Consider the following 56,340-nt stretch of genomic DNA (forward strand, 5'->3'; position numbering starts at 1 on the left):
CCCCATGCTGTTCGCCTTCGGCTTCCTGTTCCTGTTCACCGTTGGCGGTGTGACCGGTGTGGTTCTGAGCCAAGCCGGTGTGGACCGTGCCTATCACGACACGTACTACGTGGTGGCACACTTCCACTATGTGATGAGCCTGGGTGCCGTCTTTGCGATTTTCGCTGGCGTGTACTTCTATTTCTCGAAGATGACGGGCCGTCAGTATTCCGAGTTCTGGGGCAAAATCCACTTCTGGATGTTCTTCATCGGCGCCAACCTGACCTTCTTCCCGCAGCACTTCCTGGGCCGTCAGGGCATGCCGCGCCGGTATATCGACTATCCCGAAGCGTTCGCACAGTGGAACTTCGTTTCGTCGATCGGTGCGTTCGTATCCTTCGCTTCGTTCCTGCTGTTCTTCGGCATCGTGATCTACGCGCTGATGCGTGGCGCGCGTGAGACCCGTCCGAACCCGTGGAACGAATATGCTGACACGCTGGAATGGACCCTGCCCTCGCCGCCGCCCGAACACACGTTCGAGCAGTTGCCCAAGCAGGAAGACTGGGACAAGGGCCACGCGCACTGATCCCTGATCAAACCCAAATGAAACCCCGCCAAACCGGCGGGGTTTTCTCTTTGCACAGCCTTAAGGCGTCGCACGGTCGCCAGAACCGAAAAAATCCGCTATTCTGTTACGGGCACGACATCCGGCAAACCGGAGGGGTCACATGCCTGAAATTGACTTCTGGTACTCCATAGGCAGCACTTACAGCTTCCTGACGGTTACACGCCTAAGCGCTTGGTGCGCCGAACATGACGCCACCGTCAACTGGCGTCCGTTCAATGTGCGCACCGTGATGTCACAGCAGCAGAATATTCCCTTCGCGGGCAAACCTGCGAAATCGGCCTACATGTGGCGCGATATAGAACGCCGTGCGGCCAAGTATCGTATCCATGCCAACCTGCCCGCGCCCTACCCGATCTCGGACCTTGCCCTTGCCAATCAGGTGGCTCTGCTTGGAATGGTGGATGACTGGGGCCAGTCTTTCACGCAATCGCTTTATCGAATCTGGTTCGAAGACGGGGTCGAAGCCGGATCCGAGGCCGCCATATCCGAGGCACTGCTGCGATGCCAACAAGATCCCCGTCTCATGCTGGCCCGAGCACGCAGCCCTGACGCGGCTGCAGCCCTTGAAAAGGAAACGGAAACCGCCATCAAACTGGGAATTTTCGGCGCGCCAAGTTTTGTTGTGCGCGGTGAGGTTTTCTGGGGAGATGACAGGTTGGACGACGCTTTGTCATGGTCCCGCGTGGGACATGTCGTCTGACATTTTGGCTTTTGCCCACGGCACGCTTTACGCTAATTCTCAATCATGCCCTATCATTGGAAACAGACCTCGGACACGGAACAGGAACTGCGTCTTTGGCCGCATAACTCACTGCCGCCGCGCGGGGCCATGGGGGTCGTTCTGGCCGTCTTCCTGTTCGGTCTCATTCCGTTGATGGCCGTGCTGGGATCGGTACTCTTGTGGGGCTTGCTGCCGTTCCTGCTGATCACTGTTCTGGGTTTATGGTTGGCCTTCGAGGCCAATTACCGCGCGCGCCGGGTGTTCGAGGTACTGACCCTGACCGGAACACAAGCGCATCTAATTCACGTCACCCCTCGGAAACCGCCTCTGGAATGGCATTGCAACCGGTATTGGGCACGCCCCGAGATGCACACTCATGGTGGCCCTGTCCCACATTACGTGACCCTGATCGGAGATGGCCGAGAGGTCGAAATCGGCGCATTCCTGTCCGAAGACGAGCGGATCGCGCTGTATTATGATCTGAGCCAGAAACTGCGCGACCCTGCCGCGCAGGAATAATCAGCCGCCGCTGGACGCTGCGCACAGATGGTCTTTGACCATCGGACCAACCTTGCCGAAATCCATCTGGCCGGTATAGCGCGTCTTCAGCTCGCCCATGACCTTGCCCATATCCCGGATCGACCCCGCGCCGGTGGCGGTGATGGCGGTCTGTATCGCCTTGCTGACCTCATCCTCGTCCAGCTGCTTGGGCAGAAATTCCTCGATCACTTCAACCTCGCGCAGTTCGCGCTCGGCCAGATCCAATCGTCCGCCCTCTTCATAGGCGCGCGCGCTTTCCTTGCGCTGCTTGGTCATTTTGCCAAGAATCTCAAGAACCTCGGAATCGCCGCAGCCCTTGGCTTCTTCGTTGTCCGATGCCCGAGACGCAATATCCCGATCCTTGATCGCAGCATTGATCAGGCGCAACGTCGACAGACGCTCGGCCTCTTTGTCTTTCATTGCTTGCTTCAGGGCAGAGTTCACCCGCGAACGCATATCCATATGGTCTGTCCATCCCCATGACAAAGGAACCCCGACCATATCGAAACAAAAAGCGAGGCACAACCGGAGATGAATACGGCTAAGGCATTGATTTATATAGATAGCCCAAAAATTGAACAGGCTTGACCCAAGCGCCCAACCCCCTTAGGTATGCGCCGGTTTACCTTGCAGGAGAGTCGCGCCATGGCCCAGAACGCCCCGTCCAAGCCCACCGCATGTCTGGCACTGGCTGATGGAACATTGTTCTACGGCGTTGGCTTCGGCGCCACCGGCCAGACCGTGGCCGAGCTGTGTTTCAACACCGCCATGACCGGTTATCAGGAGATCATGACCGATCCCTCGTACGCGGGCCAGATTGTGACTTTCACCTTCCCCCATATCGGCAATGTCGGCGTGAACCCCGAAGATGACGAAACCGGCGATCCGGTGGCTGCTGGCATGGTGGTCAAATGGGACCCGACAGAGCCATCCAACTGGCGCTCGGCAGAAGAGTTGAAAAGCTGGTTGGCGCGTCGTGGCCGCATCGCCATCGGCGGCGTCGACACCCGCCGCCTGACCCGCGCCATTCGTCAGCAGGGCGCGCCGCATGTGGCACTGGCCCATGACCCCGACGGCAATTTCGACATCGAAGCTCTGGTCGCCGCCGCGCGCGGTTTTGCCGGGCTGGAAGGTATGGATCTGGCCAAGGATGTCACCTGCGCCCAAAGCTATCGCTGGGATGAGATGCGTTGGGCGTGGCCCGATGGCTACCAGCGGCAGGAAGCGCCTGTGCACAAGGTCGTGGCGCTGGATTTCGGGGCCAAGCGCAACATCCTGCGCTGTCTCGCCTCGGCTGGTTGTGATGTGACCGTCCTGCCCGCCACCGCCACGGCTGCGGAGGTTCTGGCGCATAATCCCGATGGCGTGTTCCTGTCCAACGGCCCCGGCGACCCGGCCGCCACCGGCGAATATGCCGTGCCGATGATCAAGGAGGTTCTGGACACCACCGACCTGCCGGTCTTTGGCATTTGCCTTGGGCACCAGATGCTGGCGCTGGCCCTGGGTGGTCAGACCGTCAAGATGAACCACGGCCACCACGGCGCGAACCATCCGGTCAAGGATCTGGAAACCGGCAAGGTCGAGATCACCTCGATGAACCACGGATTTGCCGTGGATACGCAATCCCTGCCCGAGGGTGTCATGGAAACGCACCGCTCGCTGTTCGATGGCTCGAACTGCGGTATCCGCATGACCGATCGCCCGGTTTATTCGGTGCAGTACCACCCCGAGGCATCACCCGGCCCTCAGGACAGTTTTTATCTGTTCGAACGCTTCGCAGAAGCCATGGCCGGGCGAAAAGCACAGGCTTAACCTCACCTTTATCAATGTTAACCGCGCGTTAACCCTAATGCCGCAAACCTGCCATGCGTTAACCATGGCAGGATGTACCAGTGGGCGAACTGAATTTACCAACTGCGGCGCGTAGCGAACCAATTGACAGCAGGCAGGCGCCCGAGCGTCTGGGCACCTGCCTGCTGAACCGCGGCACGATCACACCGGAACAACTGACACAAGCGCTGGATCTGCAGGACAGCCAAGATGCCCCGGTTGGTGAGATACTGGTGGGTCAGGGCTGGGTTTCGCGGCAGGAAGTTGTGGCAGCGCTGTCCGACCAAAGCGGTTTGCAGATTGCCGATCTTGCGCAGACACCCCCGACGCCAGAGCTGTGCAATATCATGCCCGTTGCGTTCTGGCTGTCGCACAACGTGGTGCCTTGGATGCGGGTGGGGCCGATATTGCTGATCGCAACCGCGCGGCCTGACCGGTTCTCCACGATTGTCGCAGCTATGGCAGGCAATGGGCTGACCGTTGTCCCTGTTTTGGCGGAAAGCGATCAGATTGATCAGGCAATCGCCCGTTGCCATGCTGTGCCACTGGCCCAAGCCGCCGAGACGCGGGTCACCCCCGAGCAGAGCTGCCGAAACTGGACAATCCGCCCACACTCAACCGTCTTTGCCTGCCTGATGCTGCTGGGCGCCTTGTTTGCCGTCTTTCCTGTCACGGGTCTTGGTTTGGTGCTGGCTGTCACGGTTGCAACTTTGGTTCTCTTTCTGTTGCTTCGACTTGCGGGCCTTGTGGCTTACCTGACGCCGCGCAGGGTGACGTCGGAACACACACAGATTGCGCCGTCAAAACTGCCCTGTGTCTCTGTTCTGGTTCCGCTTTATAAAGAGCGTGAAATCGCGGATGTGCTGATTGCCCGGTTGCAGCGGCTGACCTATCCCAAAACGCTGCTCGACGTCATCCTCGTGCTAGAAGAAGACGATGAAGTCACCCGCTCTGCGCTGGAGTGTCTGACGCTGCCAAGCTGGATCCGTGCGCTCGAAGTGCCAAAACTGGGTGATCTGACCACGAAGCCTCGGGCGATGAACTACGCGCTGGATTTCTGCCGGGGCGATATTCTGGGCGTTTGGGATGCCGAGGACGCCCCCGTCCCCGATCAGATCGAAACGGTGGTGCACCATTTCTCAAATGCTGCGGAAGATGTCGTCTGTCTTCAGGGGATGCTGGATTACTACAACCCCCGCACAAACTGGCGCGCGCGCTGTTTCACCATCGAATATAATGGTTGGTTTCGCATCATCCTCAGGGGCATTGCACGGCTGGGCCTGGTTGTTCCTCTTGGTGGAACAACCTTTTTCTTTCGGCGCGACAAGCTGTTGGAGCTGGGAGGCTGGGACGCGCATAACGTCACCGAGGATGCCGATTTGGGCGTGCGGTTGAGCCGGGCTGGCTATCGGACCGAAATCATCGATACCACAACTTATGAAGAGGCCAATTTCCGTGCCTGGCCATGGGTCAAGCAGCGGTCTCGCTGGCTGAAGGGGTTCATGGTCACCTACCTCGTGCATATGCGCACGCCCCGCCTTTTGCTGAAAGAGCTTGGGCTTGTGCGCTTTCTGGGCGTTCAGGCTTTCTTTCTCGGCACGTTGGGTCAGTTTCTGCTGGCCCCGGTCCTTTGGGCGTTCTGGCTTGTGCTACTGGGCCTGCCCCACCCGTTTCACGCCGTCCTGACGCCCGAGATGCTGAATGGTCTGATCTATCTGTTTCTGGCGGCCGAGGCGGCAAACTTCATCGTTGGCGCTTTGGGCGTGATTGCCGGGCAAAAGCGGTTTCTTTTGCCATGGGTGCCCACAATGATGCTGTATTACCCGATGGGCGTTCTGGCTGCCTATAAAGCCTTGTGGGAACTGGTGGTGAACCCGTTTTTCTGGGACAAAACCCAGCATGGTCACGCGGGTGAAGAACCGGCGACCCCTTAAGTGATCCTATTTCTCACGCCGCACGGCATCCTGTTTGAGCCGGGTCATGAATGCCACCGAAATATGATCCTGCAGGGCTTTCGCGGCTCCGTCCTCATCACGCGCGGCGATGGCATCGACTATGGCCTTGTGTTCGTTCTGGGCGATTTCGCCCCGGCCCTGTACCGCCAACGAAGTCGTCGCCATCAGCGCCATAGTCCGGTGTACAAGGTCCAGCTGTTGCACAAGATACCGGTTATGCGAGGCCAGATGGATCTGTTCATGAAACCGGCGATTTGCACGTGACAGAGCCGTGGGATCGTTCACCAACTGATCATCTGCCTCGACCATATCCTGCAGAACCCTGATCTCTTCCTCGGTCGCATGCTTGGCCGCCAGTCTGGCCGCCAGCCCTTCCAATTCGCGACGGACCACGTACAGCTCGGCCATTTGGTTGTGATCCAGCGAAGCCACGATCAGCGATCGCCCGTCCCGCTCCAGCAGCGATTGCGTTTCAAGCCTCTGCAGGGCTTCGCGGATCGGTGTGCGCGAGACTCCGAAACGCTCGGCCAACTCGCTTTCCACCAATCGGTCACCGGGCTTGTAAACGCCCACGTCGATCGCTTCGAGAATCAGGCTATAGGCATCTTTGGTGGGATGTTTCGATTGGGGCATCGGGTGTTTTATCTCCTCGTTCGGACCTGTCTATCCGGCCCGCGCCCCCGCAATCAAGTGTGGCATTGAAAACCGCGCCCGGGAGGCCTAAACCGAAATCATGGTCAAACCCGCTTTTTCCCACGTCACCCAATGGGTGTTCGACCTCGACAACACGCTATATCCGCCACATATGCGCCTGTTCGATCAGATCGAGGTTCTGATGACGGATTACGTCGTGCGCGCCATCGGTGTGGACCGGGCCGAAGCGGATCGGCTGCGATCACATTACTGGCGCGAATACGGTACCACTCTGGCCGGTCTGATGGCGGAACATGATCTGGACCCCGACCCGTATCTGCACGCAGTGCATCAGGTCGATATGAGCCATATGGACCCCGACGCGGAACTGGCCGATCACATCCGGTCCCTACCCGGTCGCCGCATCGTCTATACCAATGGCAGCGCCCCATATGCCGAGCGGGTTCTAGATGCTCGTGGCCTGAGCGGCTTGTTCGATGCAATCTACGGGATCGAGCACGCGCAATACCGGCCAAAACCGCAAAAGGCCGCGTTCGAGGCGATCTTCGCACAGGATGGAATTGACGCCGGACTGGCGGCAATGTTCGAAGATGATCCCCGCAATCTTGCGGCCCCACATGAGATGGGAATGCGCACCGTTCACGTCGCGCCCGACCCCCATGAGGCCGATCACATTCATCATCACACCGACGATCTGACCGCATTTCTGGGCCGCCTGCGATAGGCTGTCACACTGCGACGATCTGCACATCCTGCAGGCGTGGGCTTGCCCCTATATGCGCAGGAGCGACGAACAGAACCGGAGAAACCCCATGAGCGCGACCGATACATTTCGGCGCCTGCCCGTCTGGCAGCGCCTGTTATTTGCGATTCCCCTGTTTGGCTGGATGGCCCGCGACGCCGCTCATGGCGAGGGCGAAGACTGGGGCTATACCGCGCTTGCGATCTTCAGCATGTGGGGATGTTCGGTCATGCTGTTCGGGTTACCGGGGCTTTATATCCCTGCCCTTATGATGGTGCCGGTGATGTACCTGATTCTGATCCTGATCTCGCGCGGCTGATGCACGGGACAGGATGTCACTTGGCACCCGGTTCAGAACCGCTCTAGGGTCTGCGCCAGAGTACGGAGGCCAAGGTCATGACAGATAGCTGCGACATCCTGATTTCCGGTGGCGGCATCGCCGGACTGACCGCTGCCGCCGCGTTTGGTGCCGCCGGGTTCGACGTGATCTGCGTTGACCCCACACCGCCAATCACCGAGCGGGATGTTGACGGGTCAGACCTGCGCACCACCGCGTTTCTGCAGCCTGCCCATGGCTTGCTGGAGCAATGCGGTCTCTGGGCTCGGTTGGATGCCCATGCAGCCCCCTTGCAAATCATGCGGATCGTGGACGCGGGCGGCGACGTGCCGGAACCTCGCGTGGTGCGCGATTTCAATGCTGCCGACATCTCGGACCAGCCCTTTGGCTGGAACCTTCCCAACTGGCTACTGCGGCGCGAAATGGTGGCCCGGCTGGCCGAACTGCCCAATGTTGATTTCCGACCCGGCACCGGCACCGTCAGCCTGTTCACCCGCACCAATGAGGCCCGCGTCGGCCTGAGCGATGGCAGTCGCATCCGGTGCAAGCTTGTGGTGGCCGCCGATGGGCGCAATTCACCCATGCGCGAAGCAGCGGGAATTGATGTGCGCACCACGCGCTATGGACAGAAGGCACTGGCCTTTGCGGTCACTCACCCCACCCCGCATGAGAATATTTCGACGGAAATCCACCGTTCGGGCGGCCCTTTCACGCTGGTGCCCCTGCCGGATTGGCAGAATCAGCCGTCCTCGGCAATCGTCTGGATGGAACGCGGTCCGCGCGCTGTGGAACTGCTGAACCTTGAGGACACGGCATTCGAAGCGGCGATGACCGAACGCTCCTGCGGGTTGTTCGGGCCGCTGAAGCTGGCTTCGCGCCGGACCATCTGGCCGATAATCACCCAGTCGGCGGAGCGGCTGTCGGGCGAACGCGTCGCCCTGATGGCCGAGGCCGCGCATGTGGTGCCCCCCATCGGCGCGCAGGGGCTGAATATGTCACTGGGTGATCTGCGCAGCCTGCTGGACCTGGCGCAGGTCCGCCCCGAGGGATTGGGCGACGCGCAAATGCTGCAGGCTTATCACAAGGCGCGCCACACCGAGATCGAACTGCGTGTCAAAGGTATTGATCTTCTGAACCGCGCCTCGATGATCGAGACACGACCGCTGCGCGATGCGCGGGCGATGGGGCTGAACGCGCTGTATTCCCTGCCACCCGTGCGCAAAACTCTGATGCAGATGGGTCTCGGCGTGCGCTGAGGCGGTGCCTAAACCACCTGATCCAGAACCCGCCGCAGACGCGCAATCGTGCCCTCCACGTCATACAGTTTATCAAGGCCGAACAGACCCAGACGGAAGGTGCTGAACCCCTCGGGCTCGTCGCATTGCAAAGGCACCCCCGCCGCGATTTGCATCCCCTGAGCGGCAAATTTCTTGCCATTCTGTACCTCCGGGTCCGACGTATAGCTCACCACGACACCCGGCGCTCCGAATCCGTCGGCAGCGACAGAAACGATGCCTTTGTCCTTCAACATCGCCCGCACGCCGTCACCCAAGGCCCACTGCGCGTCGCGCAGCTTTTCAAAGCCATAATCGCGGGTTTCAACCATCGTATCCCGGAATGCCCGGAGCGCATCCGTCGGCATGGTAGCGTGGTAGGCATGCCCGCCCGCTTCATAGGCCTGCATGATCTGTCGCCACTTCTTCAGATCGATGGCGAAACTATCCGAGTCCGTCTCCTGCAACCGCGCTTCGGCACGCTCCGACAGCATAACCAACCCGGCACAGGGCGACGCGCTCCACCCTTTTTGCGGGGCCGAGATCAGAACATCCACACCGGTCGCCTTCATGTCGATCCAGGCACACCCCGATGCGATACAGTCCAGAACCATCAGCGCGCCGACCTCATGGGCAGCCTCCGCCATCGCGGTGACGTAGTCATCGGGCAGGATCACACCAGCCGAAGTTTCCACATGCGGTGCAAAAACGATCTGGGGCCGCTGTTCCCGAATGGTCGCAACCACCTCATCAATCGGTGCCGGGGCAAAAGGAGACGGGCTGGAATTGCCCGTTTGTCGCGCTTTGAGAACGGTGGTGGTTTCGGTCAATGCCCCGGATTCAAATATCTGGCTCCACCGGTAGGAGAACCAACCGTTGCGCACCACAACAGCCGTCGCCCCACGCGCAAACTGACGCGCCACGGCTTCCATGCCGTAGGTCCCGCCCCCCGGGATCACCGCAACCCCATCCGCGTTGTAAACCGCACACAACATGTCCGAGATATCCCGCATGACCTGCTGAAAGCTTGCAGACATATGATTGAGAGACCGATCGGTAAACACGACCGAGAATTCTTCCAGGCCATCCGGGTCCACAGTTTCCAGCAGTGCAGGCATTTTAGCGTCCTTTCCAGTTTCACAAATGTTTTGCACGCTCGGGTCTTGCCGGTAAAGCGCTAATCCTTGGGGAAGGTTGACCCTAGGGAACCTTCAACCTGAGGTTTTAATTGAGGAAATCCTATGCAACAAATAGCCGAGATGACGCTAACCAGTGTCACCACCTCTTTACACTATGACGTGTTTCTGAACAGATACACTCACTTTGAACTTGAATGGATTAAGTAACTCGTGACTTTGCAAAAGCGCATTAGTTTTCAGGTTGTTCGGGATGAAGTTAAACGACGGATCGAAGCCCGCATCTGGCCACAGGGCTCGCTTCTTCCGACAGAAACCCAGTTGGCCGAAGAATTCAACTGTGCCCGCGCCACGGTCAACCGCGCACTTCGGGAATTGGCTGAACAGGGGTTCGTCGAACGCAAGCGCAAAAGCGGAACGCGCGTCAAGAAAGAGCCACGCAAACAAGCCAAGCTGGAGATTTCGCTGGCCCGGCAAGAGGTTGAAAACCAAAATTCCACCTACCGCTATGCCCTGGTCGAACGCAACGTGGTCAACAGCCCGGGCTGGCTGACATCACAGATGAATGTGCAACCCGGTGCCCGGGTCCTGCATGTGATCTGCATGCACTATGCCGATAACCGCCCCTTCCAGCTTGAGGAACGCTGGATCAACATCGACACAGTTCCGGAAATCGAACAAGCCGATCTGAAAACCTCGGGCCCGCATGAGTGGTTGTTGAACACCGCCCCTTTCACCGAAGCCGAGATCGCGTTTTGCGCCGTCTCCGCCGATGCCCGGCTAGCCGAGTTTATGGGCACCACCGCTGGCGCATCCATGATCCAACTGGAACGTACCACATGGAAAGACGGGCAACCCATGACATTCGCCCGTATGACCCATCACCCGGGTTTTCGGCTCCGCACCAAATACTGAATTGGCGCTATCCGATCGGACCGGGCAGTCGTTCTTCGCTCAGCAACACGTTGGCTTCGACCTCGCCCGCGCCCGGCAAAGTCATGATGCGTCGTCGTAAAACACGTTCGAAATCCGACAGATCCCGCGCAACAACCCGCAATCTGTAATCGTACAAACCCAGCACATGTTCCACCGTCTGGACTTCGGGAATGGCGCTGACGGCACGCTCGAAATCTTCCAGACTGACATGCCCCTTGCGGGCCAGCTTAACCCCCAGAAAGACGGTCACCCCAAAGCCCAAAGCTTCGGCATTCAGACGCAATCGACGGCCAGCAATGACACCCGCCTCCTCCAACCGCCGAATACGCCGCCACGTAGCAGGCTGAGACAGCCCAAACCGACGCCCCAACGCCCCTGCACTTTGCGTCGCATCCTGAACCAGCGCCCGTAAAATCCTGCGGTCTGTTCCATCCAATTCGATCATACCGGCAAAGCCTCGTCACGTTTGAGACGCGTGATATGCATCAGCGCTTCGATATCCGCGATATGAGGCAACGTCAGAATCCTATCGCGGTAGACCTGCTGATAATGCGCCATATCTCGCGCCAGAACAGATAACCTTACATCCACCCGGCCCAGAAAAGTCTGGATCTCGATCACTTCGGCCACATCACGCGCGGCTTCTGTGAAATCGTCAAATGCCCGCGCCTGCGTCTTGTCCAGCGTGATGCGTAGCGACACCTCCACCGCATATCCCAACGCCGCCCAGTCAATCACGGCCTCCTGCCCCTCAATAACGCCTGATGCCTGCATCTTTTCGATCCGCCGCCAACAAACCCCCTGACTGATCCGACAGCGATCAGCCAAATCCGCCACTGTCAGGCTGGGCTCGGCCTGAAAATGCCGCAGAATACGTCGATCGATGTCATCAAGCATGATTTTCACAAAACTTCGAAATTCCGAGAATGATTCTTCATCTTTTCCTCAAATACTCAATCCCAACGCTATCGCCAATACCCCGACTTCAGGATAAAAGCACCGCAATCGAAACAGAAAGGACCGGCAACATGCGCGTCTATTATGATCGCGATTGCGATATCAACCTGATCAAAGACAAAAAAGTGGCCATCCTGGGCTATGGTTCGCAAGGTCACGCCCATGCGCTGAACCTGCGCGACTCGGGCGCCAAGAACCTTGTCGTCGCGCTGCGCGAAGGGTCGGCCTCGGCCAAGAAAGCCGAAGCGGAAGGTCTGGAAGTCATGGGCATCGCCGAAGCGGCGGCCTGGTGCGACCTGATCATGTTCACCATGCCCGACGAATTGCAGGCCGAGACCTACAAGAAATACGTGCATGACAACATCAAGCCCGGAGCTGCCATCGCATTTGCCCACGGCCTGAACGTCCATTTCGGCCTGATCGAGCCGAAAGAGGGCGTCGACGTCATCATGATGGCCCCCAAAGGCCCCGGCCACACCGTACGCGGCGAATACACCAAAGGCGGCGGCGTGCCCTGTCTGGTGGCCGTTGACAAAGACGAAACCGGCAAAGCGCTGGAAATTGGCCTGTCCTATTGCTCGGCCATCGGCGGCGGTCGTTCGGGCATCATCGAAACCAACTTCCGCGAAGAATGCGAAACCGACCTGTTCGGTGAGCAGGCCGTTCTGTGCGGCGGTCTGGTTGAACTGATCCGCTGCGGCTTTGAAACGCTGGTCGAAGCCGGTTACGCGCCCGAAATGGCCTATTTCGAATGTCTGCACGAAGTGAAGCTGATCGTTGACCTGATCTACGAAGGCGGCATTGCCAACATGGATTACTCGATCTCGAACACCGCCGAGTACGGCCAGTACGTCACCGGCCCGCGTATCCTGAAATATGACGAGACCAAAGCGCGTATGAAAGAGGTCCTCAGCGACATTCAGCAGGGCAAGTTCGTTCGCGACTTCATGCTGGAAAACGCCGTTGGCCAGCCGACCATCAAAGCATCGCGCCGTGCCAATGACGAGCACATGATCGAAGAAACCGGCGCGAAACTGCGCGCCATGATGCCTTGGATCTCGGCCGGCAAAATGGTCGACAAAGAAAAGAACTGAGGCGTTCAGCGTTTGATCTGAAAAAAAGCATCGAAATGCGCGTTCGACCGAAGGGAGAGACAGCGTATTTCGGTTCAAATCAAACGCAAAACGACCCAAGACTGACTTCAGTCAACGAAAGGGCGGCCCGCGCGGTCGCCCTTTCTAGTTGGCGACGGCATTCGCGTAGCAGTCGCCCAGCACATAATCCCAGCCGCTGTCATATCCGGAGCGCTTGTCGGGCGCGTCGCTTGCCCAGACCTCCCAACCCGAATGGGTCAGTGTGACTTTTGTCTGCGCCACGTCTTGCGCTTCAAAGGCCACCTCCACCCGGGTCGGGCGGTCTTTGTTCGTGCCCGGGTGCCAGCTGAACGCCAGCCGCCGGCCCTCTTCAAAAACCAGTACCTCCCCCCAATCCTCGCGCTCTCCGTCAAACATGGTCTCATAGATGGCGCCACCGACCCGGGGTTCGATCACAACCGCCAGCGCAGCCTGCCCTTTAGCTGCTGAAACGGCGTGACCCTCCAGCGGCCACCACTTGGCGATCCGGTTCACAAAGACATCAAACGCACGATCCGGCGTTGCGTTCACAACAATGGTCTTGATGATTGGGTCAGTCATCCACCTTGTCCTTCGTTCACTTCGGTTGCGAAGCTCTGCAATACATCTGTCCAATACCGATCAAGCCAAGCGCGCATCTCGGCAAGACCTTCCGGCCGAGCGGCATAGATTCGGCGCGTGCCTTCCGCGCGGCAAATGACCAGACCGGCGTCGGACAAAACCTTCAGATGTTGGGATACCGCAGGGCGGCTGACCGGCAGGTCTGCGGCCAAATCCCCAACTGCGCGGGGGCGCGCGGCGACGGCCTCAAAAACCTGACGGCGGGTGGCGTCGCCCAGTGTTGAAAACACATCTTGGTAAGCCATGACTAACGGTAAGTATGAACTTACATAAAGTCAAGAACACCCCGTGACACTGCCCGAGTTGCGGGATAAGGGGATGGAATGGTTCAACAACCCAACCACCGTGACTGGGGCGGCGTCATCGCTCTGGGTCTGATCTGGGGCGCGACGTTTATGGTCGTCGCCATAGCGCTGGAAGGCTATGGCCCGGTGACCGTGGCCACTGCGCGCACCACATTGGGCGCGGTCATGTTGCTGGTGCTGATGCGGCTGACCGGGCGCAGATTGCCGCGCATCGACGGGGCCTTGTGGACCTCGATCACGGTGATCGGAGTGCTGTCCACCGCCCTGCCCTTTGTCCTGCTAAGCTGGGGGCAGCAATATGTGCCCTCAGCCTTCGCGGGCCTGTCCATGGCGGCGGTTCCGCTCATGGTTTTGCCGCTTGCGCATTTCTTCTCGGACGAGCCCATGAATCTGCGCCGGTTGGTCGGGGTCTCTTTGGGTTTCTCGGGTGCGCTGGTGCTGATCGGGCCGGGACTGGCAAAACTGGGTCAGGGGGCCGAACCGCTGGCGCAACTGGCCTGCGTCGGAGCAGCGCTTTGCTATGCGAGCTCTTCCATCTTTACACGACGCTGCCCACCGATTGATCCGGCGGTTCTGTCGGCCCTGACGCTGGTCGTAGGCGCAGTCATCCTGTTGCCGATCATGGTCATGACCGAGGGGCTTCCATCGTGGCAAGGCGCCCGTTCGGGGCTGGCGATCATCGTTTTGGGCCTGATCCCCACGGCTTTCGCCACGCTGCTGCGCGTATCGATCATCCTCAGCGCGGGATCGGTGTTCATGACCTTGGTAAACTATCAGGTACCCATCTGGTCGATGGTGTTCGGAGCGTGGATATTGTCCGAGGCCCTACCGCTGCGCTTTTTCATCGCGCTGGTCATGATCCTGTGCGGGCTGGCCATCAGCCAGTGGTTCAGCCTGCGCAAAATGCTGATCGGGTGTTAACCCGCAACTGCCTCGACCTCGGCCACGATGCCATCAACCACCTGTGTCAACAGGGCCGCATCCTCGCATTCAGCCATCACGCGGATCAGAGGTTCGGTGCCTGACTTACGGATCAAAAGACGACCCTGTCCATTCAACCGCGCTTCGGCATCTGAGATCGCAGTCTTGACGTTCGCCGCCTCAAGCGGCGCTTGTCCCGCCGCGAAGCGCACATTCTTAAGCAATTGCGGAACGGTCTCGAACTGATGCGCCAGTTCCGAGGCTTTCTTTTCAGACAACACCATCTCGGCCAGAAAATGCAGACCTGCCATCAACCCATCGCCCGTGGTGGCATAATCGCTCATCACGATATGACCGGATTGTTCGCCGCCCAGGTTGAAACCGCCTTCGCGCATCCGCTCGACCACATAGCGGTCGCCAACGGTCGTCCGCTCCAACCGCAAACCCTGCCCCGCCAGATGCCGCTCCAGCCCGAGGTTCGACATCACCGTCGCGACCAAGGCACCGCCCTTGAGCCGGTCAGCGCGCGACCATGCGCCCGCCAAAAGGGCCATCAGTTGATCGCCATCCGCAACCGCGCCGGTTTCGTCGATCACCACAACCCGGTCGGCATCACCATCCAGGCAGATGCCCACATCCGCACCATGAGCAACCACAGTTTCCACAGCCACGCGCGGTTTGGTCGATCCGCAGTCCAGATTGATGTTCTTACCATCCGGCGAGACGCCAATCGGAATGACATCTGCCCCAAGCTCCCACAGCACTTCCGGAGCCGTCCGGTGCGCTGCCCCGTTGGCACAGTCGATCACCACCTTCAGCCCATCCAGCCGAACGTCGCGCGGCAGCGAGGATTTCACCCGCTCGCCATAGCGGAACCGTGCGTCATCGACCCGGCGGGCGCGGCCGATATTCTTGGCCTGCGCCGGGTTCACGCCCTCTTCGATCAAACGTTCGATCTCAAACTCGGCCTGATCCGACAGCTTGAACCCGTCCGGCCCGAAAAACTTGATCCCGTTATCCTCGGCCGGGTTGTGACTGGCCGAGATCATCACACCCAGATCCGCCCGCATCGACCGGGTCATCAAGCCCACCGCAGGCGTCGGCACCGGCCCCAATAACAGCACGTTCATCCCGGTCGAGGTCAGGCCCGCCGTCAGCGCGTTTTCCAGCATATAACCCGACAGCCGCGTGTCCTTGCCAATGACAACCCGGTGCACGCCACCGGCGTCCCGGCGGAAGTAACGGCCCACTGCGGCCCCCATGCGCAAGGCCATCTCAGCCGTCATCGGATGCGTGTTGGCGGTGCCCCGCACCCCGTCGGTTCCGAACAGCTTGCGCATCAGATCTACTCCTCAATTATGTGCACCCGCCCTACCGGACGGCAGCCCACAGACGCAAGGCCTGAGCCGTCTCGGCCACATCATGGGCACGTATAATCTGCACACCTTGTGACAATCCTGCCAGAGCCACCGCAATTGATCCCGGTGCGCGGGCATCCTTGCGCGGCTCTTTGCCGACTTCACCAATGATGCCTTTGCGAGATACTCCCAACAAGATCGGGCAACCGAGCCCATGAAACAGGCTGAGATTGCGCAAAAGCGTCAGGTTGTGCTCGGTGGATTTGCCAAAACCTATGCCCGGATCGACGATAATCAGGTCCCGGCTTAGCCCGAGGCTTTCCAGATGCGCGATCTGCGTTTCAAGGAAATCGTAGACGTCCAGCAGCACGTCGTCGTAATGCGGATCGTCCTGCATCGTGCCGGGATCGCCCTGCATATGCATCACGCAGACCGGCGCGCCGATGCTGGCGCAAAACGGCGCAAGTTGTGGATCAAAGGTAAAGCCCGAGACATCATTGATCAGCCCCGCCCCGGCCTCATGCGTGGCCCTGGCGACGCTGACCTTGCGGGTGTCTATCGAGATCAGCACATCGGTCTCGTCCCGGATCGCTTCGATCAGCGGCTGCGTCCGGGTGATCTCTACGTCTTCGGGCACAAAATCGGCACCGGGGCGCGTTGATTCCCCGCCGATATCCAGAATGCTCGCCCCATGCGCCACCATCATGGCGGCGGCGGCGCGGGCTGCGTCGACCGAATTGTGCACGCCACCATCCGAGAAACTGTCTGGCGTGGCGTTCAAAATGCCCATGATCTGCGACCGTGCCATATCCAGCCCCGAAACGGGCGCGCGAGACCGCGTAAGCTTATCCAGATAAGTCTTTGGTATAAAATCAATATCTACAATGCGTGAATTCTCATCACGCTGCAAACATTCGGCATGCGTAAACCACAAGGATTGCCCGGCCAGCGATACTGCGCCCTCTGGGCGCATCGGTCCGTGCTGCACAAGCGGTCGATAATAGGTCGTCACAACTTGGCCTGTTCCACCGAAACCGCACGCAATGGCGTTTTTGGGGTCTCAGGCAAATCGCCCCCGATCACCAGCATCTCGCTGGCCTCAAAAGTTGCGGCAAACCACGCTGCCAGAGCCACCGCGTCAGACGGCGCCGCCGAGGGGCCATCGACCGCGTCCAGCACGATCTTGGACGGCGCCCAGACGCAAATCTGACCATTCTTCATCGCCCAATCCAGCTCGGTCCGGGTCGAGACCACCACACAGCGATGATCCCGCGCGGCCAGAACCCAGGCGTTCTGCTCGATCGCCAGCAGGTCGATGCGGCGCTGGGTCATCGCATGACCTGTCTGCGGCACCGCCAGATCGGCCGCACCGACGCACAAGATCGGAGGGCGCTGTCGGTTCTCGAGCTGGTCGATCCAGCCGGTCAGATTGCCCGAGGCGATGGCCTCGTTCGACAGGAACACCAGCCGGGGATGGGGGCGTTCTTCTTCGGCAACATCGTGATGCGTGGCATCCATGCTGCGCACGATCTCGACCCCAAGCGCACCTGGGCCGCGATCCAGTTTTTCGATGCGAACAAAGGCTCTTACTGCCTGAGGCTCAAGTAAAATGCGTTCGGCCACACGCTCTGCCAACGTTTCAAGCAGGTTCAAACGCTCGGCGGCCAACTCAAAGGCGATCGCTTCGGTGACACGGTCGTAAGACAGGATGCGATCCACATCATCATCAATCGGGTCGGTCAGGGGCCGCACCTCGACCACCACATTAAAACAGATGCGCTGCGTGGTACCCCTCTCGGCCTGAAAGGCACCGATCTCGACTTCAACGATGTGGTCGCGCAACGAAATTCGGTCCAGAGGTCCGCACGCAGCCGTCGCTTCGGCTCGTTCGGACGGGTGCGCGAAAGCAAGACGGATTTCAGAACTCATGCGACGGACCTTTTCGGGCTCGGTGGACTATGTGCCCAAATTAAGCGTTGCGCGGGCGTATAACACCGCAGCAAACGCCTTTCCACCCGTCGAATGCGGCGTCAGGTCACGCGAAACCAGCTCATCATGCCCGATGCGGCGTGGCCCAGCATATGGCAGTGCAACAACCAATCCCCGGGATTATCCGCCATCAGGGCAATCTGCCGGGTTTGGCCGCGTCCGACCAACACGGTATCTCGCCAGGGACCAAGACTGCCGTCTTGCATCAGCAGACGGAAATGATGCCCGTGCAGATGCATTGCATGCGGAAAGGCTGTTTGGTTCGCGAACTCAATGCGATGCACCTGCCCGATGGTCGTATCCAGAAACGGATCTTGCGGGCGCTCGGCATATCCGTTCAGGGCCCAGAACCGCCCCAACTGTGCCAACTCCTGACCAGATAGCTCGGTATCGCCCAAAATTGCGTTGTCAAGCCATCGCATGGCCCCGCCCTGCATGGTCATCCGGTGCAGTGGCGCTTCCTGCACAGAGAAGTCGGGCACCGGGTTGGGCGGCAGAGGGTCAAAGCCCTCTCGTGGCCCAGATGCCGCAGCCTCCGACACCGGAAAACCGACCAGCCCAAAGGTTCCATCCCTTTCGGCGCTGGTTAAGCTTGCAACTCCTCCAACCCCACTTGTGACATCCACGATCAGATCGGCGCGTTGCGCAGGCCCAAGCGGAAAGCTCCCATCGATTCGCAGCGGCGCATCCAACGGCATTCCATCCAGCGCCGCGATCCAGCCGGTCAGCCCATCCAGACCGACATCAAAGATCCGCGCATTGGCCGCATTTATCAGCCGCAACCTCAACCGCTCATTGGAACGCACGGGATAGGCCGGGTCGATCTGACCATTCACGGTAAAAAGATTGCCCAAACGCCCCGCATGGCTGAGGTCGTGACCGTTCTGAAAGTCATCACTGATCTGACCGCTTTCGGGATCAAGGCGCCAGTCATCCAACATCAGGGTCACATCCTGATCCACATCAGGCCCGGCGGATTCCTCCACAATCAACGGACCATAAAGCCCCCGCGCCACCTGCTCCACCGAGCGGTTATGTGCGTGATACCAATAGGTTCCTGCGTCGGGGACCACAAAATCATAATCAAAACCGCTGCCGGTCGCGATGACCTCTTGCGTCAGGCCAGGCACACCATCCATGGCGTTGTCGATCCGAATGCCATGCCAATGAACCGTGGTTGGCTGCGGCAATTGATTGAGCACGCGACGCTGCACCCGCGCGCCTTGCCGGACGCGAATTTCGAGACCGGGCACGGAGCCGCCATAGCTCCAGATATTTGTTTCAGGATACCCATCCGGCGCAATCTGTTGCGAAGACGGCCGGACCACCAACTCGGGCAGTGCGGCATGCACCGAACGGGGCAGGACCAAACACGCGGTTGTTGCTTGCAGGAATTGTCTGCGGGAAAAAGTCATTGCGGGCCTCCTGGCCCGCAACATAGAGTTCATATTACCCAGCGCCACCCACCTTCCAGCGCGGGTGCGGCAATCAGTTACGCGCAGTGCGGTAGTTGTGCCGATAGAAGATGTGCACTCCGATCCGCGTCGTTTCCTTGTAGACCTTGGACCAGGATGGGCGAACCGCCTTGGTGTGGTAATGCGTGGCACCATCGGTCAGTTTATCTGCCCTGCCGTCAATCGCCGCGCGCGCCACTTTTGAGACCCGCTCATACGCGCGCTTTTCCCGGATGATCTCTTTCCGACCATCGCAGGTATAAGTGAACTGACATTGGTATTTTTTGCCGGTGCCCTGCCGGATCACCCCGCACAGCGTATTCGGAAAGCGGGCACTATCAACCCGGTTCAGAATAACCTCGGCAACCGCGAACTGACCGCGAACACTTTCACCGCGCGCTTCGAAATACAGCGCCTCGGCAAGGCACTTGAATCCCTCGTCCCCGGTCGCTTTGGGCTGTTCATCCAACCACCCTTTTGTGTAGGATACTTCTACCTTGTCCAGCGGCTTGCGCGGCTGGAACAAAGTCAGGTAATCGCGGAAATTCTGCCCGGACAATTCCTTCCGGGCGACCACGTCCACAATATCGGTCTCGCTGTCCCGCTGGTCAGCATAGGACATACTTGGCAGCACGGTTGCCGCCATTACGGCAGCAGCCATTATGTAGCTTCTCATCAGATAACCTCGCACAGGCACTTTAACGCGCCAAACCCTCCCCCGGCGGGCGCGACGAGGCTGATACCCCACTTAGGGGCAAACGTCTAGTTTTCTTAAAAAGGCAAGAAAAAACCCGCTCACGCAGTCAAAAAATTTCGACAGCGTGACGTGTGTTGCACCACTATTTCTAGGGTGGAGACAATAAGTCAACCCCCAAGTTTGGACGAAATCGCCAGTTGAGCGGCAGACAGCCGAGCGACCGGAACCCGGAAGGGCGAACAGGAAACATAGTCGAAGCCCAGCGCCCGGCATATGGCGATTGATTCGGGGTTGCCCCCGTGCTCGCCACAGACCGACAACGTCACATCCGGCTGCGCGGCCCGGCCACGTTCCGCGCCCAACCGCAACAGTTCCCCGACCCCATCCGCGTCAAGAACGTGAAACGGGTCTTCGCCAAACACGCCCAAACGCACATAAGCTGACATGAACCGCCCGGCATCGTCGCGGGACAGCCCATAGGTCATTTGCGTCAAGTCATTGGTTCCAAAGCTCAAAAACGCGGAATGCGGTGCGATCTCGTCTGCCCGAAGGCAGGCGCGGGGCGTTTCAACCATCACACCGAGCCTGTAATCGAACTCCTGCCCGCGCTCCGAGGCCACCTCGGCTGCAACGGCGTCAATACGTGTTTTGACCAGTTCAACCTCACGCTTGGCCGAGACCAGAGGGATCATCACCTCTGGCACAACCGGCGCGCCGTCCTTGCTGGCGTCCAGCGTTGCCTCGAAAATCGCGCGGGCCTGCATGTCGTAGATTTCAGGCACAGTCACGCCCAGGCGTACACCGCGCAGGCCCAGCATCGGGTTATATTCGCTCATCGAGCTGACGCGGCGTTCGACATCCGACACCGGCAGGTCCAGCGCTTCGGCCAATTCACGCTGACCGCTGCGGGTGGTGGGCAGAAACTCATGCAGCGGCGGGTCAAACAGTCGGATACAGACCGGCTGCCCTTCCATGATTCGGAACAGCTGCATGAAATCCTGCCGCTGCATGGGCAAAAGCCGTTCCAGCACGGCGGCACGCCCGGACGGGGTCTGCGCAAAAATCATCTCGCGCATCACTGTCAGGCGACCGGGATCAAAGAACATGTGTTCGGTCCGGCACAACCCGATCCCTTGCGCTTGAAAATTCCGGGCCGTCTGGGCATCGGCTGGCGTGTCGGCGTTGGCGCGGATTTCAATATCGCGTTCGGCATCAGCCCAGGCCATCAAGGTCTGAAAGCAATCATCCAAAGCCGCTTCCAGCATCGCTGGCGTTCCTGCCAAAACCTGCCCCGAGCTGCCGTCAATTGTCAGCGTATCGCCTGTCTTGAACACCCGCCCGTCCGGGGCCGAGAGTTGTTTCTTCTTCGTTTGAAACCGCATCTCGGACGCGCCGACGATACATGGCAGACCCAATCCGCGCCCGATCACCGCCGCATGGCTGGTCATGCCGCCCTTTTCGGTCAGCACGGCCACCGCCGCATGCATCCCGCGCACGTCTTCGGGCGAGGTTTCGCGCCGTACCAGAATACAAGGCTCTCCGCGCGCGGCGCTGGCCTGGGCTTCGGCGGCGGTGAACACGATCTTGCCGGTCGCGGCACCGGGGCTTGCACCGATCCCGGTGGTCAGAACATCGCGTCTGGCTTCAGGATGAACCTGACGGTGCAGCAACTCGTTCAGGGAATGCGGGTCAATCCGCATCACCGCTTCCTGACGCGGGATGATGCCGTCCTCGGCCAGCCGCACCGCGATCCGCATCCCCGCGCGCGAGCCGCGCTGCACGCGTACGCCATCCAGAATGTGCACCCGACCGCTTTCGATCACGAACTCAACCTGCATTTCCTCGCGCAGCTTTTCCCGCATGGCGGCCGCGTGGGCCTTGAGGTCAGCAAAGGCTTCGGGCGCGACATCCTCAAGAGACTGACCACGCTCGTCTTTTTCCAGATACAAGGCGGAAACACCTTCGCCCAGCGCATCCCGACCCTGGCTTTGACTCAGATAACGGCCCGTGATCTGCGGCATTCCGGTCGAAGGATCGACCAGCTGCAATACACCAGAGCCGCATTCCCCTTGTCCAACGCCGGGGATCATCTCTTGAATGACAAGGCCCAGCCCGGCATCCGCGGGCGCGCCTTTGGCCTGCCGCAACAGGCGGGCCGAGGTGCCGTCCCAGGCGCGCGCCATAGACCGCAGCACACCGATCAGTTGCTCACCCCGATCCTGCGGAAATGTCTCGTCGGTTTCATCCTCATAGGCACGCAGCGACAGGCTGAGCCCTTCGCGCCCATCCGCTTCGATATCGTCAAACACATCCGGATCAAGCCGCGCAACATGAGTGGCATAGCTTTGCACAAACCGAAGATACAGTGCAGCCGCAGCATCGGCACCCATGGCACTGGACAGGACAAGATAGTTTGCGTCATTCATCCCGATGTTCAGAACCGCCCCCGGGCCACCCCAATCGGGGTCTTCCGAGCTCGGGCGCACGCAAAGCAACGCATCGCCGTCGAACTGACTGAGAATGGCTGCAATATCAGGAACATGCCCCTTTGCGATCCGCTGTACTGCGTCGAATGACAAAGCAACGGTGCGGGGCACCGGCATCTCCAGCCGGACCAGACGTTGCAGACATTTGGCCCGGCCGCCATGGGTGTTGGCGGCAACAGGCGCAGTGGATGTGATCAGGGTCGTTTGCGGGTTATTCTGCACTGCGGCACCTTTTGGTTTCACCGCAGCATAAGCCCCTGCCCGGTTGACGCAAGCGCGATCTAAGTCAGCCTTCGATCCGCGTCAAATCCGCGACACTTGAACACACCTGCCGGATCTGGCTGAGCAGGTTCAGGCGGTTGCGGCGCAAGATGTCGTTGTCGGTATTGACCTGCACATCCTCAAAGAACGCATCCACCGGAGCCCGCAGCGCGGCCATAGCAGCCATCGCAGCCGGGAAATCCTCGGCCTTCAAGGCCGGGTCGATCTTGCCCTGCGCTGCGTCCAGCGCTGCAAACAGTGCCTTCTCGCTGTCGGTCTCGGCAAATTTCACATCCGCACCGTAGGAATATTCCACCCCGTCCTTCTCTTCCGCCTGAGACAGGATGTTATTGGCCCGCTTGAACCCCTGCACAAGGTTCTCCCCATCCTCGGTCGCAATCACCGCGTTGAGCGCGCGGGCACGTTTGACCAGAAGGTTGAGGTCATCATTGCCGTCCATCGCGATACAGGCGTCGATGATGTCGTGACGGATGTCCTCATCGCGAAGGAAGACTTTGAGGCGGTCGTGGAAGAAGGTCATCAGTGTATTGTCAGCAGGCCACTTTCCGAAATCAGGCAAGTTGATATTTTCGGAAATAAGTTTCTCACCTTCCTGTACGGTTTCGTACTTCGGTATACTGTCCAGCTTAGCCTCATACAGGCGATTGTGGTGCTCCTCGATTACTGGCCAAATATTGAGCTTCGACGACTGACCCAAAATCAACCGAATAACCCCCAACGCCGCACGACGCAGGGCGAACGGGTCTTTCGATCCGGTGGGTTTCTCATCAATCGCCCAGAACCCGGTCAGCGTATCCAGCTTGTCCGCCAGCGCAACCGCCACGGAAACCGGCGCGGTCGGCACGTCATCGGACGGACCCAGCGGCGAATAATGCTCCTCGCTCGCCTGCCCTACTTCTGCAGGCAATTCGGCGGCATCCGCATAGTAGCGGCCCATCAGGCCCTGCAACTCGGGGAACTCGAACACCATCTCGGATGACAAATCCGCCTTGCACCCCTGCGCCGCCATCATCGCCAGCGCCGGATCAGCTCCGACTGCCGGAGCCAGTTCATGTGCCAGCGCGGCGATGCGGTTCACGCGTTCACCCTGAGACCCCAGCTTGGCGTGGAAGGTCACCGCATCCAGTTTTTCGACCCACGGCTCGAACCCGTCGGACTGCACGATGCGCAGGTCATTCTCCCAGAAGAATTTCGCGTCGGCCAGACGGGCCGACAGCACCTTCTGGTTCCCCGCCAGAATGGTCGCGCCATTGTCTGCAGTCTCGCGATTGGCCACAGTAATGAACCGTTCAATCCGCCCGGTCTTGGGGTTCTTCACCGAAAAGAATTTCTGATGCTCTTTCATCGAGGTCTGCAGCACCTCGGGCGGCAGGTCGAGGAATTCGTCATCGATCCGCCCCATCAGCACCACGGGCCATTCAACCAGACCCGCGACCTCGGCCAGCAAGCCCTTGTCGTCGACCACCTCCAGACCAGCGGCAAAGGCGAGGTTCTGGGCGTCGTTCCAGATATGCTCGGCGCGCTCGCTGGGCGACAACACCACAAAGGCACGCTTCAGCTTGGCGGCGTAATCCTCGAACGATGTCACCGCGAACCGGTTCGGGGCCATGAAACGGTGGCCTGCGGTCGTGTCGCCGGAGGCGATCCCTTCAACCTCAAGCGGCACAACCTGAGCGCCCGCCTCATCGCTGAGGATGCACAGGATCGAGTGCAAAGGCCGCACCCATCGCATCGAGCCCGCCCCCCAGCGCATCGACTTTGGCCAGGGGAAATTGCGGATGGTGGCCTCAAGCACCTCGGCCACGATGTCCGCTGCCGGACGACCTGCTTTTTCCATGGTCGCAAAATAGACCGCACCCTTGGGGGTCTCGCGTTCCTCCAACTGGTCACGGGTCAGACCCGCACCGCGCAGGAAGCCTTCGATGGCCTTGTCCGGAGCGCCCACTTTCGGGCCTTTGCGTTCCTCGCGAATGGTCGGACTTTCGGCCAGAAGCCCTTCGATGGCCAGCGTCAGGCGGCGCGGCGTGGTCAGCGCGGCGGCAGAGGCATAGGTCAGACCGCCCTCGACCAAACCATCGGTGATCCGCTTTTTCAGGTCCTCACCGGCGCGGGCTTGCATCCGCGCGGGGATTTCTTCGGAAAACAGTTCGATCAGCAGGTCGGGCATAGTCGGTCCTTAGAAACTCACAATCGTCTGGATGACGATGGCATTGGCGATATCCACAAAGAAGGCGGATACAAGGGGCAGCACGATAAAGGCAATAGGCGAAGGACCATATCGCTTGGTCACGGCGGTCATATTCGCGATAGCGGTCGGGGTTGCGCCCAGGGCGAAGCCACCGAAACCGGCAGCCAACACGGCGGCGCGGTAATTCGACCCCATCAGCGGGAACAACACCCATAGCACGAAGGCCACCGCGAACAGGGTCTGGGCGGTCATAATCACCGCGATGGCAAGGCCCAGTTCGGCGATGGTCCACAGCTGCAGGCTCATTAGAGACATGGCCAGAAACGCGCCCAGAGCGAATTCCGAGATCAGCGCCAAGGACGGTGTGCGCGCCACGGGCGGCGCTTTGGGGAACAGCGCGGTGCGCAGGTTGGCGATCACGATGCCCATGATCAGGCAAGGCACGAACAGGGGCAGTTTCAGCCCCGCCGCGCTGATGATATCGCCGAGGATATAGCCCGAGATGATGGCAAGGTTCAGGTGCAGCAGCACCCGCATGATGGTCTGATGATCAATCGCCGTTTTTGCGTCAACCTCATCGGGCAGACCCACGGTATGCTCTTCCTCGGGGCGGCTGGGGCTCAGTTTGCGGCCCTCGACCAGTAGCCGCGCGATGGGGCCGCCAACCAGAGCCGCCAGCACAAGACCCAAGGTCGCCACCGCCACGCCCAGTTCAGTCGCGCCCGCCAGCCCTGTCGCCTCGGCCACTTCGGGGGCCCATGCAATCGCGGTGCCATGCCCGCCGATCAGCGCGGCGGAGCCAAACAGCACGCCCGCCTGCGCCGGATATCCGAACAGAACCGCCCCACCAGCACCGATCACATTCTGCGCGACGATGGTCAGAAGGGTCAATATCAGCAACAAAAGCAACGGCTTGCCGCCAGCGATCAAATCCGACAGCCGGGCATTCAGCCCAATCCCGGCAAAGAACAGAACCAGCAGAAAATCCCGCGCGGTCAGGCCAAAGGACAGCTCAATCCCGAATGCGAGGTAGAGCATCAGCACCACCAGCGAGGCCAGAAGCCCTCCGGTCACCGGCTCGGGGATGTTGAAGTTGCGCAAGGTCGCGACGCGGGCGTTGATCTCGGCCCCCAGCAGGTAGACCGCAAAGCCCAGGGTTGCGGTCAGAAAATCGGGGATCGCGACGGCCTGGCCCATGGGCTTACTCCTGCGGTCTGAGCGGGCATTCCTCGCCCACCACCGTGCCGTCATAGGCCTTTTCACCGCAATTGTTCAGCGCGTGCCAGACGTAACCCTTGCCGTCCTGCGTGATCGCCACAATGCGGTCGACACCATAGTGGATGTTCTTCGCGCCCATGAACGCCTTCGCCTGCCCCGATTTCAACGCATCAGCCAAGGCGACGGCATCATAACAATCAAACCATCCCGGCGCGGTCAGGGGTTCGGGGTTTTCTACGGATATAAACCCTGCCAACTGATCTGCAGTCAGTTCGGTTTCAAAACAGGCCCGATACCGGATCGGAGAGCTGTCGGCATCAATCGCCTGAAACGCGGAATAGGCAATCGCCTCGGGGGCATCCGCCCCTTGCACTAGCAACGCGACGTCCTGTCCGGGACGCGGTTCGACATCATAGTAGAACCCATAAACCTGCAGGTAATACATACCACCCCCGGCCAAAGCGGCCGAGAACAGCAGGATCAGCGCCAGAAGTTTCCCTGTCATCTCTTACGCCGCCTCTTTCAAGTTCCGGGAAAATAGGACAGGTTCCAGACGATCACGGGCTGAAACGAGGCACCTTTCATGGAAACCACTCTTGCCGTCGGATTTTTCGGCGCGTTGTTCGCGATCATGAACCCGATCACCAACCTGCCCGTGTTTCTGAGCGTCACGCAGGACCTGCCCGCCGTAGAACAGCGCAAAGTCGCCGTGAAAACAGCGGTTTACTGCATTATTCTCGGCAGCGCCTTCGCCTCGATCGGCAGTCAGGCGCTGGGGTTGTTTGGCATCAGCGTCGATCACCTGCGCGTGGCTGGCGGGTTGGTTGTTCTGATGATCGGGCTGAACATGCTGAACGGGAATGAAAGCAGCTCGCACCACGGAACCGACGGGGAAAAGCAATCCTACCCCGAGCCCGACACGGTCGCGTTCTATCCACTGGCCTTTCCCATTCTGGTCGGCCCCGGTACGATCACAACATTGATCCTGTATGCCCATCACATCAAGAAGCCAATAGAAGCCATTGCCTACGCTGGTGTTTTCCTGATCGTTGTCGCCCTGCTGCTGATTACGTTCTGGAACGCCGCGTGGCTGGCGCAGCGGCTGTCGGACAACGCGCGCGTGATCATGAGCCGCTTTATGGGCATGATCCTGTCGGCCATCGCCATCAGCATGATCGCCGATGGCCTGAAGGCGCTGCTGCCCGGTTTGGCCTGAGCCCGCCATCAGGCCTCGAACCCGGCGGCCTCGGTCTGCACGAACGCGTCGGCGCATTGCTTGGCCAACGCGCGGACGCGGCCGATATAGGCCTGCCGCTCGGTGACTGAGATCACCCCCCGCGCGTCCAGAAGGTTGAAGATATGCGACGCCTTGATGCACTGGTCGTAAGCGGGATGCGCCATCACGATCCGCTTACCGGTCTTCGGATCGTCGTGCTCCTGCGCCAGAATGGTGGCGCATTCGGCCTCGGCCTCTTCGAAATGGCGCAGCAGAACTTCGGTATTGGCAACGTCAAAGTTCCAGCGGGCGTATTCCTCTTCGGTCTGTTTGAAGATATCGCCATAGGTCAACGGGCTGGGGGACTGAGGATCGTTGAACGGCATATCCATCACGTGATCGATGCCCAGCACATACATGGCCAGACGTTCCAGCCCATAGGTCAGCTCGCCCGAGACCGGCGCGCAATCATGGCCGCCGACCTGTTGGAAATAGGTGAACTGGCTGACTTCCATGCCGTCGCACCAGACCTCCCAGCCCAGACCCCACGCGCCGAGCGTTGGGCTTTCCCAGTCATCCTCGACAAAACGAATGTCGTGCAGGTCCATATCGATGCCGATGGCCTGCAGTGATCCCAGATACAGCTCTTGCAAATCCGGTGGGCTGGGTTTGATCAGCACCTGATACTGATAGTAATGCTGCAACCGGTTCGGATTCTCACCATAGCGCCCATCGGTCGGACGGCGCGAGGGCTGCACATAAGCTGCGGCCCACGCCTTGGACCCCAAAGCGCGCAGCGTCGTCGCCGGGTGGAACGTACCCGCGCCGACTTCCATGTCATAAGGTTGCAGGATCGCGCATCCTTTTGAGGCCCAATAGGTCTGAAGCCGCAGGATGATCTCCTGAAACGAACGAGGTGCGCTGCTGGGTTCGGTCATGTCAATCCCTTTGGGCGCTCTGGCGCCTTGTTCCGATGGGTTTTGCCCTTCCTATGCAAGGGTCAGAGGGGCGTCAACGGGCCAATGCGTCCAGGCTGTCACTGCGCCGCCACACTGGAAATTCCCCTTAACACGGGCATGGCAATTCCAGCTGAATTTCGCGTAATCTGCCCCAAAGATAAAACACTGCAGATACGGGCAGACAATGACACGCATATTTTTGGCAATTTCTTTTCTAGTGCTTACTTTCGCAGGCGCGGTTTCTGCTCAGCAAGACACGGGCGTCTGGGTTCAGGTCGAAGCGCAACCAAATCTGCGTCAAGCGCAGGAGCGCGCGCAGGTTTATGCGGATGCGTTGCCGGATGTGAACGGGTTCCGGTTGAACAGCGGGTGGTATGCCATTGTTATCGGGCCATATCTGCGTGAGGATGCCGAACAGGTCTTGCGTGTCTATCGGGCCGAAGGGCAAATCCCGCGCGACAGTTTCATCGCGTTTTCCAGCAACATGAACCAACAATTCTGGCCTGCCGGTGCAAGCAGACCCGAACCGGAGCCGATCACGCCCTCGCTTGAGACGCAACCACAGCCTTCCGCCAACCTGACCCTGCAAGCAGGCGAAGAAACCCGCGCTCAGGCATTGCAAAGCGAGCGCTTGTTGACCGCACAGGAAAGACGCGACCTGCAGACCGCCTTGCAGGCAGCGGGGTTTTACAATTCGACCATCGATGGGGCATTTGGACAGGGCACCCGGCGGTCGATGGGTGAATGGCAGCGCTTCAACGGGTTTGAATCAACTGGCGTCCTGACCACGGCACAAAGAAAAGCTCTGATCGACGACTACAATGCACCTCTGATCAGCGTTGGAATGGACCGGTATGCAGACCTGGAGGCCGGAATCGAACTGGATCTTCCCCTTGGAGCCGTTGCATTCGAGAAATACGAAGCCCCCTTCGCGCATTTCTCCAGCTCAGGCGATCTGGACGCCAAGGTGCTGCTGATTAGCCAGGAAGGCAATCAGGCCACGTTGCGTGCTTTGTACGAGGTCATGCAATCGCTTGAAATCGTCCCGCTGAACGGGCCGCGGACACTGCGCAAAGACAGCTTTACACTCGAAGGGCGCGGCAATGGCATCGTGTCCGTGACGCAGGCTGCGTTGAAAGATGGCAAGATCAAAGGGTTTACACTGGTCTGGCCGGAAGAAGATGATGCGCGGCACAGACGGGTTCTGGCCGCGATGCGCGGCAGTTATACGACCACTGACGCAGTGCTGGATGCCGGGGCGGGGTCGGATGCGGAACAGCGGATCGATCTGGTCTCGGGTCTTCAAATCCGTAAACCGCGCCTGTCGCGCTCGGGCTTTTTTGCCGACCGCAACGGAACGGTCCTGACCGTATCGGAAGCAACCGACCAATGCACGCGGGTCACACTGGACGGTGATCAGGAGGTTGAAGTCGCCTGGACAGACGCAGAGCTGGGTGTCTCGGTCCTGCGCCCTCGCCAGACGCTGGCACCGATCAGCGTGGCAGAATTCCGCGCCGATCAACCTCGTCTCCAGTCCGAGATCACAGTGTCGGGCTTTTCATACGAAGGCGCACTGGGTGGACCAAGCCTGAGCTTTGGCCAAATCGCTGACATTCGCGGACTGAATGGCGAAGAAGGCGTCAAGCGATTGGCGCTGGCAAGCCAGCCCGGAGATGCCGGCGGACCTGTGTTCGATGGCAGTGGTAACGTCGTGGGCATGTTGCTGCCCACCCCATCCGACGGGCGCAGCTTGCCTGACAAGGTCAGCCTTGCCGCAAATGCCGCGCAATTGACGGATGTACTGACCAAGGCAGGCGTGTCCGGGCAGACCGCACAAGACGGCGGCAAGATTTCCCCGAATGAGTTGAGTCGTCGCGCAAACGGCATGACTGTTCTGGTGCATTGTTGGGATTAAGGCACAAAGCCGCGGCCCGGCGCAGCGCTTAGTTGTCGAAGATGTCTGGCGTCACCCGAATGAGCGTCGGAACAGGCGCTTCAAACGCGGCCTGAACAGCCTGTTGCATGTCTTCCAGACGTTCTGGAGAGGCGGAAATAGCGTCATAAGTTTAGGCCAAGCTTGCAGAAATCCGGGTTTCGTGCTTCGAACGCGGCTGCGATACGGCAAATTCTTCAAACGCAGTTTCAATCAAGCGATAAGCCGCTTGGTCTGTATCAGCCTGGCAGGACCACTGGGCAACGCGGTGCGTTGATCTTTCATCTGGTGCCATTGGCCACGCTGCGCCTCGGTCTCATCCAGGCACGATGAGATCACCAACATAAGAACCGAATCCGAATATGCTTACCCCATTGGCGTCAGGATGTTGCACAGCCCCGGACCTGTGATCACGTAAGCCACGCCGGGCCGGTCGCTGCGCGAGCATATCCATCTTCCATGAACGCTGCCCCCTGTTCGTGCCACACCAGTATATGGGTCAGACCCGCCTCTTCGCTGCTCCGGAACATGTCCTGATTGTGTACCCCGGGAATTCCGAAAACCTCCTCGACACCCCGATCCTTCAGCATATGAGATATCTGAACCCCCAAAGGTCTTTTTCATCAATCTCTCCAGAATTGCACCGTGAAGATGGCATAGACAGCTAACAACTCGAGGCGGCCAACCAGCATCCCAATGGTCAAAAGCCATTTTGCGGTATCGTTCAGCCCCGCAAAATTGCCTGCCGGACCGATCTGGTTGCCCAATCCGGGACCCACATTCGCAAGGGCCGTCGCAGCCCCAGACACCGAGGTGATGAAATCCAGGCCGGTCAGGGCCAGAGCCCAGGACAGCACACCCATCGACAACACGAAGAACATGAAAAAGCTCATGACCGAGGTCAGAACATCGCGGCTAATTGCGCGGCCGTCATAGCGCGGCACAAAGACCCCGTGCGGGGATCGGATGCGGTTGATCTGCGTTTTGATCGAGGCAAACAGCAGCTGATACCGGAATACCTTGATCGAACATGCGGTCGAGCCTGCACAGCCTCCGATCAGACCGATGAGAAAGAACAACATGACCGGAAAGCTGCCCCATCCCATGTAATCCACGCTGGCATAGCCAGTGCCCGAGATGATGGAGGTAATGTTGAACAACGACTCGCGAACAGCCTGTTCCCAATGGTGCGGAAACACGGAGGTCAAAAAGATCGACATGATTGCCACGAGAACCAGGATGGTCGCCAAAAAAGCCCGAATCTGACTGTCGCGCCACAGCGAGCTGGAATTCCCGTTTGCCAATTGCACATAACGGACAAAGGGCAACGCCGCCAAAATCATGAACACGGCGGCTGCATATTCCATCGGGCCCGAGAACGTGGCGAACGAGCTGTCGTAATTGGAAAACCCGCCGGTCGCGATGGTGGTCATCGCATGAACAACCGCATCAAAGAACCCCATGCCGAAGCCGGCATAGACCAATGCGCAGGCGACTGTCAGAAAGACGTAGATCAGGGAAATCTGTCCGGCAATCTCCTGCGCGCGCGGCAGGATTTTCCCCATGGTTTCAAACCCCTCTGATCGAAAGATCTGCATCCCCCCGACCCGAAGCTCGGGCAGGAAAACCATCGCCACCACAATGATACCTATACCGCCCAGCCATTGCAGGATGCCGCGCCACAGCAGCAAACCGCTGGGCAAACCGTCCAGCCCCGAAATCACGGTCGAACCTGTTGTGGTCAACCCTGACATGGCCTCGAAATACGCGTCGACGAACCGCAACTCGGTCTCGCCAAACAGGAACGGGATCGCGCCAAATATCGGCAGCGCAACCCAGACGCCGGATGTCAGCAAAAAGGTCTGACGAATGGTCAGACCTTCCCCGACACCGTTCGAGCAACTCATCGCCAGAACACTGCCTGTCAAAACGGTGATGATCGCGCTTTCAAGGAATACGTGCCATTCGCCCCTGCCCTCGATCATGTCGGCGAGCATGGGCAAAAGCATGGTCGCCCCAAGAATGGCGACCAACAGGCCAATTACATATCCAACCGGGCGCAAATCCGTCATGACGCGCAGCGTTGGCGCGCCATGAGGACCGTGTCAAGCCGATGAGGCCGGATTACTGTTCGGTTTTCGCCGAAGGTGTCGGCATTGCCGGGGGGGTGGACGGTGCCCGGGTGCGCCGCGCAGGGGCCGCAGGCTTTTCTGTCGCCTTCGCCGCAACGGGTTTCGCGGCTGCGGGCTTGGCTGCTACCGGTTCCGGTTTTGCTTGGAGTTCCGCCTTGACGGCCGTCGATGCAGGCTTAACCGGGGTTGGTTTTGCTTTAGTCGACGCTGTTGTGGACTTTGGTGTCGCAGGTTTTGCGACGGGCGGCTTGGCGGCTGCACTGGATTTGAACGTCGCCGTCGTATTGGCCGCCTTTTCAACCGGTTTGGCAACAGGCTTAGGGGCGGGCTTCGGACTGACGGTCTTGGCTGTAGAAACCGCTTTAGGGGCCGCTGTCTTCGGAGCTGCAGGTTTCACCGCCGGGGCCTTTTTGGCAACCGGTTTGGCCGTGGCCGGGGACGCCTTGGCAGCGACAGCCTTCTTCGGCGCAGCCTTGGCTGCGGGTTTGGGTGCCGGGGCAGGTTTCGCCTTGGCCGCAGCCGGAGCGGCCTTCGCTGTCGGCGCCGGTTTTGGCGCAGCCTTGGCTTTCCTGGGCGCAGGTGCCGCCGGAGCCTTGGGTGCCGCGCGCTTGGTCACGGTCGCCTTTGGCGGCACAACCTTGGCGACGGGTTCCGCACTTTTAAATGCGTGGATCGGCGCCATCGGGACCTGGAACGCGGCGCGGGTCATAACTTGCATAATCTCTAACTGACTGACCACCGCATAGCCTGCCATCCGAATGGCGGCTGCCTGAAACTCAAGCGGTTGGGAAATCGGATTCATTTCTGTTTCTCCTGTGAATACGATGCAGCCGGACGCAGAAGACGCCATTCGAGCGTCGAAAGCCGGGCTTTCGGCACGAAGCTCTGCAGGTCAGGTTGGCACATGCCTAAGGTCCTTCGATGCAACCTCAGCTTTGAAAAAGAGGCTGCGCATCAGCTACACTCAGGGCAATACTACCGCGAAACACTTCGCGTTGGCAGCAACAGTTGCTGCAATGCGGCAATAAAGCGCCCAGCGCTTTCTTTTGCCGCTTTTTTCAGCATGTTAATTTGGGATCACCCAGTGTGAAACAGGGTCGAAAACAACCTGGGATCAAGGCTCGCCGAGTCGAAGGTCGGACCTTCGGTCAGAATCGATACAGCATCATGACTGTGCAGACTTTCCTGATGGCTGGCCACGACACGGAAATCTCCGACGTGATGATCGGCCTGCAGTTCGGCACAAAACAATCGCGCGGCGTCTTCGACAAAAATCGGATTCGCCGCATTCAGCTCGGCGAATGCTTGCTCATCCTCACGCTTTACCATCACTTGCGTTTCGGTCGGTACGGCGCGACGGCACAGGGCGATCAGGTCCTCGAACCACAGACAATCGGCATTGCAATCCACAACCACCGAAATACGCGCGACCGAGCGCTGCGAATGCGGTGTCGCCAATTGGCCCCGCATCGACCGGGCATGTTCGCTCAGTTCCAGCGAACAGGGACAGGTCGAGGAATAAACATAGTCCAGATGCATGATCTTGAGACGCTCACCCGCGCGTTCGACCAGTTCCAGCGCGATGTCGTAATACTGATACCCCACAAGACCGGACCGCAGGCTTTCAACCTGATCGGGGAAGGAGAAGCGCATTTGAATCCGCGCATCCAGACTGTCCAGATCGGTCTTGTAGTCGTTCAGCGCGGCTTCCATCACCTCAAAACTGAACGTCCGTTCAGCGTGTTTGTAAAAGGACCGCATTATTCGGGACATGTTGATACCCTTCTTGTCAGCCTCCAGGCTGACGGACCCGGTAACCGAGGTCTCGAGCGTCAGATCCGCCCCATGTTTGCGGTGAAAACGAATGGGCATGCGAAAATTGGAAATCCCCACATGCTGAATTTGCTGTTTGGCGCCGCGGATCAGGCTGGACGGGCCATTCTGCAAATCCGGCATCGTCGCGCGGTATGCGGCATCCGCTTCAAAGTCGTCAGGGTACTGCCTTGAAAGAGAGGGGTAATTTACCGGCACCAGTCCCGGGATCAACCGCGCGACAGCGGGGTCAAGCTGGTTTACCTCGGCCTCGGATGCCGACTGAGCCCAGCTTTTCAGAACTTTCAGGGCGGCAGCAGCCTGATCACGATCCGGCGTTTCGTCGATGTCGCGGGGATGAATGTTCATGCGCGGGGTCCCTTGCTAGGTCGAAGGAATATAAACGACTCTGATCAACTTACAAATCCGATACGCACCCCATAACAGACCGGATCGAAAAAACCCGAACAAAACCGTCAATTCGCATCTGAATACGTCGGATCAAACGAGGCCTTTCCGGCCCAGGCGTTGCCCCGCGTGGTCCGAGCCCACGCGGGGAAATTCCCGCTAGGTTTGAGACAGTTTCAGTGCCTGTTCGATATCGTCAAGCAGATCAGCGGCATCTTCAAGGCCCACGGAAAATCGGATCAGGCCGGGTGTAATGCCCAATTCGTCCCGTTGTTCCTCGCTCAGCCTTTGATGAGTCGTTGTGGCGGGGTGTGTCGCAATAGATTTGGCATCACCCAGATTGTTGGAAATCACCGGTATGGTCAGCGCATTCAGAAAGGCAAACGCAGCCGCTTTTCCACCTTTGATATCCAGCGACAAAACCGTTCCGCCTTTGCCACCCAGTTGGGAGTGCACCAATGCGTTTTGAGCATGCGTTTTCAGGCCCGGATACAGGGTGCGGTCAAGCGCGGGGTGCCCCTCCAACGCTTCCGCCAGAACCTGTGCTGTTTCGGCCTGTGCGTTGACACGCAGCGCCATTGTCTCAAGTCCCTTGAGCATGATCCACGCGTTGAACGGGCTCAGCGCCCCGCCTGTATGCTTGAGATAGGGTTCAATCGTGCCGCGAATGAAGTCGCGGGTGCTGATGATGACACCGCCAAGCGCGCGGCCCTGCCCGTCAATGTGCTTGGTGGCCGAATAGACAACCACATCGGCCCCCTGCTGGATCGCGCGCGAGAAGACGGGCGTCGAAAACACGTTGTCCACAATCACTGTCGCGCCAACCGTGTGGGCCAGGTCGGCCACGGCTTCGATGTCGATTACCTCGAGCGTCGGGTTGGACATTGATTCGAAGAAGACAGCTTTGGTGTCAGGCCGGATCGCCGCTTTCCACGCCGTCAAATCGGTGCCATCGACAAAGGTGACCTCGACCCCATACCGGGTCAGGATGTTTTCAAGGATGTAAAGGCACGATCCAAACAGGGCCTTGGCTGAAACCACATGGTCGCCCGCTTTCAACATCGCGCACAGCGCTGCATTTACAGCCGCCATGCCCGAGGCGGTGGCAAAGGCATCCTCGCCGCCTTCCAACGCCGCGATGCGCTGTTCAAACATCGAAACGGTCGGATTTCCGTAGCGGGCATAGATGAACTCATCAGGACCGGATTCGATGAACCTTGCTTCGGCCTGCTCGGCGTTGTCGTAGACGAAACCTTGCGTCAGAAAGATCGCCTCGGAAACTTCATTGTATTGGCTGCGGCGGATGCCGCCATGGACGGCTTGGGTGCGCTTGTTCCAGCTCTCGCTCATGTCATTCCTTTCAGCCTCCGGCGAGGAGGCAACAAAAAACCCCAGACGCGGCCAAGCGAAAGGGGTCTTTCATCCTGACCTTTTAGCGGTGTTGTTTAGCGTGGCCCGCAATCCGGTAACAAATCGCCACGTGGTGCGGATGCGTTTACGCCCCGACCCCACAATCGTCAAGCCCAAGGGGCAAATCGTCACGCTTTCGTAACCTTTCCAAGCGACCTCTTGCCGTATGGTGCGAAACCCTCATGATCCCTGACAACCGAAGGAGGCATCATGATCGATCTGTATTTCTGGCCCACGCCGAATGGCTGGAAGGTGTCCATCGCACTCGAAGAGATGGAGCTGCCTTACACCACTCACCTGATCAATATAGGCAAGGGCGATCAGTTCGACCCCGACTTCCTGAAGATCGCGCCGAACAATCGCATGCCCGCCATTGTTGACCCAAACGGCCCGGGTGGTGCGCCGATCTCGGTGTTCGAAAGCGGCGCGATCCTAATGTATCTCGCTCGCAAGACCGGGCGCTTTTATGGCAAAACCGAACGTGACCGGATCGCGGTCGAAGAATGGCTGATGTGGCAGATGGGCGGTGTTGGCCCGATGGCCGGTCAGGCGCATCACTTTCTGAAATACGCCCCCCAACTGGACCCACCGCAGGACCTGCCCTACCCCAAAGACCGCTACCGCGCCGAGGTCGGGCGCCTGTATGGCGTTCTGGATCGGAGGCTCGCCGAAAACGAATATGTCGCCGGAGATTTCTACTCGATCGCCGATATGTCGATCTGGGGCTGGGCAAGCCTGTGGGAAGGCCAGCAGCAAGTCCTTGAGGATAAACCCCACTTCGCCCGCTGGCTTGAAACGGTCAGCGCCCGCCCCGGTGTTCAGGCCGGACGCGCCCTGCATGCAGAGCTGCGAGGAGATCACCGGGACAAGCAATCGCAGGGGGTTTTGTTCAAGCGGTGAACGGTCGTGCCCCAATTCGAACATAGTGCTGATTTAACTCGATTTTCATGAGACTTCTTCTTTTCCTTTTGTTTTTCGCCAATGCAGCTGCGGCCCAAACCTATCCGGACCCGCAGACTGCGACGGTAAACGATTTTGCTGATTTGCTGGCGGCCACTGACGAAGCGTTTCTATCCAGACGACTCAATCAGCTGCGGCAGGAGACCGGGGTCGAAATGACTGTGGTAACTCTTGCCAAGAAGTCAGATCATTCCCGGAACCAAACGCTTGAGCAGTTTGCCACCGGACTGTTCAACAACTGGGGAATCGGCAACGCCGCGCGCAATGATGGTGTTTTGATTTTGGTGCTTCGCGACGATCGCGAAATGCGGATCGAACTTGGAGCCGCCTATACCCGAGCCTGGGATGCGACCGCTCGGCGTATTGTAAACAGCGATTTCCTGCCTGCGTTCAAAAATGGTGATTACCCGAACGGGATCAAGACCGGAACAAAGGCAGTCATCGACGATATCATCATGCCATTTCGCGCCGGCGAAGATAATCCGGCCAAAGGTCAGGATGATGTGCTGCCGCTGTTTCTTTTTGCGGCGTTTGCAATCTTTGTCATTGCGATGAACGGGCGCGATTTTTTGGGCGATGTGTTTGCGCGTTTCCGCAAATGTCCAAACTGTGGTCACCGCAGCATTCGTCAGAGCCGTCGCGTCCTGCTGCACCCGACCACCTCAATGCCTGGCTCAGGTGTGCGCCGGGTCGAATGTTCAAACTGTGGGTATAGCGAAGAGTTTTCTTATGTCATCTCGCAGATTTCCAAAAACAAAGGCAGCAGTGGTGGTTTTGGTGGAGGGCGTTCAGGCGGAGGTGGTGCGTCGGGGCGTTGGTAGCTGGCTGTTAGGCATGTCGCATTTGCCCAAACGAACTACCCCTCCCCCCGCACCAGCACATCCAGCATCCCCGAGATGTCCTCGATCTCTTCCGCGATGACATGGATCACAGCATCGGCTTTCTGCATCCGCCCCGTCACCCGCAACAACCGCCCCGAGATCACCGCGCGGCGGAATTGTTCATAGATCTTGCGCCAGACGATCACGTTCACAACGCCGGTCTCATCTTCAAGGGTGACAAAGATCACCCCTTTGGCGGTCCCCGGCCTCTGCCGCAGGATCACCAACCCTGCAACCGTCACGCGCGCATTGTCAGGCGGATCCTGCAGCCGGTTGGCAGGCAGGCACCGGGGCGGACGCGGCCAGTCCCGGTTTGAAACCGCAGGGTGAACAGGGATAACAAACATGAGAACAAAAATAGAACAAATAACGTGAAAGTCCAGTCACGGCATACTGAGTCGCAAATGATGCTGGAAAGACCTAAATGCCTTGATTAAGGAAGGTTTCGAACATCGCAAAAGGAAGACGCACGCAATGGCAAAGATCACTTATGTCGAGCACGGCGGTACCGAGCACACAGTCGAGGTTGCCAACGGACTGACCGTCATGGAAGGGGCTCGCGACAACAACATCCCCGGCATCGAGGCCGATTGCGGCGGCGCCTGCGCATGTTCGACCTGTCATGTCTACCTGCACCCCGACTGGGTCGAGAAAGTTCCGGCCAAGGATGATATGGAAGAGGATATGCTGGATTTCGCCTATGAACCAGACCCCGCCCGCTCGCGCCTGACCTGCCAGATCAAAGTGACGGACGAACTGGACGGCCTTGTCGTGCAAATGCCGGAAAAACAGATCTGATGTTTTCGACAGCGCCGCGTCCCCCCACCCGCCCATGGCGGCGTCGGATGCGCGGCGCGCTGCTGCCTTTGTGCATGTGGCTGGTGGGGGCGGGCATCGCCACTGCAGCCGAAACTATTACAACTGCCCGCTATACTGAACCCACAACGCGATACGCACATGGGGTTCTGGGGGACAACATCGAATATGGCGCGCTGGAAATCACCATTGAGAACACAGACACCAAAAAGCCAAAAGATCGGGTGGTGGTGACCATCCGTCTACCACAAGACCGCGTATTCGAAGACCTCGCCCCCCGCCTTGCAGATGTTGATCTTGACGGATCAAACGAGGTGATCGTCATCGAGTCCCAGCAAAACACCGGGGCGCAGCTGGCAATCTACAACAAACGAGGCGAAAAGATCGCCGCCACGCCGCATATCGGCACCCGCAACCGTTGGCTCGCACCAGTTGGAATATGGGACCTGGACGATGACGGTAATATCGAGATCGCCTATATCGACCGTCCCCATCTGGCCAAAACACTGCGCATCTGGCGCTATGAAGAAGGCAAGCTGACTGAGATCGCGACCCTGCCAGGTCTGACCAATCACCGTATCGGGGATGCCTTCATCACCGGCGGATTGCGCTACTGCGCGACAGGTCCCGAAATGATCCTGGCCAACGCCGACTGGTCCCGCATCATCAGCGTCTCATACAAAGGCAGCTGGCAAACCACCGACCTCGGCCCACTCAAAGACCGCAAGGATCTGACCTCAGCCCTCAGCTGCTGATCCGCCCTTCATCTGGCCATCAATATCCTGGGGGTGAGGCCGCAAGGCCGAGGGGGCAAAGCCCCCCCTACGGGAAAAATCGAGACGGGCGCAGCCCGGCAATCAAATCACAAAGCCCGCCAGCCGATATCGCGGCGGTAAAACCCGTCTGGCCAGTCGATCCCGTCCACCATCGCATAGGCCCGATCACGCGCCTCTTGCAATGTGTCGCCGCGGGCGGTCACGTTCAGCACACGACCACCGGCAGCCATGATCTGGCCTTCAGCCGCTTTCGTCCCCGCATGAAATACCATGTTCCTGCTGTCCTCAGCCAGCGCGTCCAACCCGTTGATGACCGAGCCCTTCTCATACGCCCCCGGATACCCATTGGCCGCCATCACAACCGTGATGGCGTGATCATCGGCCCAGTTCACACGTGTCTCAGCCAGGCGTCCCTCGGCAGCGGCGTGCATCAGGTCCATCACCTGCGCGCCCAGCCGCATCATCAGTACCTGACATTCAGGATCGCCAAAGCGCACATTGTATTCCACAAGGCGAGGCTGGCCATCCTTGATCATCAGCCCGACATACAACACGCCCTGAAACGGAGTGCCCCGCCGTTTCATTTCAGCCATTGTCGGGCGCACGATTTCTTCCATCGCCCGCGCCTCAACCTCGGCACTCAGCACTGGGGCCGGAGAATACGCCCCCATACCACCGGTGTTCAGCCCGGTATCGCCCTCACCCACACGCTTATGATCCTGCGCGGTTCCGATGGACAGAATGTCCTCTCCGTCGCACAACACGAACAGCGAGGCCTCTTCGCCTTCCATGAACTCCTCGATTACAACCTCTGCGCCCGCGCCACCAAAGGCACCACCGAACATATCATCAATCGCGTCCAGCGCGGTCTGCTCGTCCATCGCGACGATTACGCCTTTGCCAGCGGCCAGACCATCAGCCTTGACCACGATCGGAGCCCCTTGCGCGCGAATATAATCCTTCGCTGGCTCAGCCTCAGTGAACCGCGCATAGCCCGCCGTCGGCGCGTTCGCCGCATCACAAATTTCTTTGGTAAAGCTCTTCGATGCTTCCAACTGCGCGGCTGCCGCCGACGGTCCAAAGACCAGCACACCGGCCTCGCGCAACCGGTCCGCGACCCCGGCGGCCAAAGGGGCCTCGGGGCCGACAATGACGAAATCAATCGCATTTTCTTCGGCAAAGTTTACCACCGCCCCGCCGTCTTCGATATCCAGTACAGCGCAATCGGCGATCTGAGCGATCCCGGCATTGCCCGGAGCCACGATCAGACGGTCGCATTTGGGGTTCTGCATCACCGCCCAGGCCAGGCTGTGTTCGCGTCCACCGCTGCCGAGAATGAGGATGTTCATGAAAGCTCTCCGATCTGCTTGGCCTCGCCTTGCGCGCGTTCTAAGCTGCGCCAGCACATGACACAAGGCGCTGAAATGTCCGACCTGCTTGACGACCCCATTCCCGGCCAAAACACCCCTGAATACACGGTTTCCGATATCTCGGGCGAGGTGAAGCGCACGCTCGAAGGCACATTTGGCCGCATTCGCGTGCGCGGTGAGGTCGGGCGCGTGTTCAAAGCCCGCTCTGGCCATCTGTATTATGACATCAAAGACGACCGGAACGTGCTGGCCTGCACCACATGGAAAGGCCAGATTTCCGGCCTCTCCGTAGTCCCCGAAGAGGGGCTAGAGGTCGTCGTCACCGGTCGCCTGACCGCCTTCGGCGCGCAGTCCAAGTACAACCTGAATGTCGATGAGGTCGCCGTCGCCGGACAAGGCGCGCTGATGGCGCTGCTGGAAAAGCGCAAGAAACAACTGGAAGCCGAGGGGCTGTTCGCGCCCGAGCGCAAGAAACCCCTGCCCTATCTGCCGCAGATCATCGGCGTGGTCACTTCCCCCTCGGGCGCGGTAATCCGGGATATCCTGCACCGCCTGCGCGACCGCTTTCCGCGCAAGGTGCTGATCTGGCCTGTCGCCGTGCAAGGCGCAAACTGCGCCCCGGAAGTCACCCGCGCCATCGAAGGCTTCAACCGGCTCACTCCGGGCGGCGCCCTACCGCGCCCCGACCTGATCATCGTCGCACGTGGCGGTGGGTCCATCGAAGACCTTTGGGGTTTCAACGAAGAAACCGTCGCCCGCGCCGCCGCCGCCTCGGACATCCCGCTGATCTCGGCCGTGGGGCACGAGACCGACACAACCCTGATAGACTTTGTCTCGGACCGCCGCGCGCCCACGCCCACCGCCGCCGCCGAATTGGCCGTTCCCGTCCGCATGGAACTGCTGGCCTGGACCGGTGAACAAGGCGCGCGACTGTCCCGCGCCGCCTCAGACGCGGTGCAGCGCCGCAGCCAGCGCCTGCGCGACCTGTCCCGCGCCCTGCCACGCCCCGACAGCCTGCTGAACACCCCGCGCCAACGCCTTGATCTTATTGCGGACCGCCTGACCCCGGCGCTGGATCGCGGCGTTCAGAACCGCCGCCTGCAACTGGTGGAGCTTTCCGCCCACCTGCGCCCCTCAACCCTGCGCGGCCTCGTGACAACCCGGCAAGAGGTCCTGCGCAACCTGTCCTCACGCCTTTCCTTGCGCCCAATTCTGCGAGAGATCGACCAGCAGCGCCAAACCCTCACACGCCTTTCCGAGCGAGCGAACACAGCCCAAACCACCCGTCTGGATCGTCTGCGCCAACAGCTAGAGGCCACAGATCGCCTACGCGAAACCCTCAGCTACAAAGCCACACTGGATCGTGGCTACGCCGTTATCCGCGCCGCGGATCAAGTCGTCACCCGCAAGGCCGACGCCGAAAAACACACTACTCTCGAAATCGAATTCGCAGATGGAACCCTCAGCACCGGCTCCGGTGGCGCGGCCAAGCCCAAGCGACCGCCAAAACCACCTGCGCCTGATCAAGGATCTCTGTTCTAGACCCCTACATCCGGCCCGTAACAGATCATCTCTTCCCCAATATCCTCGGCCTCATACAGCTCTGTCGCCGCAGGATCACCCTCGAACTGCGCGATCAGCCCGCCGCCGGATTCGATGAACACCCAGCATTGCGGGTCGGGCCGGTCCTCGTAGAGGAAACAGATTTGCCCCCCGCTCTCATACCAGACACCTTCTTTGCAATCCCCATCCAGAAACGACCAGATCACTCGGCGGTTCGGCAGATACCGCTCGACGCCATAAGTCTGTCCGTCAAAACCATAAAACAACGTTTTTCCGCGTGTATAGGCGTCAAACTCCGTCCCCGACAAAGGCGACTGTGCCGCAGCGGACTGTGCGAGCAGCGCCAACAGAATCATTCCATATCTGAACATGTCCATATTCTGTCAGATGCCGCCCGCTTGCGCCATTCAACCTTTCGCTGGCGTTCCCCCGACGTCACATCTTGAAGCACCCCGGTACTCATGGCGAAACTGGTCGAAAAACCGGGACAGTTCATGATGACATTCCACTTCTGGGCCGCGCTGGCCTGCGCCTTGGCCTACCTGCCACTCACCGCGCAGCCCGCCAGCACCCTGCGCACCGCTTTGAAATCTGCTTCCGTTGGGCTGCTGGCCATTGCCGCCCTTATCGGCACGGCACCTTGGCTGCTTGTCCTCGCCCTTGCCCTTTGCGCCATCGGCGACGCCCTTCTATCACGCGAAACCGAGACCACCTTCATGGCCGGTATCGCCGCCTTCGCCGCCGGACATCTGGCCTATATCGTGCTGTTCCTGACCCATTCCGCCAGCGATCCCGGCCTGATCCTGACCCAACCCGCGATCTTCTGGTCCCTCCTGATCCTTGGCATTGTCATGACCACCCTGCTGGCCCCGCGCGCCGGCGACCTCAAGCCCCCCGTGCTGGCCTATATCCCGATCATCCTCGGCATGGGCGTCACCGTGCTGGCCCTGCCCGACACAGGCCCGCTCCGCTGGGCGCTGCCCGCCGCGCTGGCCTTCATCGCCTCCGACATGATCCTGGCGACCGAGAAATTCCTGCTGCCCGCAAACCAACCCGCCCTGCAGCTGACTCCCTACATGGTCTGGCCGCTTTACTGGGGCGCACAGTCCGGGTTCGTGATCGCCTTCACCTGACCCTTTGCAACTGCCACCAATCCGCATTAGGTGAAGGAAACACCTGCGGAGACCAAAATGGCGTTTTTCTCAAAGCTCAAGGACAAGCTGTTCAAATCCTCCTCGCGCCTCGAACAGGGGCTGGACGCGATTGTCGAGGATGGCGGCGAGGAAACCGCACCCGATCCGGTCATTCCTCAACCCGAGCCCGAACCGCAACCCGTCTCCGAAGCTCCAGCACCTGCACCAGCGCCGCAACCGGCGAAACCCCAAGCGCCCGCCGTTGCTGATCCGGCACCCACGGCACCTGCGCCTGAAACCTCTGAATCCAGAGGCCTGCTGGGCCGCCTGTTGAAGCGCGGCGAAGACCGCACCGTTGTCCGCCGCACGCTGGACGACGACATGCTGGAACAGCTCGAAGAGCTTCTGATCGCCTCGGACATGGGCGTCGACACCGCCCTGCGCGTCGCCGCCAACATGGCCGAGGGCCGCCTGGGCCGCAAACTTTCCACTCAGGAGATCAAGCAACTTCTTGCTCAGGAAGTTGCCCGCGTTATGGAACCTGTGGCCAAACCCATGCCCCTCTACCCCAAACGCCCGCAGGTGGTGCTGGTCGTGGGTGTCAACGGATCGGGCAAAACCACCACCATCGGCAAGCTTGCCAGCCAGTTCAAAGCCGCTGGCAAAAAGGTCGTCATCGCCGCCGGAGACACCTTCCGCGCCGCCGCCGTCGAACAGCTGCAAGTCTGGGGCGACCGCGCGGGCGTGCCCGTACTCACCGCCCCCGAAGGCTCTGACCCAGCCAGCCTCGCTTTTGATGCCCTGACCAAAGCGCAGAACGACGGCGCAGACCTGCTGATGATCGACACCGCAGGCCGCCTGCAAAACCGCGCCGACCTGATGGAGGAACTGGCCAAAATCGTCCGCGTCATCCGCAAGGTCGACGACACCGCCCCGCACAACACCCTCCTGGTGCTGGACGCCACCACCGGCCAGAACGCCCTCAGCCAGGTCGAAACCTTCCGCAAACTGGCCGATGTCTCAGGCCTTGTGATGACCAAGCTCGATGGCACCGCCAAGGGCGGCGTACTCGTCGCGCTGGCCGACAAGTTCGGCCTGCCCATTCACGCCATCGGCGTGGGCGAACAAATAGACGACCTCGCCCCGTTCGATCCCGAAGAATTCGCCGCCGCTCTCACTGGTCTGCAAACCTGATCCGCAACTTCATCTGGCCCAAAATATCCTCCGGGGGTCCGGGGGTGGAAAACCCCCGGCCTCTCCATCCGTGAAAGACACAAATATTGAGCGACTGGCTGATCTCCCTCGAAGGCACTGAATCCGGCCACCAACTCGCCCTCACGCTGGCCCTGATGGCCGCCTTCCTGCACGCGGTCTTCGGCGCGTTGCAAAAGGGCCGACATGACCCGTGGATGTCGCGCGGCGCCATCGATGCCTGCTATTGTCTCATGGCAGCCCCCTTTGCCTTCTTCGTCGTCCCATGGCCCGAACCTTATATGTGGCCCATCTTTGCCGTCGTCTGGGTGATCCATATCGGTTACAAAGTCCTGCAGGCTGCCGCATATACCAAAGGCTCCTACACGGTTGTCTACCCGGTCGTGCGCGGCACCGGTCCATTGTTCACCGTGATCGGAGCCTACCTGTTGTTTGGCGAGACCTTCTCAATCATCCAATGGTTCGGCGTCGCAACCCTGATGGCGGGCATCTTGGGGCTTGCCGCCTATAACCTGCGCTATCTCGAAACCAACCGCGAGACGCTGGGCATCGCGCTGGCGCTGGCGTTGGCCACAGGGCTGTTCGTGGCGCTCTACACCACCTATGACGCCTACGGCATCCGCGCAACCGCCGACCCGTTCACTTTCCTGGCGTGGTTCTTCATGATTGACGGGGCGGCCATGCCAATCTACGCCGCCCTCAGATACCGCGCCATGATCCATCGCCCCGCCCTGGGCCCCCTGATGCTGCGCGGGATTGCGGGCGGTATCATCGCCCCGATGTCATTCGGAGCCATCATGCTCGCCACCCGCCTCGACAAGGTGGGCGAGGCCGCTGTCCTGCGTGAAACGTCCACGGTTTTTGCCGCCCTGATCGGCTGGCTCGTGCTGAAAGAAACCGTCGGCCCCAGACGCATTGCTCTGATGGCATTGATTGCACTTGGCGCTGTAATAGTTGAAATGGGCGGGTAAGCAGCAGGAATCGACATGGCAACCAAAAAAGAGATCAACCCTTTTCTGAAACAGGCGCTGGAGCTGGGCCCGCCACTGGCCTTTTTCTTCATCTACCTCCGCTTGAGGGATGACAGCTTTCTGATCGGCGGCATCGAGTATTCCGGATTCATCATCGCCACGATCCTGTTTGTGCCGCTGATGCTGGCGGCGATGGGCGTGCTTTGGATGCTGACAGGCAAACTCAGCCGCATGCAGATTTTCACCGCTATCATGGTGATCTTCTTCGGCGGCCTGACCGCCTGGTTCAACGACGAGCGGTTCTTCAAGATGAAAACCACGTTGGTCTACGGCTTCTTCTCGCTGATTCTCGGGATCGGCCTCTTGCAGCGTAAATCGTACCTGGCCTACATAATGGATGAAATGCTGCCCATGCGTGACGAAGGCTGGATGATCTTAACCCGCCGCCTGTGCGCCTGTTTCGCGGTGTTGGCCGTGGCCAACGAGCTGGTCTGGCGCACCTTGTCGACCGACCTATGGGTCAAGATCGAAACCTTCGGATTTCCCATCGCTCTGATGGTGTTCCTGATGCTGCAATTCAGTATTCTGCAGACCTATATGGAAGATCCCGACAAACAATAAGAGCAACGTGCTCACTGGGGTGGAACTGGCGGATTGTTCGAAAATTCGATAAAAACCTTGGCTTAACGCGCAAGCTGTGGAAAGTTGAGCCACCACTCAAATAACCAAACCGGAGCACACCGCCCCACATGACGGCATTTCCAAACAGCGGATTCCTTTCGGAAGCCTCGGAACGGCTGCGGGCCATGTTGGCCGCGCAAGCCTCGGAACTGGAATTGGACCGGGGCGATGTCCTGTTCGAGCAAGGCGATGAAGGCGAAGCTTTGTATGCCTTGATTTCCGGCGCGCTCGAAGTGTCCTTTCTGGCGATGAGCGGACGGAAACTGGCGCTCAGCCTGATGCGTCCCGGAGAAGTCTTTGGCGAAATCGCACTTTTCGACAGCGGCCCGCGCACCGCGACAGTGACGGCGGCGGAACCATCGCGTGTCCTCAGGGTGCGCCACCGGGACGTCATTTCCCAGATTCGGCAACACCCTGATCTCGCCGAGGATATGATCCGGCTTGCGGGCTTAAGAATGCGCTATATGGGTGCGCAGTTGAATGAACAGGTTTTCCTGCCCATGCCCGTCCGGCTGGCCCGGAAATTGCTGCATCTTGCAGGACAGCAAGAGAACCCGTCCGACCGCATCACCTTGTCGCAAAGCGAACTGGCCGAGTTCGTGGGTGCCACGCGGGAAGCAGTGTCCAAGACCATTTCGACCTGGAAACGCAGCAACGTGGTCGAAGCCTCACGCGGCGGTTTGCAGATTCAAGATTTTGATGCGCTGCGCCAATTGGCTGAATCTGATCTGATCTGAATTTTCCGCCGGTCCTGTGATCCACTTCACATACGCACCCCGTTAATTGCCCTAAGGTCAATCTCGTTACCGTAGGAGGCTGACCTTATCATCCCCGATATCTGTCCATCAGCCTCTCCCTGTACCAGAGCCATATGCCTTCCCCGGCATATGGCTTTTTTCTTTCCCGTGATCTGATCAAAAAAAGACCGGGGATTGCGCCCCGGCCTTTGTCTCTTGGGATATTGCGCCTGTTATTCCAGGCTCAGAGCCACGAACCTTGGTTCTCCACCGCGCCGCACCAGCAACAACAGCGACTTGCGCCCGGCTTCGCTTGCTTCGTCCATCCGCGTCTCAAGGTCGCTGATCGACGTCACTTTCTGCTGACCGGCCTCGGTGATCAGATCACCGGCGCGCAGTCCCTTGGCATAGGCCTCAGAGGACTCCTCTACACCCGTCACAACCAGACCTTCGGCTTCGCCGTCCAGCCCCATTTCCTCGCGGAGCGTGTCGGTCAGCGGCGAAATCGTCAGGCCCAGAATGTCTTTGTTTTCCTCTTCCTCGGCTTCAGGGGTTGCCTCTTCGCCCCCCTCTTCGGCGCGTTCCGCATCCTCACGACGGCCCAGCGTCACAAGGACGGTCTGCGTGCCCCCATCGCGGTGCACAACAACACGGACCGATTTGCCCACGGTGGTCTCGCCAACCTGACGCACCAGACCCCGCGTGTCTTCAACTTCGACCCCGTCAAAGCTGAGGATGACATCGCCTGCCAGCAGACCGGCATCCTTGGCCGGGCCATCTGGAACATCGCTGATCAGCGCGCCGCCGGGCTTCTCCAGCCCCATGGCTTCGGCCATATCCTCGGTCACGTCCTGAATGCGTACACCCAACCAGCCACGCCGTGTCTCACCAAACTCGCGCAGTTGATCTACGACCTTGATGACCACGTTCGACGCCATCGAGAACCCGATCCCGATCGAGCCGCCATTGGGCGACAGGATCGCAGTATTCACGCCAATTACCTCGCCATCCATGTTGAACAGCGGCCCGCCCGAGTTCCCCCGGTTAATCGCCGCGTCGGTCTGGATGTAATCGTCATAAGACCCGCTGAGCGCACGGTTGCGGGCCGATACGATCCCGGCCGAGACCGAAAAGCCTTGCCCCAACGGGTTGCCCATCGCGATGACCCAATCCCCGACGCGCGCGATATCGCTGTCACCGAAGGTGACGTATTGCAGCGGACCAGATGCTTCGACCTTGAGCAGCGCAATATCGGTCTTTTCATCCGTACCGATCACCTTGGCGGGCAGCTCTTTCTTGGGCTGGCCGTCACCGGGGAAGAATTCGATCAGGATTTCGTCGGCTTCCGCTATGACGTGATTATTTGTCACGATGAAACCGTCCTCGGAAATTACGAAACCCGATCCCAGCGCATTGCTGCGGCGTGGGCGGTTGCCTTCGTCGCCGTTACGATCCTGAAACTCGCGGAAGAAATCCTCAAACGGAGAGCCGTCGGGCACGATCCCTTGCGGGCCGGTTTGCCCCTCAATCAAGGTCGAGGTGGTAATGTTGACCACCGCCGGGCTGATTTGCTCGGCGAGTGGTGCCAGACTGTCGCCACGCGCCTGCGCTGCAACGGCTTGGGCCAGAACAAGCAGCATTCCGGCAAAGGCCAGCCACATCAGCCGCATCATGACACTTACATCGTCCCGCCGGACGGAAATACTGCGCGCTTTAGCCTGCACTTGCGAACTCCTTGTCGAAACTTATGGTGTGACCACCCCATAGCGGCCCGTCTTGGCAAACAATGTAGTCAGTTTGTCCAAGCCCGCAACTCGGGATCGCGGGGAAATCACCTGCAAGTGAGATCACTGTATTAAAAGCCGACCTGAAACGCGGCCCAGATCAGAACGAAACCACTGATCGCGCCAAGCAATCCCACCAATCTCAGCGCCTGTTCCGGCAGCGTTCTGAGCGCCTCCAGCATACGTTCAATAAGCGAAGGGGCCAGCGCATAGGCCAGCCCCTCGACAATCAGCACCAGCCCGAAGGCCAGAAGGATCATGCCCATTACTGGGCAACCTGCCCTGTTGGAGATTTCAGATAGTTGAAGAACTCGGAATCCGGGCTCAGCACCATCGAGCTGTTGCCGCCACCAAGCGCGCGTTCATAGGCCGACAGCGAGCGGTAGAATTCAAAGAACTCCGGGTCAGCGCCATAGGCGTCGGCAAAGATCGCGTTGCGTTCGGCGTCGGCCTCACCGCGAATGATCTCGGCCTCGCGGTTCGCGTCCGAGACCAGTTCGACCACGGTCCGATCCGCCTGCGCGCGCACACGCTGCGCGGCTTCGTTACCCCGGGCGCGTTCGTCGGTCGCTTCACGTTCCCGTTCCGCCTTCATCCGGTCGAAGGTGGCTTCGAGGTTGGCCTGCGGCAGATCGGTCGCCTTCAGGCGCACGTCGATCACGTTGACGCCCAGCGCGCGGGCTTCGGCAATCGCACTGTTCCGAATGCGCAGCATCAGCGCGGCACGGTCAGAGCTCAGGATATCGCGCGAGGACACCGAACCCAGAACTTCGCGGGTTTCGGCGCGCAGGATGCGATCCAGACGATCCTCGGCCACCGGAATACCTCCGACACCAACGGCCTGACGGAACTGCTCCAGATCGGAAATCCGATAGCGGGCAAAGGCGTCGACCACCAGACGACGATCGTCCAGAGGCGTCACTTCCAACGGCTGCACATCGATCGACAGGATGCGGTCGTCATAGCGAACCACTTCCTGAATCAGCGGGATCTTGAACGCCAGACCGGGCTCTTCCTTAACCGTCACGACACGTCCAAACTGCAGAACCAGCGCGCGCTCACGCTCGTCCACGATAAAGAGTGAGGACAGAATGCCGACAATCGCAATCACGATGACGGGCAGAATGAATGTCGCTTTACGCATCAGTTGCTCTCCTGTCCGGAATTGCGGCGCAACTCGTTCAGCGGCAGATACGGCACGACGCCCTGCCCCGATCCGGTCGAGTTTTCATCCAGAATGATCTTGTCCACGTCACCCAGAACCTGCTCCATCCGCTCCAGATACAGACGTTTGCGGGTCACATCCGGCGCTTTGGAGTATTCTTCCAGAACCGCGCTGAAACGGCTGGCCTCACCCTGTGCGCTGTTGATCTGCTGGGCGCGATAGGCTTCGGCCTCTTCCAGAACCTGCGCCGCTTCACCGCGCGCCTCGGCCAACACACGGTTGGCATAGGCGTCAGCGACGTTCTGCAGACGGTCACGCTCCTGCGCGGCGGCCTGAACGTCGCGGAAGGCGGCGATCACGTCCTGCGGCGGGTCGGCCTTGTCAAAGTTCACACGAACGATGTTAACGCCCGAGTCGTAGCTGTCCATCGTCTGCTGAATCAGCTCCTGTAGTCGATCTGCAATGATACCGCGGTCCCGGTTCAGGATCGGGGCCAGTTCGCTTTGCGCGATGATCTCACGCATGGCCGATTCCGACACGGCGCGGATCGTCTGACGCGGGTCGCGCAGGTTGAACAGGTACTTGGCCGGGTCATTGATGTTCCAGACGACCTGATAGTCGATATCGACCACATTTTCGTCGCCGGTCAGCATCAGACCATCGTCGCTGCCGCGCGCGCCGCCCATGTCTTCGTTCTGTTCGCGGGTGACCGGAATAACCTCGGCCGTCACAAACGGCCACGGGGCAAAGTTCAGACCCGGGTTACCAACGGCCGAGAACTCACCCAGAAACAGTTCAACCGACTGTTCTTCGGGCTTGACGGTGTAGAAGCTGGCCAGCCCCCACAAGACCGCAGCGGCCACAAGACCAATCGCAACGGTCCCCTTGGTAAACGCCGGACCACCGCCGCCGCCCGAGCCGTTGGTCCCACGGCCACCGCCGCCACGACCGCCCATGAGGACGCGCAGCTGCTCTTGACCCTTCTTCATCAGCTCGTCGATCTCGGGGATCTGCGGGCCGTCGCCTTCGGGGGGCTTGCGCCCGTCCCCGTTATTACCCCGATTTCCTCCGCCACCGGATGAGCCTCCGCCCCCCCAGGGGCCGCCGCTGTTGCCCGCCATATGTGTTTTTTCCCTTGTGTTGGACCGTGTGATCACGGCTTCCCTTGTAACGTGTGTGCGCGCGGTTGCAAATCAAGCCGTGCGTACAGGTTGCCGCATTGTCACCAGTTCTTCGGCCATCACCGGATGAACCGCAACCGTGCGGTCGAAATCTTCCTTGGTGGCGCCCATCTTGACCGCAATCCCGGCCAGCTGGATCATCTCACCCGCGCCCGGCGCCACGATGTGACAGCCCAGAACCTTGCGCGTCGCCTGAGACACGATCAGCTTCATCAGCACCCGCTGCGTGCCACCGGCAAAGGCTTTCTGCATCGGCTTGAACGAGGTTGCATAGACCTCGATCGGCTCTTGCTCCGCCGCCTCTTCTTCGCTCAGACCCACGGTGCCCATTTCCGGCTGCGTGAAGATCGCCGTCGGGATCAGCTCGTGATCCACAGGTGTCGGGTTGCCTTTGAACACGGTCTCGACAAAGGCCATGCCTTCGCGGATTGCGACCGGAGTCAGGTTCACCCGGTCCGTTACGTCTCCGATAGCGTAGATCGAGGGCACGCCAGTCTGGCTGTATTCATCCACGATGATCTCGCCTTTGCGGCCACGTTCAACGCCCAGGCCTTCCAGCCCCAGATCATCCGCATTCGGAGCGCGGCCGGTGGCATACATCACCACATCAAACGACTGTTCGGACCCGTTGGTGGCCTTCACGCGAATCTTGTCGCCGTCCTTGGCCATCTCAAGCACATTGGTGCCCAGATGCAGATCGACACCATTCTGGCACATCTCTTCACTGATCAGCCCGCGCGCCTCGTCATCAAAGCCACGCAGAATCTGTGCCCCGCGATAGAACTGAGTCGTCTTCACCCCCAACCCGTTCATGATCCCGGCGAATTCACAGGCGATATAACCTCCACCCACGATCAGGATGCTTTCGGGCAGCTTCTCAAGATGGAAAATCTCGTTCGAGGTGATGGCCAGCTCCGACCCCGGAAACTCGGGCACGACAGGGCGACCACCGGTGGCGATCAGAATATGCTTGGCCGTCTTGCGCGTGCCATCGGCCAGTTCGACCGTATGCGGGTCAACCACACGGGCCCGCTGATCAAAGCTCTCGACGCCGTTGTTTTTAAGGATATTGCGATAGATGCCTTCCAGCCGGTCCAGTTCGGCAACCAGCTTGCCATGGAAGGTGTTCCAGTCAAACGCACCCGGCTGAATGTCCCAGCCATACTCCTGCGCATCCCCGACCATGCCCGAGAACTCACTGGCGAAAACCATCAGCTTTTTCGGCACACAGCCCCGGATCACGCAGGTCCCGCCGTAACGATCCTCTTCCGCCAGCGCCACTTTGGCCCCGTTCTCACCCGCCGCCACACGTGCCGCGCGGACCCCGCCCGAGCCGCCTCCGATGACGAACAGATCATAGTCAAAGCTCATAGGTGCGTTCCTTTTATTCCGCGTGACCAAAATTCACTGGATATCTGGGCGCAAATTTCCAACTGCCAACCCCCGGCTGCCGAAATTGCGATTTTTCTTCCGCTGCTTGCCAAACCACCCGCCCGGCGCTTAGTCCGCCAGATCGGAAAACAGGTTGTCCCCGCTCTCGCCCAGCAAATCGGTCTCAACCGTGCCCGCGTTGAGGTCGCGCAGCTCGACCCGGCCATCGCCATAGCCCACGATAACCTTGTCGCAGATATCGATGAACAAACCATTCTCGACAACGCCTGGGATCTGGTTCAGCACCAGCGCCAGTTGCCGCGCGTTACCAATGCGTTTCAGATGCAGGTCCAGAATGTGGTTGCCCTCGTCGGTCACCTTCGGGGCCTCGCCATTCATGCGCAACGTCACCGAGGTGCCCAGCACGTCCATCGTATCCAGCGCCTCTTCGATCAAGGTGCGCGTGGTCTGCCAGCCAAAGGGGATCACCTCGACCGGTAAGGGGAACGCGCCCAGCGTCTCAACCTCTTTGCCCGCATCGGCGATCACCACCATCTGATCGCTGGCCGTGGCCACGATCTTTTCCTGCAGCAACGCCGCACCGCCGCCCTTGATCAGATTGAACTCATGATCAAACTCATCCGCGCCATCAACGGTCAGGTCCAGCCATCCGGCCTGATCCAGCGAGACCACCTCGATCCCCACCTCACGCGCCAATTGCGCCGTGGCGGTCGAGGTCGGCACGCCCTTGATCTTCAGCCCTTCGTCGCGCACGCGTTCACCCAGACGCTTGACCAGCCACGCGGCGGTCGATCCGGTGCCCAGACCCACGCGCATCCCGTCCTCGACCAGATCGGCGGCGCGGTAGGCCGCAACATATTTGGCTTTGTCGATCGGCGACAAATCTTTGCTCATGACAACATCCCCCAAGACAGTCTGCCCGCCTTATACGGAATGCCCCCAACGACTGCGAGAGGCAAATCGCCCCGCACCTGTGCTAACATGCCGCTGGAATACGCCTTTCCGATAGGAAACGTCGCAATCAGGGTGACGTACCGCCGCCGCAGCACATAGATAGAGGTCATGGAGACGCCGTACCGCCTGCATTACGCCCCCGACAACGCCTCGCTGGTGATCCGGCTGGTGTTGGAAGAGATGGGCCTGCCCTATGACACCGTTCTGGTCGACCGCACCCGGAACGAACAGGACAGTGCGGCCTATCGGGCGCTGAACCCCAACGGGCTGATCCCGGTGCTGGAAACTCCACAGGGTCCGATCTTTGAAACCGCCGCGATCCTGCTGTGGCTGGGCGATACCCACGGGCAGATGGCCCCCGGCCCCGAAAGTCCCGACCGGGCTGCGTTTCTGAAATACCTGTTCTTTGCCTCGAACACCCTGCACGCCGACCTGCGCATCCTGTTCTACGCCGAGAAATACATTGAGGCCGCACAGGCCGAAGCCTTACGCGCGGGCATCCGCCCCCGGCTGCGCCAGCACCTGCAAGTGCTGGATGCGCTGGCCCATGAGGGCCCCGACTGGTTCAGCACGCAGCCCTCGGCTCTCACCTATTACGTCGCCTGCATGATGCGCTGGATGGCGCTTTATCCCGCACAGGCCGACCGCAGCTGGTATCAACTGGCCGACACCCCATATCTGCAGACCATCCTGATGCAGTTGGAAATGCGCCCCGCAACGCGCGCCGCCATCAAAGCCGAGGGGTTGGGGGCCACCCCCTTCACCTCTCCGACCCATGCCAATCCACCAGAAGGCTCAGCTACCTGACATGTTTCTCTCTGTCTTCGAAATGTTCAAAGTGGGCATCGGCCCGTCCTCATCTCATACCATGGGCCCCATGGTCGCCGCCGCGCGGTTCCTCGACATGATGCGGGAATCGCCATTCGAGTTCTCGGGCCTGCGCGGATCGCTGCACGGCTCGCTGGCCTTTACCGGCGTCGGCCACGCGACCGACCGCGCCACCATCCTTGGCCTCGCGGGCTTTGTTCCCGACACCTATGACAACGACAAGGCCGAGGCCGCGCTGGCCCAGATACATGAGACCCACACGGTGTCGCCTGAAGGCCTGCCAAAGCTGCGGTTCGATCCCAAAACCAATCTGGTTTTTGACTTCGAACACAACCTGCCCGGCCACGCCAACGGCATGATCCTGATGGCCACCGACGCGCAGGGCGACGTGATTCTGCGGCAGGTGTTTTACTCGGTCGGTGGCGGCTTTGTCCTGACCGAAGAGGAACTGGCCGAAGGCAAGGACACGGATGAAGGCAAACCGGTGCCCTTCCCGTTCAAATCGGCGGTCGAGATGCTGGATATGGCGCGCGCCAGCGGCAAAAGCATCGCACAAATGAAGCGCGCCAATGAAATTGCCCGTGGCTGTCCCGAAAGCTTTGCCAAGGGCTCGGCCCGGCTGTGGCAGGTGATGAACGACTGTATCGAGCGTGGCCTGACCACCGACGGCATCCTGCCCGGCGGCCTGTATGTGCGCCGTCGCGCCAAGGGCATCCACGACGCGCTGGTGGCTGAACGCGGCATGAACCTGAACGCCCCGCACACGATCAACGACTGGATGAGCGTCTACGCCATGGCCGTGAACGAGGAAAACGCCGCCGGGGGACAGGTCGTCACCGCTCCTACCAACGGCGCGGCAGGCGTGCTGCCTGCGGTGCTGCGCTATTACCTCGACCACGTGCCCGGAGCCACGGAATCCCGGATCGAGGATTTCCTGCTGACCGCCGCCGCCATCGGCGGGCTGGTCAAATACAACGCCTCAATCTCAGGCGCCGAAGCCGGGTGTCAGGCCGAGGTCGGCAGCGCCTCGGCCATGGCCGCCGCTGGGCTGTGCGCGGTGATGGGCGGCACGCCCGAGCAGGTGGAAAACGCCGCCGAGATCGCGCTGGAACACCATCTGGGCATGACCTGCGACCCCGTCGCCGGTCTGGTGCAGGTCCCCTGCATCGAACGCAATGGTCTGGGCGCGATCAAGGCAGTCTCGGCCGCCTCGCTGGCGCTGCGCGGTGACGGCCACCACTTCGTGCCGCTGGACGCGGTGATCGAGACCATGCGCCAGACCGGCCATGACATGCACGAGAAATACAAGGAAACCTCGCTGGGCGGGCTGGCCGTGAACGTGCCCAACTGCTGAGTTTGCCCTTCCCCCCGGGCACTGCTTGACCTAGCGTGCCCGCCATGACCCAGGATCGCCCCGTATTCGGCATCGTTCTGATGCTTGGCTTTTGCGTGCTTGCCCCGCTGGGCGACGCCATGGCCAAAGTGCTGGGCGAGACCACCCCCATCGCCCTGCTGGTATGGGTGCGCTTCGCGGTACAGGTGGTCATTCTGGCTCCGCTCATCGCCGCAACGGGCCGCCCGTGGCGGATGCGCGGGCGCATCCTGCGGCTAACGGTGATCCGCACCCTTCTACATATCGCAGGTATCTCAGCCATGTTCAGCGCATTGCTGTTCCTGCCGCTGGCCGATGCGGTCGCCATCGCCTTTGTCATGCCGTTCATCATG

The 56,340-nt window shown here is 59.9% G+C and carries 56 protein-coding genes, 1 pseudogene and 1 riboswitch (2 of these 58 running past the window's edge); of the genes and pseudogenes, 27 read left to right on the plus strand and 30 right to left on the minus strand.

From position 1 onward, the window contains the following. From ctaD to ACR0K4_RS06170, 3 genes are all read left to right on the plus strand, one after another. Positions 1–565 carry the 3' end of a cytochrome c oxidase subunit I gene (ctaD, locus tag ACR0K4_RS06160; protein WP_480516145.1) on the plus strand. 1,094 nt of this gene lie to the left of the window's left edge, so 565 of the gene's 1,659 nt are visible here — the last part of the coding sequence; its start codon lies beyond the left edge, outside the window; its stop codon occupies positions 563–565. A gap of 142 nt (positions 566–707) precedes the next feature. Next, the gene (locus ACR0K4_RS06165) at positions 708–1,307 is read left to right on the plus strand and encodes a DsbA family protein (protein ID WP_480516143.1); all 600 of its coding nucleotides are present in this window, start codon (positions 708–710) and stop codon (positions 1,305–1,307) included. A gap of 45 nt (positions 1,308–1,352) precedes the next feature. Further along, positions 1,353–1,847 (plus strand): DUF2244 domain-containing protein, encoded by a 495-nt coding sequence (locus ACR0K4_RS06170; protein ID WP_480853259.1) that lies wholly within the window; start codon positions 1,353–1,355, stop codon positions 1,845–1,847. Here the strand turns inward: ACR0K4_RS06170 and ACR0K4_RS06175 are convergent, their stop codons facing one another. After that, complete coding sequence (locus ACR0K4_RS06175; protein WP_480516139.1) at positions 1,848–2,330, minus strand: GatB/YqeY domain-containing protein; 483 nt, start codon at positions 2,328–2,330, stop codon at positions 1,848–1,850. A 183-nt stretch (positions 2,331–2,513) separates the two neighbouring features. Between ACR0K4_RS06175 and carA the strand changes: the two genes are divergently transcribed. Beyond that, complete coding sequence (gene carA, locus ACR0K4_RS06180; protein WP_480853260.1) at positions 2,514–3,680, plus strand: glutamine-hydrolyzing carbamoyl-phosphate synthase small subunit; 1,167 nt, start codon at positions 2,514–2,516, stop codon at positions 3,678–3,680. An 80-nt stretch (positions 3,681–3,760) separates the two neighbouring features. Then, complete coding sequence (locus ACR0K4_RS06185) at positions 3,761–5,632, plus strand: glycosyltransferase (RefSeq protein WP_480853261.1); 1,872 nt, start codon at positions 3,761–3,763, stop codon at positions 5,630–5,632. A gap of 6 nt (positions 5,633–5,638) precedes the next feature. Here the strand turns inward: ACR0K4_RS06185 and ACR0K4_RS06190 are convergent, their stop codons facing one another. After that, positions 5,639–6,286, minus strand: coding sequence for a GntR family transcriptional regulator (locus tag ACR0K4_RS06190; RefSeq protein WP_480516133.1), 648 nt, complete (start codon positions 6,284–6,286; stop codon positions 5,639–5,641). A gap of 100 nt (positions 6,287–6,386) precedes the next feature. Between ACR0K4_RS06190 and ACR0K4_RS06195 the strand changes: the two genes are divergently transcribed. From ACR0K4_RS06195 to ACR0K4_RS06205, 3 genes are all read left to right on the plus strand, one after another. Beyond that, positions 6,387–7,031, plus strand: a complete 645-nt coding sequence (locus tag ACR0K4_RS06195) for a pyrimidine 5'-nucleotidase (RefSeq protein ID WP_480516131.1) — start codon at positions 6,387–6,389, stop codon at positions 7,029–7,031. Positions 7,032–7,119: 88 nt separating this feature from the next. Continuing rightward, positions 7,120–7,368 (plus strand): hypothetical protein, encoded by a 249-nt coding sequence (locus ACR0K4_RS06200; protein WP_480516129.1) that lies wholly within the window; start codon positions 7,120–7,122, stop codon positions 7,366–7,368. Positions 7,369–7,445: 77 nt separating this feature from the next. Then, a complete protein-coding gene (locus ACR0K4_RS06205) occupies positions 7,446–8,642 on the plus strand; it encodes a UbiH/UbiF family hydroxylase (protein ID WP_480853262.1) in 1,197 nt (398 codons plus the stop codon). Positions 8,643–8,650: 8 nt separating this feature from the next. On the opposite strand, the gene ACR0K4_RS06210 is transcribed toward ACR0K4_RS06205, so the two are convergent. Continuing rightward, positions 8,651–9,778, minus strand: coding sequence for an aminotransferase class V-fold PLP-dependent enzyme (locus ACR0K4_RS06210; RefSeq protein WP_480853263.1), 1,128 nt, complete (start codon positions 9,776–9,778; stop codon positions 8,651–8,653). A 231-nt stretch (positions 9,779–10,009) separates the two neighbouring features. Here ACR0K4_RS06210 and ACR0K4_RS06215 point away from each other — a divergent pair, with 231 nt between their 5' ends. Next, positions 10,010–10,711, plus strand: coding sequence for a GntR family transcriptional regulator (locus tag ACR0K4_RS06215; protein WP_480853264.1), 702 nt, complete (start codon positions 10,010–10,012; stop codon positions 10,709–10,711). 7 nt (positions 10,712–10,718) lie between these two features. On the opposite strand, the gene ACR0K4_RS06220 is transcribed toward ACR0K4_RS06215, so the two are convergent. Both ACR0K4_RS06220 and ACR0K4_RS06225 read right to left on the minus strand, forming a co-directional pair. Beyond that, complete coding sequence (locus ACR0K4_RS06220) at positions 10,719–11,177, minus strand: Lrp/AsnC family transcriptional regulator (protein ID WP_480853265.1); 459 nt, start codon at positions 11,175–11,177, stop codon at positions 10,719–10,721. Continuing rightward, on the minus strand, positions 11,174–11,629 hold the full coding sequence (locus tag ACR0K4_RS06225) for an Lrp/AsnC family transcriptional regulator (RefSeq protein WP_480853266.1): 456 nt from the start codon (positions 11,627–11,629) through the stop codon (positions 11,174–11,176). Before ACR0K4_RS06225 ends, ACR0K4_RS06220 begins: the two co-directional genes overlap by 4 nt. 131 nt (positions 11,630–11,760) lie before the next feature. On the opposite strand from ACR0K4_RS06225, the gene ilvC reads away from it, so the two are divergent. Continuing rightward, on the plus strand, positions 11,761–12,783 hold the full coding sequence (gene ilvC / locus ACR0K4_RS06230; RefSeq protein ID WP_170652671.1) for a ketol-acid reductoisomerase: 1,023 nt from the start codon (positions 11,761–11,763) through the stop codon (positions 12,781–12,783). 144 nt (positions 12,784–12,927) lie between these two features. Here ilvC and ACR0K4_RS06235 read toward each other — a convergent pair whose 3' ends face one another. Together ACR0K4_RS06235 and ACR0K4_RS06240 are read right to left on the minus strand one after the other, a co-directional pair. Further along, on the minus strand, positions 12,928–13,383 hold the full coding sequence (locus ACR0K4_RS06235; RefSeq protein ID WP_480853267.1) for an SRPBCC family protein: 456 nt from the start codon (positions 13,381–13,383) through the stop codon (positions 12,928–12,930). Beyond that, positions 13,380–13,688 carry an ArsR/SmtB family transcription factor gene (locus ACR0K4_RS06240; protein ID WP_480853268.1) on the minus strand — a complete coding sequence of 103 codons (309 nt, stop codon included), beginning with the start codon at positions 13,686–13,688 and terminating at the stop codon, positions 13,380–13,382. The genes ACR0K4_RS06235 and ACR0K4_RS06240 overlap by 4 nt, the downstream gene beginning before the upstream one ends. A gap of 78 nt (positions 13,689–13,766) precedes the next feature. On the opposite strand from ACR0K4_RS06240, the gene ACR0K4_RS06245 reads away from it, so the two are divergent. Continuing rightward, on the plus strand, positions 13,767–14,669 hold the full coding sequence (locus ACR0K4_RS06245; protein ID WP_480853269.1) for a DMT family transporter: 903 nt from the start codon (positions 13,767–13,769) through the stop codon (positions 14,667–14,669). On the opposite strand, the gene glmM is transcribed toward ACR0K4_RS06245, so the two are convergent. From glmM to ACR0K4_RS06290, 9 genes are all read right to left on the minus strand, one after another. Then, entirely contained in the window at positions 14,666–16,009 is a 1,344-nt protein-coding gene (gene glmM / locus ACR0K4_RS06250) for a phosphoglucosamine mutase (protein ID WP_480853270.1), read from the minus strand. The two genes, ACR0K4_RS06245 and glmM, sit on opposite strands and share 4 nt — an antisense overlap. Positions 16,010–16,040: 31 nt before the next feature. Continuing rightward, entirely contained in the window at positions 16,041–17,000 is a 960-nt protein-coding gene (gene folP, locus ACR0K4_RS06255) for a dihydropteroate synthase (protein WP_480853402.1), read from the minus strand. Positions 17,001–17,035: 35 nt separating this feature from the next. Next, on the minus strand, positions 17,036–17,956 hold the full coding sequence (locus ACR0K4_RS06260) for a dihydroneopterin aldolase (protein ID WP_480516108.1): 921 nt from the start codon (positions 17,954–17,956) through the stop codon (positions 17,036–17,038). A 101-nt stretch (positions 17,957–18,057) separates the two neighbouring features. Then, positions 18,058–19,431, minus strand: coding sequence for a multicopper oxidase family protein (locus ACR0K4_RS06265; protein ID WP_480853271.1), 1,374 nt, complete (start codon positions 19,429–19,431; stop codon positions 18,058–18,060). 73 nt (positions 19,432–19,504) lie between these two features. Next, a complete protein-coding gene (locus ACR0K4_RS06270) occupies positions 19,505–20,146 on the minus strand; it encodes a cell wall hydrolase (protein WP_480853272.1) in 642 nt (213 codons plus the stop codon). Positions 20,147–20,334: 188 nt separating this feature from the next. Beyond that, the gene (locus ACR0K4_RS06275; protein WP_480516105.1) at positions 20,335–22,896 is read right to left on the minus strand and encodes a putative PEP-binding protein; all 2,562 of its coding nucleotides are present in this window, start codon (positions 22,894–22,896) and stop codon (positions 20,335–20,337) included. A 43-nt stretch (positions 22,897–22,939) separates the two neighbouring features. Next, positions 22,940–25,102 (minus strand): glycine--tRNA ligase subunit beta, encoded by a 2,163-nt coding sequence (gene glyS, locus ACR0K4_RS06280; protein WP_480853273.1) that lies wholly within the window; start codon positions 25,100–25,102, stop codon positions 22,940–22,942. Positions 25,103–25,111: 9 nt separating this feature from the next. After that, positions 25,112–26,320 carry a sodium/glutamate symporter gene (gene gltS, locus ACR0K4_RS06285; protein WP_480853274.1) on the minus strand — a complete coding sequence of 403 codons (1,209 nt, stop codon included), beginning with the start codon at positions 26,318–26,320 and terminating at the stop codon, positions 25,112–25,114. A 4-nt stretch (positions 26,321–26,324) separates the two neighbouring features. Continuing rightward, positions 26,325–26,846 carry a DUF6446 family protein gene (locus tag ACR0K4_RS06290; RefSeq protein ID WP_480516102.1) on the minus strand — a complete coding sequence of 174 codons (522 nt, stop codon included), beginning with the start codon at positions 26,844–26,846 and terminating at the stop codon, positions 26,325–26,327. A gap of 78 nt (positions 26,847–26,924) precedes the next feature. On the opposite strand from ACR0K4_RS06290, the gene ACR0K4_RS06295 reads away from it, so the two are divergent. Then, complete coding sequence (locus tag ACR0K4_RS06295) at positions 26,925–27,557, plus strand: MarC family protein (RefSeq protein ID WP_480516101.1); 633 nt, start codon at positions 26,925–26,927, stop codon at positions 27,555–27,557. An 8-nt stretch (positions 27,558–27,565) separates the two neighbouring features. On the opposite strand, the gene ACR0K4_RS06300 is transcribed toward ACR0K4_RS06295, so the two are convergent. Continuing rightward, positions 27,566–28,495 carry a glycine--tRNA ligase subunit alpha gene (locus ACR0K4_RS06300; protein ID WP_480516100.1) on the minus strand — a complete coding sequence of 310 codons (930 nt, stop codon included), beginning with the start codon at positions 28,493–28,495 and terminating at the stop codon, positions 27,566–27,568. A 205-nt stretch (positions 28,496–28,700) separates the two neighbouring features. Here ACR0K4_RS06300 and ACR0K4_RS06305 point away from each other — a divergent pair, with 205 nt between their 5' ends. After that, positions 28,701–30,431: a peptidoglycan-binding protein gene (locus ACR0K4_RS06305; RefSeq protein ID WP_480853275.1), complete on the plus strand. Its 1,731-nt coding sequence runs from the start codon at positions 28,701–28,703 to the stop codon at positions 30,429–30,431. 181 nt (positions 30,432–30,612) lie between these two features. On the opposite strand, the pseudogene ACR0K4_RS06310 reads toward ACR0K4_RS06305, so the two are convergent. Together ACR0K4_RS06310 and ACR0K4_RS06315 are read right to left on the minus strand one after the other, a co-directional pair. Then, a pseudogene (locus ACR0K4_RS06310) lies at positions 30,613–31,039 on the minus strand (thiamine pyrophosphate-binding protein); the annotation flags it as partial. 33 nt (positions 31,040–31,072) lie between these two features. Further along, positions 31,073–32,521, minus strand: a complete 1,449-nt coding sequence (locus tag ACR0K4_RS06315; protein ID WP_480516098.1) for a TrkH family potassium uptake protein — start codon at positions 32,519–32,521, stop codon at positions 31,073–31,075. 41 nt (positions 32,522–32,562) lie between these two features. Between ACR0K4_RS06315 and ACR0K4_RS06320 the strand changes: the two genes are divergently transcribed. Next, positions 32,563–33,312: a hypothetical protein gene (locus ACR0K4_RS06320; RefSeq protein WP_480853276.1), complete on the plus strand. Its 750-nt coding sequence runs from the start codon at positions 32,563–32,565 to the stop codon at positions 33,310–33,312. Between the two features lie 346 nt (positions 33,313–33,658). Here the strand turns inward: ACR0K4_RS06320 and folE2 are convergent, their stop codons facing one another. Together folE2 and metZ are read right to left on the minus strand one after the other, a co-directional pair. Then, a complete protein-coding gene (gene folE2 / locus ACR0K4_RS06325; protein WP_480516096.1) occupies positions 33,659–34,762 on the minus strand; it encodes a GTP cyclohydrolase FolE2 in 1,104 nt (367 codons plus the stop codon). Positions 34,763–34,960: 198 nt separating this feature from the next. After that, the gene (metZ, locus tag ACR0K4_RS06330; protein WP_480853277.1) at positions 34,961–36,151 is read right to left on the minus strand and encodes an O-succinylhomoserine sulfhydrylase; all 1,191 of its coding nucleotides are present in this window, start codon (positions 36,149–36,151) and stop codon (positions 34,961–34,963) included. Positions 36,152–36,213: 62 nt separating this feature from the next. Beyond that, positions 36,214–36,291, minus strand: a riboswitch (SAM riboswitch). A gap of 130 nt (positions 36,292–36,421) precedes the next feature. On the opposite strand from metZ, the gene ACR0K4_RS06335 reads away from it, so the two are divergent. Then, positions 36,422–37,111 carry a glutathione S-transferase N-terminal domain-containing protein gene (locus ACR0K4_RS06335; RefSeq protein ID WP_480853278.1) on the plus strand — a complete coding sequence of 230 codons (690 nt, stop codon included), beginning with the start codon at positions 36,422–36,424 and terminating at the stop codon, positions 37,109–37,111. A gap of 68 nt (positions 37,112–37,179) precedes the next feature. Further along, positions 37,180–37,992, plus strand: a complete 813-nt coding sequence (locus ACR0K4_RS06340) for a TPM domain-containing protein (RefSeq protein WP_480853279.1) — start codon at positions 37,180–37,182, stop codon at positions 37,990–37,992. A 35-nt stretch (positions 37,993–38,027) separates the two neighbouring features. Here ACR0K4_RS06340 and ACR0K4_RS06345 read toward each other — a convergent pair whose 3' ends face one another. Next, positions 38,028–38,399, minus strand: coding sequence for an OB-fold nucleic acid binding domain-containing protein (locus ACR0K4_RS06345; protein ID WP_480853280.1), 372 nt, complete (start codon positions 38,397–38,399; stop codon positions 38,028–38,030). A gap of 127 nt (positions 38,400–38,526) precedes the next feature. Here ACR0K4_RS06345 and ACR0K4_RS06350 point away from each other — a divergent pair, with 127 nt between their 5' ends. Both ACR0K4_RS06350 and ACR0K4_RS06355 read left to right on the plus strand, forming a co-directional pair. Then, entirely contained in the window at positions 38,527–38,850 is a 324-nt protein-coding gene (locus ACR0K4_RS06350) for a 2Fe-2S iron-sulfur cluster-binding protein (RefSeq protein WP_480427094.1), read from the plus strand. Then, the gene (locus tag ACR0K4_RS06355) at positions 38,850–39,623 is read left to right on the plus strand and encodes an FG-GAP repeat domain-containing protein (protein WP_480853281.1); all 774 of its coding nucleotides are present in this window, start codon (positions 38,850–38,852) and stop codon (positions 39,621–39,623) included. The genes ACR0K4_RS06350 and ACR0K4_RS06355 overlap by 1 nt, the downstream gene beginning before the upstream one ends. 107 nt (positions 39,624–39,730) lie before the next feature. Here the strand turns inward: ACR0K4_RS06355 and purD are convergent, their stop codons facing one another. Then, a complete protein-coding gene (purD, locus tag ACR0K4_RS06360) occupies positions 39,731–40,993 on the minus strand; it encodes a phosphoribosylamine--glycine ligase (RefSeq protein WP_480853282.1) in 1,263 nt (420 codons plus the stop codon). A 75-nt stretch (positions 40,994–41,068) separates the two neighbouring features. On the opposite strand from purD, the gene xseA reads away from it, so the two are divergent. Next, the gene (gene xseA, locus ACR0K4_RS06365; RefSeq protein ID WP_480853283.1) at positions 41,069–42,556 is read left to right on the plus strand and encodes an exodeoxyribonuclease VII large subunit; all 1,488 of its coding nucleotides are present in this window, start codon (positions 41,069–41,071) and stop codon (positions 42,554–42,556) included. Here xseA and ACR0K4_RS06370 read toward each other — a convergent pair. Next, the gene (locus ACR0K4_RS06370) at positions 42,553–42,948 is read right to left on the minus strand and encodes a hypothetical protein (RefSeq protein WP_480516088.1); all 396 of its coding nucleotides are present in this window, start codon (positions 42,946–42,948) and stop codon (positions 42,553–42,555) included. The two genes, xseA and ACR0K4_RS06370, sit on opposite strands and share 4 nt — an antisense overlap. A gap of 90 nt (positions 42,949–43,038) precedes the next feature. Between ACR0K4_RS06370 and ACR0K4_RS06375 the strand changes: the two genes are divergently transcribed. From ACR0K4_RS06375 to ACR0K4_RS06395, 5 genes are all read left to right on the plus strand, one after another. Beyond that, positions 43,039–43,710, plus strand: a complete 672-nt coding sequence (locus tag ACR0K4_RS06375; protein ID WP_480853284.1) for a lysoplasmalogenase — start codon at positions 43,039–43,041, stop codon at positions 43,708–43,710. 57 nt (positions 43,711–43,767) lie between these two features. Then, positions 43,768–44,904 (plus strand): signal recognition particle-docking protein FtsY, encoded by a 1,137-nt coding sequence (ftsY, locus tag ACR0K4_RS06380; RefSeq protein WP_480516086.1) that lies wholly within the window; start codon positions 43,768–43,770, stop codon positions 44,902–44,904. A gap of 86 nt (positions 44,905–44,990) precedes the next feature. Next, the gene (locus ACR0K4_RS06385) at positions 44,991–45,893 is read left to right on the plus strand and encodes an EamA family transporter (RefSeq protein WP_480516085.1); all 903 of its coding nucleotides are present in this window, start codon (positions 44,991–44,993) and stop codon (positions 45,891–45,893) included. A 15-nt stretch (positions 45,894–45,908) separates the two neighbouring features. After that, on the plus strand, positions 45,909–46,514 hold the full coding sequence (locus ACR0K4_RS06390) for an inner membrane-spanning protein YciB (RefSeq protein WP_480853285.1): 606 nt from the start codon (positions 45,909–45,911) through the stop codon (positions 46,512–46,514). Positions 46,515–46,642: 128 nt separating this feature from the next. Further along, positions 46,643–47,311 carry a Crp/Fnr family transcriptional regulator gene (locus ACR0K4_RS06395; RefSeq protein ID WP_480516083.1) on the plus strand — a complete coding sequence of 223 codons (669 nt, stop codon included), beginning with the start codon at positions 46,643–46,645 and terminating at the stop codon, positions 47,309–47,311. 233 nt (positions 47,312–47,544) lie between these two features. Here the strand turns inward: ACR0K4_RS06395 and ACR0K4_RS06400 are convergent, their stop codons facing one another. From ACR0K4_RS06400 to rpiA, 6 genes are all read right to left on the minus strand, one after another. Beyond that, positions 47,545–48,984, minus strand: a complete 1,440-nt coding sequence (locus ACR0K4_RS06400; protein WP_480516585.1) for a Do family serine endopeptidase — start codon at positions 48,982–48,984, stop codon at positions 47,545–47,547. A 182-nt stretch (positions 48,985–49,166) separates the two neighbouring features. After that, positions 49,167–49,361: a DUF2065 domain-containing protein gene (locus ACR0K4_RS06405; protein WP_480853286.1), complete on the minus strand. Its 195-nt coding sequence runs from the start codon at positions 49,359–49,361 to the stop codon at positions 49,167–49,169. Then, on the minus strand, positions 49,361–50,239 hold the full coding sequence (gene hflC / locus ACR0K4_RS06410) for a protease modulator HflC (protein ID WP_480516081.1): 879 nt from the start codon (positions 50,237–50,239) through the stop codon (positions 49,361–49,363). The genes ACR0K4_RS06405 and hflC overlap by 1 nt, the downstream gene beginning before the upstream one ends. Next, positions 50,239–51,381, minus strand: coding sequence for an FtsH protease activity modulator HflK (gene hflK, locus ACR0K4_RS06415; protein ID WP_480853287.1), 1,143 nt, complete (start codon positions 51,379–51,381; stop codon positions 50,239–50,241). The genes hflC and hflK overlap by 1 nt, the downstream gene beginning before the upstream one ends. Positions 51,382–51,453: 72 nt before the next feature. Continuing rightward, positions 51,454–52,812, minus strand: a complete 1,359-nt coding sequence (gene gor, locus ACR0K4_RS06420) for a glutathione-disulfide reductase (protein ID WP_480853288.1) — start codon at positions 52,810–52,812, stop codon at positions 51,454–51,456. 129 nt (positions 52,813–52,941) lie between these two features. Further along, a complete protein-coding gene (rpiA, locus tag ACR0K4_RS06425; protein ID WP_480853289.1) occupies positions 52,942–53,727 on the minus strand; it encodes a ribose-5-phosphate isomerase RpiA in 786 nt (261 codons plus the stop codon). 168 nt (positions 53,728–53,895) lie between these two features. Here rpiA and ACR0K4_RS06430 point away from each other — a divergent pair, with 168 nt between their 5' ends. The 3 genes in view from ACR0K4_RS06430 to ACR0K4_RS06440 are tightly spaced (at most 44 nt apart) and all read left to right on the plus strand, a layout consistent with a single transcriptional unit that may run on beyond the window. Then, the gene (locus tag ACR0K4_RS06430) at positions 53,896–54,594 is read left to right on the plus strand and encodes a glutathione S-transferase family protein (RefSeq protein ID WP_480853290.1); all 699 of its coding nucleotides are present in this window, start codon (positions 53,896–53,898) and stop codon (positions 54,592–54,594) included. 1 nt (position 54,595) lies between these two features. Beyond that, a complete protein-coding gene (locus ACR0K4_RS06435; RefSeq protein WP_480853291.1) occupies positions 54,596–55,969 on the plus strand; it encodes an L-serine ammonia-lyase in 1,374 nt (457 codons plus the stop codon). 44 nt (positions 55,970–56,013) lie between these two features. Next, a protein-coding gene (locus tag ACR0K4_RS06440) for a DMT family transporter (protein WP_480853292.1) crosses the window boundary here: on the plus strand, positions 56,014–56,340 show its 5' end (the start). 588 nt of this gene lie beyond the right edge of the window; the window shows 327 of its 915 coding nt (coding positions 1–327); the start codon lies at positions 56,014–56,016; its stop codon lies off the right edge, out of view.

Source organism: Ruegeria sp. K11, from assembly GCF_056531905.1.

Bases quoted from the DNA above. Each gene is read 5' to 3' on its own strand.
- ACR0K4_RS06165 (WP_480516143.1), top strand. From the start codon at position 708: ATGCCTGAAATTGACTTCTGGTACTCCATAGGCAGCACTTACAGCTTC.
- ACR0K4_RS06170 (WP_480853259.1), top strand. From the start codon at position 1,353: ATGCCCTATCATTGGAAACAGACCTCGGACACGGAACAGGAACTGCGT.
- ACR0K4_RS06175 (WP_480516139.1), bottom strand. From the start codon at position 2,330: ATGGATATGCGTTCGCGGGTGAACTCTGCCCTGAAGCAAGCAATGAAA.
- carA (WP_480853260.1), top strand. From the start codon at position 2,514: ATGGCCCAGAACGCCCCGTCCAAGCCCACCGCATGTCTGGCACTGGCT.
- ACR0K4_RS06190 (WP_480516133.1), bottom strand. From the start codon at position 6,286: ATGCCCCAATCGAAACATCCCACCAAAGATGCCTATAGCCTGATTCTC.
- ACR0K4_RS06195 (WP_480516131.1), top strand. From the start codon at position 6,387: ATGGTCAAACCCGCTTTTTCCCACGTCACCCAATGGGTGTTCGACCTC.
- ACR0K4_RS06200 (WP_480516129.1), top strand. From the start codon at position 7,120: ATGAGCGCGACCGATACATTTCGGCGCCTGCCCGTCTGGCAGCGCCTG.
- ACR0K4_RS06205 (WP_480853262.1), top strand. From the start codon at position 7,446: ATGACAGATAGCTGCGACATCCTGATTTCCGGTGGCGGCATCGCCGGA.
- ACR0K4_RS06210 (WP_480853263.1), bottom strand. From the start codon at position 9,778: ATGCCTGCACTGCTGGAAACTGTGGACCCGGATGGCCTGGAAGAATTC.
- ACR0K4_RS06220 (WP_480853265.1), bottom strand. From the start codon at position 11,177: ATGATCGAATTGGATGGAACAGACCGCAGGATTTTACGGGCGCTGGTT.
- ACR0K4_RS06225 (WP_480853266.1), bottom strand. From the start codon at position 11,629: ATGCTTGATGACATCGATCGACGTATTCTGCGGCATTTTCAGGCCGAG.
- ilvC (WP_170652671.1), top strand. From the start codon at position 11,761: ATGCGCGTCTATTATGATCGCGATTGCGATATCAACCTGATCAAAGAC.
- ACR0K4_RS06235 (WP_480853267.1), bottom strand. From the start codon at position 13,383: ATGACTGACCCAATCATCAAGACCATTGTTGTGAACGCAACGCCGGAT.
- ACR0K4_RS06240 (WP_480853268.1), bottom strand. From the start codon at position 13,688: ATGGCTTACCAAGATGTGTTTTCAACACTGGGCGACGCCACCCGCCGT.
- ACR0K4_RS06245 (WP_480853269.1), top strand. From the start codon at position 13,767: ATGGTTCAACAACCCAACCACCGTGACTGGGGCGGCGTCATCGCTCTG.
- glmM (WP_480853270.1), bottom strand. From the start codon at position 16,009: ATGCGCAAGCTGTTCGGAACCGACGGGGTGCGGGGCACCGCCAACACG.
- folP (WP_480853402.1), bottom strand. From the start codon at position 17,000: ATGCGCCCAGAGGGCGCAGTATCGCTGGCCGGGCAATCCTTGTGGTTT.
- ACR0K4_RS06260 (WP_480516108.1), bottom strand. From the start codon at position 17,956: ATGAGTTCTGAAATCCGTCTTGCTTTCGCGCACCCGTCCGAACGAGCC.
- ACR0K4_RS06265 (WP_480853271.1), bottom strand. From the start codon at position 19,431: ATGACTTTTTCCCGCAGACAATTCCTGCAAGCAACAACCGCGTGTTTG.
- ACR0K4_RS06270 (WP_480853272.1), bottom strand. From the start codon at position 20,146: ATGAGAAGCTACATAATGGCTGCTGCCGTAATGGCGGCAACCGTGCTG.
- glyS (WP_480853273.1), bottom strand. From the start codon at position 25,102: ATGCCCGACCTGCTGATCGAACTGTTTTCCGAAGAAATCCCCGCGCGG.
- gltS (WP_480853274.1), bottom strand. From the start codon at position 26,320: ATGGGCCAGGCCGTCGCGATCCCCGATTTTCTGACCGCAACCCTGGGC.
- ACR0K4_RS06290 (WP_480516102.1), bottom strand. From the start codon at position 26,846: ATGACAGGGAAACTTCTGGCGCTGATCCTGCTGTTCTCGGCCGCTTTG.
- ACR0K4_RS06295 (WP_480516101.1), top strand. From the start codon at position 26,925: ATGGAAACCACTCTTGCCGTCGGATTTTTCGGCGCGTTGTTCGCGATC.
- ACR0K4_RS06300 (WP_480516100.1), bottom strand. From the start codon at position 28,495: ATGACCGAACCCAGCAGCGCACCTCGTTCGTTTCAGGAGATCATCCTG.
- ACR0K4_RS06305 (WP_480853275.1), top strand. From the start codon at position 28,701: ATGACACGCATATTTTTGGCAATTTCTTTTCTAGTGCTTACTTTCGCA.
- ACR0K4_RS06315 (WP_480516098.1), bottom strand. From the start codon at position 32,521: ATGACGGATTTGCGCCCGGTTGGATATGTAATTGGCCTGTTGGTCGCC.
- ACR0K4_RS06320 (WP_480853276.1), top strand. From the start codon at position 32,563: ATGAGGCCGGATTACTGTTCGGTTTTCGCCGAAGGTGTCGGCATTGCC.
- folE2 (WP_480516096.1), bottom strand. From the start codon at position 34,762: ATGAACATTCATCCCCGCGACATCGACGAAACGCCGGATCGTGATCAG.
- metZ (WP_480853277.1), bottom strand. From the start codon at position 36,151: ATGAGCGAGAGCTGGAACAAGCGCACCCAAGCCGTCCATGGCGGCATC.
- ACR0K4_RS06335 (WP_480853278.1), top strand. From the start codon at position 36,422: ATGATCGATCTGTATTTCTGGCCCACGCCGAATGGCTGGAAGGTGTCC.
- ACR0K4_RS06345 (WP_480853280.1), bottom strand. From the start codon at position 38,399: ATGTTTGTTATCCCTGTTCACCCTGCGGTTTCAAACCGGGACTGGCCG.
- ACR0K4_RS06350 (WP_480427094.1), top strand. From the start codon at position 38,527: ATGGCAAAGATCACTTATGTCGAGCACGGCGGTACCGAGCACACAGTC.
- ACR0K4_RS06355 (WP_480853281.1), top strand. From the start codon at position 38,850: ATGTTTTCGACAGCGCCGCGTCCCCCCACCCGCCCATGGCGGCGTCGG.
- purD (WP_480853282.1), bottom strand. From the start codon at position 40,993: ATGAACATCCTCATTCTCGGCAGCGGTGGACGCGAACACAGCCTGGCC.
- xseA (WP_480853283.1), top strand. From the start codon at position 41,069: ATGTCCGACCTGCTTGACGACCCCATTCCCGGCCAAAACACCCCTGAA.
- ACR0K4_RS06370 (WP_480516088.1), bottom strand. From the start codon at position 42,948: ATGTTCAGATATGGAATGATTCTGTTGGCGCTGCTCGCACAGTCCGCT.
- ACR0K4_RS06375 (WP_480853284.1), top strand. From the start codon at position 43,039: ATGGCGAAACTGGTCGAAAAACCGGGACAGTTCATGATGACATTCCAC.
- ftsY (WP_480516086.1), top strand. From the start codon at position 43,768: ATGGCGTTTTTCTCAAAGCTCAAGGACAAGCTGTTCAAATCCTCCTCG.
- ACR0K4_RS06390 (WP_480853285.1), top strand. From the start codon at position 45,909: ATGGCAACCAAAAAAGAGATCAACCCTTTTCTGAAACAGGCGCTGGAG.
- ACR0K4_RS06395 (WP_480516083.1), top strand. From the start codon at position 46,643: ATGACGGCATTTCCAAACAGCGGATTCCTTTCGGAAGCCTCGGAACGG.
- ACR0K4_RS06400 (WP_480516585.1), bottom strand. From the start codon at position 48,984: ATGATGCGGCTGATGTGGCTGGCCTTTGCCGGAATGCTGCTTGTTCTG.
- ACR0K4_RS06405 (WP_480853286.1), bottom strand. From the start codon at position 49,361: ATGGGCATGATCCTTCTGGCCTTCGGGCTGGTGCTGATTGTCGAGGGG.
- hflC (WP_480516081.1), bottom strand. From the start codon at position 50,239: ATGCGTAAAGCGACATTCATTCTGCCCGTCATCGTGATTGCGATTGTC.
- hflK (WP_480853287.1), bottom strand. From the start codon at position 51,381: ATGGCGGGCAACAGCGGCGGCCCCTGGGGGGGCGGAGGCTCATCCGGT.
- gor (WP_480853288.1), bottom strand. From the start codon at position 52,812: ATGAGCTTTGACTATGATCTGTTCGTCATCGGAGGCGGCTCGGGCGGG.
- rpiA (WP_480853289.1), bottom strand. From the start codon at position 53,727: ATGAGCAAAGATTTGTCGCCGATCGACAAAGCCAAATATGTTGCGGCC.
- ACR0K4_RS06430 (WP_480853290.1), top strand. From the start codon at position 53,896: ATGGAGACGCCGTACCGCCTGCATTACGCCCCCGACAACGCCTCGCTG.
- ACR0K4_RS06435 (WP_480853291.1), top strand. From the start codon at position 54,596: ATGTTTCTCTCTGTCTTCGAAATGTTCAAAGTGGGCATCGGCCCGTCC.